The sequence below is a fragment of the Thalassospira sp. NFXS8 genome, from assembly GCF_040148805.1.
Taxonomy (GTDB): domain Bacteria; phylum Pseudomonadota; class Alphaproteobacteria; order Rhodospirillales; family Thalassospiraceae; genus Thalassospira.
Genome location: NZ_JAGEMF010000002.1, coordinates 1,441,789 through 1,499,459, shown reverse-complemented (window position 1 = coordinate 1,499,459; position 57,671 = coordinate 1,441,789). Strand labels below are relative to the sequence as shown.

General features: G+C 53.6%; 57 protein-coding genes (2 of these 57 only partly in view). 39 read left to right on the top strand and 18 right to left on the bottom strand.

The genetic code is table 11. The annotated features are described in order from the left end of the window. Window positions 1-323 carry the 3' portion of a DNA/RNA nuclease SfsA gene (sfsA, locus tag J4E05_RS15950; protein ID WP_349597405.1) on the top strand. It extends 394 nt beyond the left edge of the window, so the window shows 323 of its 717 coding nt (coding positions 395-717); its start codon lies beyond the left edge, outside the window; it ends in the stop codon at window positions 321-323. Between the two features lie 24 nt (window positions 324-347). Here sfsA and J4E05_RS15945 read toward each other — a convergent pair whose 3' ends face one another. After that, a complete protein-coding gene (locus tag J4E05_RS15945; RefSeq protein ID WP_349597402.1) occupies window positions 348-1,091 on the bottom strand; it encodes a GntR family transcriptional regulator in 744 nt (247 codons plus the stop codon). A 45-nt stretch (window positions 1,092-1,136) separates the two neighbouring features. Between J4E05_RS15945 and J4E05_RS15940 the strand changes: the two genes are divergently transcribed. Then, window positions 1,137-3,083 (top strand): alpha/beta hydrolase domain-containing protein, encoded by a 1,947-nt coding sequence (locus tag J4E05_RS15940; protein WP_349597399.1) that lies wholly within the window; start codon window positions 1,137-1,139, stop codon window positions 3,081-3,083. Between the two features lie 431 nt (window positions 3,084-3,514). Further along, on the top strand, window positions 3,515-4,321 hold the full coding sequence (gene map / locus J4E05_RS15935) for a type I methionyl aminopeptidase (RefSeq protein WP_085591719.1): 807 nt from the start codon (window positions 3,515-3,517) through the stop codon (window positions 4,319-4,321). Window positions 4,322-4,396: 75 nt separating this feature from the next. Here the strand turns inward: map and J4E05_RS15930 are convergent, their stop codons facing one another. From J4E05_RS15930 to J4E05_RS15910, 5 genes are all read right to left on the bottom strand, one after another. After that, window positions 4,397-5,686: an MFS transporter gene (locus J4E05_RS15930; RefSeq protein ID WP_349597395.1), complete on the bottom strand. Its 1,290-nt coding sequence runs from the start codon at window positions 5,684-5,686 to the stop codon at window positions 4,397-4,399. A 70-nt stretch (window positions 5,687-5,756) separates the two neighbouring features. After that, entirely contained in the window at window positions 5,757-6,326 is a 570-nt protein-coding gene (locus J4E05_RS15925) for an isochorismatase family protein (protein ID WP_085591586.1), read from the bottom strand. A 390-nt stretch (window positions 6,327-6,716) separates the two neighbouring features. Then, the gene (locus J4E05_RS15920) at window positions 6,717-7,190 is read right to left on the bottom strand and encodes a MarR family winged helix-turn-helix transcriptional regulator (protein WP_349597391.1); all 474 of its coding nucleotides are present in this window, start codon (window positions 7,188-7,190) and stop codon (window positions 6,717-6,719) included. Window positions 7,191-7,432: 242 nt separating this feature from the next. Then, window positions 7,433-8,698: a beta-ketoacyl-ACP synthase II gene (fabF, locus tag J4E05_RS15915; RefSeq protein WP_349597388.1), complete on the bottom strand. Its 1,266-nt coding sequence runs from the start codon at window positions 8,696-8,698 to the stop codon at window positions 7,433-7,435. 37 nt (window positions 8,699-8,735) lie between these two features. Continuing rightward, a complete protein-coding gene (locus J4E05_RS15910; protein WP_085591581.1) occupies window positions 8,736-9,170 on the bottom strand; it encodes a MarR family winged helix-turn-helix transcriptional regulator in 435 nt (144 codons plus the stop codon). Between the two features lie 429 nt (window positions 9,171-9,599). On the opposite strand from J4E05_RS15910, the gene radC reads away from it, so the two are divergent. Then, window positions 9,600-10,388, top strand: coding sequence for a RadC family protein (gene radC / locus J4E05_RS15905; protein ID WP_349597386.1), 789 nt, complete (start codon window positions 9,600-9,602; stop codon window positions 10,386-10,388). Continuing rightward, window positions 10,388-10,780, top strand: a complete 393-nt coding sequence (locus J4E05_RS15900; protein ID WP_349597383.1) for a VOC family protein — start codon at window positions 10,388-10,390, stop codon at window positions 10,778-10,780. The genes radC and J4E05_RS15900 overlap by 1 nt, the downstream gene beginning before the upstream one ends. On the opposite strand, the gene J4E05_RS15895 is transcribed toward J4E05_RS15900, so the two are convergent. Then, entirely contained in the window at window positions 10,777-11,985 is a 1,209-nt protein-coding gene (locus J4E05_RS15895) for an ROK family transcriptional regulator (protein ID WP_168184894.1), read from the bottom strand. The two genes, J4E05_RS15900 and J4E05_RS15895, sit on opposite strands and share 4 nt — an antisense overlap. Before the next feature lie 123 nt (window positions 11,986-12,108). Between J4E05_RS15895 and J4E05_RS15890 the strand changes: the two genes are divergently transcribed. From J4E05_RS15890 to J4E05_RS15850, 9 genes are all read left to right on the top strand, one after another. Next, complete coding sequence (locus tag J4E05_RS15890) at window positions 12,109-13,350, top strand: extracellular solute-binding protein (RefSeq protein ID WP_349597380.1); 1,242 nt, start codon at window positions 12,109-12,111, stop codon at window positions 13,348-13,350. A gap of 206 nt (window positions 13,351-13,556) precedes the next feature. Beyond that, window positions 13,557-14,441, top strand: coding sequence for a carbohydrate ABC transporter permease (locus J4E05_RS15885; protein WP_349597377.1), 885 nt, complete (start codon window positions 13,557-13,559; stop codon window positions 14,439-14,441). 2 nt (window positions 14,442-14,443) lie between these two features. After that, a complete protein-coding gene (locus J4E05_RS15880; protein WP_349597374.1) occupies window positions 14,444-15,292 on the top strand; it encodes a carbohydrate ABC transporter permease in 849 nt (282 codons plus the stop codon). 5 nt (window positions 15,293-15,297) lie between these two features. Beyond that, entirely contained in the window at window positions 15,298-16,353 is a 1,056-nt protein-coding gene (locus J4E05_RS15875; RefSeq protein ID WP_349597371.1) for a carbohydrate kinase family protein, read from the top strand. 1 nt (window position 16,354) lies between these two features. Continuing rightward, window positions 16,355-17,443: an ABC transporter ATP-binding protein gene (locus J4E05_RS15870; RefSeq protein WP_349597368.1), complete on the top strand. Its 1,089-nt coding sequence runs from the start codon at window positions 16,355-16,357 to the stop codon at window positions 17,441-17,443. A gap of 127 nt (window positions 17,444-17,570) precedes the next feature. Beyond that, entirely contained in the window at window positions 17,571-17,669 is a 99-nt protein-coding gene (locus J4E05_RS15865; protein ID WP_349597366.1) for a JAB domain-containing protein, read from the top strand. Window positions 17,670-17,677: 8 nt separating this feature from the next. Then, window positions 17,678-17,776, top strand: coding sequence for a JAB domain-containing protein (locus J4E05_RS15860; protein WP_349597363.1), 99 nt, complete (start codon window positions 17,678-17,680; stop codon window positions 17,774-17,776). A gap of 273 nt (window positions 17,777-18,049) precedes the next feature. Further along, a complete protein-coding gene (locus tag J4E05_RS15855; protein WP_349597360.1) occupies window positions 18,050-18,712 on the top strand; it encodes a GntR family transcriptional regulator in 663 nt (220 codons plus the stop codon). Then, entirely contained in the window at window positions 18,691-19,854 is a 1,164-nt protein-coding gene (locus J4E05_RS15850; protein ID WP_349597358.1) for an amidohydrolase, read from the top strand. The genes J4E05_RS15855 and J4E05_RS15850 overlap by 22 nt, the downstream gene beginning before the upstream one ends. Here the strand turns inward: J4E05_RS15850 and J4E05_RS15845 are convergent. From J4E05_RS15845 to J4E05_RS15835, 3 genes are all read right to left on the bottom strand, one after another. Then, window positions 19,822-20,136: a hypothetical protein gene (locus tag J4E05_RS15845; protein WP_349597355.1), complete on the bottom strand. Its 315-nt coding sequence runs from the start codon at window positions 20,134-20,136 to the stop codon at window positions 19,822-19,824. The two genes, J4E05_RS15850 and J4E05_RS15845, sit on opposite strands and share 33 nt — an antisense overlap. 136 nt (window positions 20,137-20,272) lie before the next feature. Next, window positions 20,273-21,253 carry an aldo/keto reductase gene (locus J4E05_RS15840; RefSeq protein WP_349597352.1) on the bottom strand — a complete coding sequence of 327 codons (981 nt, stop codon included), beginning with the start codon at window positions 21,251-21,253 and terminating at the stop codon, window positions 20,273-20,275. Between the two features lie 178 nt (window positions 21,254-21,431). Next, a complete protein-coding gene (locus J4E05_RS15835) occupies window positions 21,432-22,019 on the bottom strand; it encodes a 4'-phosphopantetheinyl transferase family protein (RefSeq protein WP_349597349.1) in 588 nt (195 codons plus the stop codon). Window positions 22,020-22,192: 173 nt separating this feature from the next. Between J4E05_RS15835 and J4E05_RS15830 the strand changes: the two genes are divergently transcribed. From J4E05_RS15830 to J4E05_RS15745, 18 genes are read left to right on the top strand one after another with little or no spacing between them, the layout of a single operon-like run. Further along, window positions 22,193-22,594 (top strand): hypothetical protein, encoded by a 402-nt coding sequence (locus J4E05_RS15830; RefSeq protein WP_349597346.1) that lies wholly within the window; start codon window positions 22,193-22,195, stop codon window positions 22,592-22,594. 14 nt (window positions 22,595-22,608) lie between these two features. After that, complete coding sequence (locus J4E05_RS15825) at window positions 22,609-23,424, top strand: beta-ketoacyl synthase chain length factor (protein WP_349597343.1); 816 nt, start codon at window positions 22,609-22,611, stop codon at window positions 23,422-23,424. After that, window positions 23,417-24,232, top strand: a complete 816-nt coding sequence (locus J4E05_RS15820) for a lysophospholipid acyltransferase family protein (RefSeq protein WP_349597340.1) — start codon at window positions 23,417-23,419, stop codon at window positions 24,230-24,232. Before J4E05_RS15825 ends, J4E05_RS15820 begins: the two co-directional genes overlap by 8 nt. Next, the gene (locus J4E05_RS15815) at window positions 24,219-24,482 is read left to right on the top strand and encodes a phosphopantetheine-binding protein (protein WP_085591549.1); all 264 of its coding nucleotides are present in this window, start codon (window positions 24,219-24,221) and stop codon (window positions 24,480-24,482) included. The genes J4E05_RS15820 and J4E05_RS15815 overlap by 14 nt, the downstream gene beginning before the upstream one ends. After that, window positions 24,479-24,742 carry an acyl carrier protein gene (locus J4E05_RS15810; RefSeq protein WP_085591547.1) on the top strand — a complete coding sequence of 88 codons (264 nt, stop codon included), beginning with the start codon at window positions 24,479-24,481 and terminating at the stop codon, window positions 24,740-24,742. The genes J4E05_RS15815 and J4E05_RS15810 overlap by 4 nt, the downstream gene beginning before the upstream one ends. After that, window positions 24,723-25,310, top strand: a complete 588-nt coding sequence (locus J4E05_RS15805) for a COG4648 family protein (RefSeq protein WP_085591545.1) — start codon at window positions 24,723-24,725, stop codon at window positions 25,308-25,310. Before J4E05_RS15810 ends, J4E05_RS15805 begins: the two co-directional genes overlap by 20 nt. Then, window positions 25,307-27,067: an ApeI family dehydratase gene (locus J4E05_RS15800; protein WP_349597335.1), complete on the top strand. Its 1,761-nt coding sequence runs from the start codon at window positions 25,307-25,309 to the stop codon at window positions 27,065-27,067. Before J4E05_RS15805 ends, J4E05_RS15800 begins: the two co-directional genes overlap by 4 nt. After that, a complete protein-coding gene (locus J4E05_RS15795) occupies window positions 27,067-28,812 on the top strand; it encodes a glycosyltransferase family 2 protein (protein ID WP_349597332.1) in 1,746 nt (581 codons plus the stop codon). Before J4E05_RS15800 ends, J4E05_RS15795 begins: the two co-directional genes overlap by 1 nt. Next, window positions 28,793-30,382, top strand: coding sequence for an HAL/PAL/TAL family ammonia-lyase (locus tag J4E05_RS15790; RefSeq protein WP_349597329.1), 1,590 nt, complete (start codon window positions 28,793-28,795; stop codon window positions 30,380-30,382). The genes J4E05_RS15795 and J4E05_RS15790 overlap by 20 nt, the downstream gene beginning before the upstream one ends. After that, a complete protein-coding gene (locus tag J4E05_RS15785) occupies window positions 30,379-30,786 on the top strand; it encodes an acyl-CoA thioesterase (RefSeq protein ID WP_085595365.1) in 408 nt (135 codons plus the stop codon). The genes J4E05_RS15790 and J4E05_RS15785 overlap by 4 nt, the downstream gene beginning before the upstream one ends. Next, window positions 30,783-31,421 carry a LolA family protein gene (locus tag J4E05_RS15780; RefSeq protein WP_085595363.1) on the top strand — a complete coding sequence of 213 codons (639 nt, stop codon included), beginning with the start codon at window positions 30,783-30,785 and terminating at the stop codon, window positions 31,419-31,421. Before J4E05_RS15785 ends, J4E05_RS15780 begins: the two co-directional genes overlap by 4 nt. Beyond that, window positions 31,418-33,790 (top strand): MMPL family transporter, encoded by a 2,373-nt coding sequence (locus J4E05_RS15775; RefSeq protein WP_349597327.1) that lies wholly within the window; start codon window positions 31,418-31,420, stop codon window positions 33,788-33,790. Before J4E05_RS15780 ends, J4E05_RS15775 begins: the two co-directional genes overlap by 4 nt. Beyond that, on the top strand, window positions 33,777-35,015 hold the full coding sequence (locus tag J4E05_RS15770; RefSeq protein ID WP_349597324.1) for an NAD(P)/FAD-dependent oxidoreductase: 1,239 nt from the start codon (window positions 33,777-33,779) through the stop codon (window positions 35,013-35,015). Before J4E05_RS15775 ends, J4E05_RS15770 begins: the two co-directional genes overlap by 14 nt. Continuing rightward, entirely contained in the window at window positions 35,012-35,722 is a 711-nt protein-coding gene (locus tag J4E05_RS15765) for a DUF3261 domain-containing protein (protein WP_349597322.1), read from the top strand. The genes J4E05_RS15770 and J4E05_RS15765 overlap by 4 nt, the downstream gene beginning before the upstream one ends. Beyond that, window positions 35,719-37,059 (top strand): beta-ketoacyl-[acyl-carrier-protein] synthase family protein, encoded by a 1,341-nt coding sequence (locus J4E05_RS15760; protein ID WP_349597321.1) that lies wholly within the window; start codon window positions 35,719-35,721, stop codon window positions 37,057-37,059. The genes J4E05_RS15765 and J4E05_RS15760 overlap by 4 nt, the downstream gene beginning before the upstream one ends. 7 nt (window positions 37,060-37,066) lie before the next feature. After that, window positions 37,067-37,570, top strand: coding sequence for a hotdog family protein (locus J4E05_RS15755; RefSeq protein ID WP_168184998.1), 504 nt, complete (start codon window positions 37,067-37,069; stop codon window positions 37,568-37,570). Between the two features lie 53 nt (window positions 37,571-37,623). Continuing rightward, entirely contained in the window at window positions 37,624-38,349 is a 726-nt protein-coding gene (gene fabG / locus J4E05_RS15750) for a 3-oxoacyl-ACP reductase FabG (protein WP_349597318.1), read from the top strand. Next, the gene (locus tag J4E05_RS15745) at window positions 38,346-39,611 is read left to right on the top strand and encodes a beta-ketoacyl-ACP synthase (RefSeq protein WP_349597316.1); all 1,266 of its coding nucleotides are present in this window, start codon (window positions 38,346-38,348) and stop codon (window positions 39,609-39,611) included. Before fabG ends, J4E05_RS15745 begins: the two co-directional genes overlap by 4 nt. 57 nt (window positions 39,612-39,668) lie before the next feature. Here J4E05_RS15745 and J4E05_RS15740 read toward each other — a convergent pair whose 3' ends face one another. Together J4E05_RS15740 and J4E05_RS15735 are read right to left on the bottom strand one after the other, a co-directional pair. Further along, window positions 39,669-40,529: a MipA/OmpV family protein gene (locus tag J4E05_RS15740; RefSeq protein ID WP_349597313.1), complete on the bottom strand. Its 861-nt coding sequence runs from the start codon at window positions 40,527-40,529 to the stop codon at window positions 39,669-39,671. A gap of 198 nt (window positions 40,530-40,727) precedes the next feature. Beyond that, entirely contained in the window at window positions 40,728-42,230 is a 1,503-nt protein-coding gene (locus J4E05_RS15735) for a helix-turn-helix domain-containing protein (protein ID WP_349597310.1), read from the bottom strand. 336 nt (window positions 42,231-42,566) lie between these two features. Here J4E05_RS15735 and J4E05_RS15730 point away from each other — a divergent pair, with 336 nt between their 5' ends. From J4E05_RS15730 to J4E05_RS15710, 5 genes are all read left to right on the top strand, one after another. Beyond that, window positions 42,567-43,148: a PadR family transcriptional regulator gene (locus tag J4E05_RS15730; protein ID WP_085595870.1), complete on the top strand. Its 582-nt coding sequence runs from the start codon at window positions 42,567-42,569 to the stop codon at window positions 43,146-43,148. A 74-nt stretch (window positions 43,149-43,222) separates the two neighbouring features. Then, a complete protein-coding gene (locus J4E05_RS15725; RefSeq protein ID WP_349597307.1) occupies window positions 43,223-44,428 on the top strand; it encodes an efflux RND transporter periplasmic adaptor subunit in 1,206 nt (401 codons plus the stop codon). Between the two features lie 26 nt (window positions 44,429-44,454). Next, a complete protein-coding gene (locus J4E05_RS15720; protein ID WP_085595280.1) occupies window positions 44,455-47,625 on the top strand; it encodes an efflux RND transporter permease subunit in 3,171 nt (1,056 codons plus the stop codon). Window positions 47,626-47,804: 179 nt separating this feature from the next. Then, window positions 47,805-48,695, top strand: a complete 891-nt coding sequence (locus tag J4E05_RS15715) for a transporter substrate-binding domain-containing protein (RefSeq protein ID WP_349597304.1) — start codon at window positions 47,805-47,807, stop codon at window positions 48,693-48,695. Window positions 48,696-49,064: 369 nt separating this feature from the next. Beyond that, on the top strand, window positions 49,065-49,406 hold the full coding sequence (locus J4E05_RS15710; RefSeq protein WP_085595277.1) for a phage tail protein: 342 nt from the start codon (window positions 49,065-49,067) through the stop codon (window positions 49,404-49,406). A gap of 364 nt (window positions 49,407-49,770) precedes the next feature. On the opposite strand, the gene pssA is transcribed toward J4E05_RS15710, so the two are convergent. From pssA to J4E05_RS15690, 4 genes are all read right to left on the bottom strand, one after another. Next, the gene (gene pssA / locus J4E05_RS15705; protein WP_085595275.1) at window positions 49,771-50,628 is read right to left on the bottom strand and encodes a CDP-diacylglycerol--serine O-phosphatidyltransferase; all 858 of its coding nucleotides are present in this window, start codon (window positions 50,626-50,628) and stop codon (window positions 49,771-49,773) included. Then, on the bottom strand, window positions 50,628-51,317 hold the full coding sequence (locus tag J4E05_RS15700; RefSeq protein WP_085595273.1) for a phosphatidylserine decarboxylase: 690 nt from the start codon (window positions 51,315-51,317) through the stop codon (window positions 50,628-50,630). The genes pssA and J4E05_RS15700 overlap by 1 nt, the downstream gene beginning before the upstream one ends. Window positions 51,318-51,822: 505 nt before the next feature. Then, window positions 51,823-52,983, bottom strand: a complete 1,161-nt coding sequence (locus tag J4E05_RS15695) for a LysM peptidoglycan-binding domain-containing protein (RefSeq protein ID WP_349597299.1) — start codon at window positions 52,981-52,983, stop codon at window positions 51,823-51,825. A 308-nt stretch (window positions 52,984-53,291) separates the two neighbouring features. Beyond that, window positions 53,292-54,332, bottom strand: coding sequence for a hypothetical protein (locus tag J4E05_RS15690; protein ID WP_349597296.1), 1,041 nt, complete (start codon window positions 54,330-54,332; stop codon window positions 53,292-53,294). A gap of 318 nt (window positions 54,333-54,650) precedes the next feature. On the opposite strand from J4E05_RS15690, the gene J4E05_RS15685 reads away from it, so the two are divergent. Together J4E05_RS15685 and J4E05_RS15680 are read left to right on the top strand one after the other, a co-directional pair. Next, window positions 54,651-55,235 carry an LOG family protein gene (locus tag J4E05_RS15685; RefSeq protein WP_349597293.1) on the top strand — a complete coding sequence of 195 codons (585 nt, stop codon included), beginning with the start codon at window positions 54,651-54,653 and terminating at the stop codon, window positions 55,233-55,235. A gap of 260 nt (window positions 55,236-55,495) precedes the next feature. Further along, window positions 55,496-56,578, top strand: coding sequence for a cytochrome-c peroxidase (locus J4E05_RS15680; protein ID WP_085595261.1), 1,083 nt, complete (start codon window positions 55,496-55,498; stop codon window positions 56,576-56,578). A gap of 305 nt (window positions 56,579-56,883) precedes the next feature. On the opposite strand, the gene J4E05_RS15675 is transcribed toward J4E05_RS15680, so the two are convergent. Both J4E05_RS15675 and J4E05_RS15670 read right to left on the bottom strand, forming a co-directional pair. Further along, on the bottom strand, window positions 56,884-57,645 hold the full coding sequence (locus tag J4E05_RS15675) for a molybdopterin-dependent oxidoreductase (protein ID WP_349597290.1): 762 nt from the start codon (window positions 57,643-57,645) through the stop codon (window positions 56,884-56,886). Next, window positions 57,635-57,671, bottom strand: the 3' end of a protein-coding gene (locus J4E05_RS15670; RefSeq protein ID WP_349597287.1) for a cytochrome b/b6 domain-containing protein. 599 nt of this gene lie beyond the right edge of the window; 37 of the gene's 636 nt are visible here — the last part of the coding sequence; its start codon lies beyond the right edge, outside the window — the gene reads right to left on this strand; the stop codon is at window positions 57,635-57,637. Before J4E05_RS15670 ends, J4E05_RS15675 begins: the two co-directional genes overlap by 11 nt.

Below are 57,671 nucleotides of genomic sequence, written 5' to 3'. Positions count from 1 at the left end.
TCGAAATCAAAAACGTGCATTTAAAACGCGATAATGCCCAGCCGGGCCTTGCCGAATTTCCCGATGCCGTCACAAAACGCGGCGCCAAGCACCTTGATGAAATGACCGAAATGGTTGCCCAGGGCCACCGTGCCGTCATGCTTTATCTGATCCAGCGCACAGATTGCGACCGGTTCACGCTGGCCAACGATATTGACCCGCATTATGCCGCCCGTTTCAAGGTTGCCACATCACACGGGGTTGAAGCCATTGCCTATGATTGCGCCATTGATCCATTATCGGTCACGGTGCGCAACAAGCTACCCGTTTTGCCGACCGGTTAAAGCGCATTACATCTGGCACACAGATTAGCGATGTTTTGTCGCCCCGGCCCTTATCTGATCCAGACTGGCAACAAGATCACTAAAACGGTCACCCTGTACTTTTACATGGGCAAGCAGAAGGGCCCGTGTCGCTTCCGCGTTCCCCCCCAGAATATTTTCAATGATCGCTTCATGTTCATCAAAAGACGTCTTCATACGGTTGCGCACACGCAACTGAAGGCGGCGATAGGGCCTTAGGCGCCGATGCAGAAAGGCACATTGTTCGTTCAAAAAGCTGTTTTGGCTGGCGGAATAGATGACGTGATGAAAAGCCTCGTTTTCATAATAATAGGCGTCGGTATCCTCATTGTCGGCTGCTGCCTGGCATCGGTTATGCGCGCTTAAAAGCTGTTCTTTATCGTCGGCCGTATGTCTTCGCGCAGCCAGGGCACCTGCCATCCCCTCAAGTTCAGCCATCACCTCAAACATCTCAAACACATATTTGGGTCCGTGATCGGCCACAACCGCCCCCCGGCGCGGTCGAAATTCGATCAGGCCGATAGCATTTAATTGCATAAGGGCCTCTCTGATCGGGGTGCGCGATACGCCAAATCGGGTGGCTAACTGCGTTTCATCCAATCGTTCGCCGGGCGCAAAATCTCCCGTAAGAATCCCGTTCTCAATATCGTCTCTAAGCTTGTGAAATGTGTTTGTCGTCATTCGATACACCGCATACGTATTTTTACTTTTTGTATACAAGAAAGTTGACTCTGCACACAAAAACAACATTAATTTTAGCGTGCAGATAATAATTCAACCAAAAGGGAGGACACTATGCACAAACGCAGTAAAAAAATTGCACTACCAGCAATGCTTGCACTCGGTGTTATTAGTATCGGCACTGCGACTGATGCCAATGCCCGGGTAACCAATTTTGAAATCACAGCAAAAAGCGCGGCTTTTGAAGGTATGCCCTTCCCCGCAATCGGCACTTATGACCGCATTGATGCCAAGGCAACCTTCGCCGTCGATCCGAACTCTCCTCGTGTGGCCAACATTGTCGATATTGACAAGGTTCCTGTTAACCAGCAGGGCGAAATCGTATTTTCGACCGAGGTTTCAATTCTACAACCGACAGATGCCAATAAAAAATCCGGTTTGCTTTTCTATGAGGTCCCAAACAGGGGACGTAATCTTAGCTTTATGCTTTTAAACCGGTCAGCATCTTCAGATATCCCTGCAAAGGCAGGTGATGCCGGTGACGGATTTTTGATGCTGCGCGGCGACACTGTGGTGTGGTCGGGCTGGCAAAGCGATTTACCCGCCTCAGCCATCAATCTTGACCTTCCGGTGCTTAACGACATTACCGGTCCATCGCGCGAACAGTTCATTTTTGACAAACCGGGTACAACCGGCAAAGGCACCCTGACCTATCCCGCCGCCGACCTGGACCCGACAAAAGCAACCCTGACCGTTCGCGAAAATGAAAATGATCCACGTACAACCCCGGCCGGGCTGTCCTTCACTTATATCAGCCCCACCGAAATTGAAATCACCCGCCCCGAGGGCATGGATGCCGGTGCCATTTACGATTTCGTTTACCCGGCCAAAAACCCGGTTCCGCAAGGGCTTTCTTTCGTTGCGACCAGCGATGTCATTTCTTTCCTGCGGGGCAATCCGGGCCACGATGCCCGGGACCCGTTAACGGGCATCAAGCACACAGTGGGACTTGGCATTTCGCAATCCGGGCGTTTCCTGCGCGATTTCATTTATCAGGGTTTTAATGCTGACGAAACCGGGGCCAAGGTTTTCGACGGTGCCATGGCGCATATTGCCGGTTCGCGCAAAACCTTTACCAATTACCGTTTTGCCCAACCGGGCCGGTATTCACGCCAACATGAAGACCACGACTATCCCGGTGATCAGTTCCCGTTTACCTACACCGAAACAACCGATCCATTGACGGGCAAACAGGATTCCATCCTTGACGTCTGCGAAAAAACAGACACCTGCCCCAAGATCATGCATACCGATACCTCGACCGAGTTTTGGCAGGCCCGCGCCTCACTGGTTACAACATCGCCAGACGGCAAACCGCTTGAGATGCCTGAAAATGTGCGGCTTTATTTTATTGAGGGCGCGCCGCATTTCAATGGCTGGGCGACTGAATCAAAAATGGATCCGGTTTGTCGTTACCCCACCAACCCGCTAAGTGCGGCCCCGGTTATGCGGGCCTTGTATGCGCGCATGGCAGACTGGATCACAACGGGTAAAACACCGCCCGCCAGCCGCTATCCAAACCTTAAAGACGGCACTTTAACGCCGCTGGCCGATTTCAAAATGCCAAAATTTGGCGACACGGCCCCGGTGCCGGCCTATAACACATTACAGGTCATGGATCATTCAGCCGTTCCGCCCAAACGCGGTGCAACTTACCCCGCATATGTCCCGCCCGTTGATGCCAATGGCAACCCGACCGGTGGTGTTGCCCTGCCTTATGTCGCGGCACCTTTGGGCACCTATGCTGGCTGGAACCTGCGTAATGACGGCTATGCCCCGGGTGAATTATGCAGCCTGACCGGGCTTTTTGTGCCCTTTGAAAACAATGCATCGGGCGATGGCCGCAAAAGCCTTGCGCAACATTATCAAAATCAGACCGACTATTTGGATAATGTTCGCGCAGCATCGCAGAACCTGATCAGGCAGGGCTATATGCTGCCTGACGACATCGATTATGTGATGGATAAAGCCAGGGCCCAAAGCGTTAGTCTGCACAATTAACGAAACAGGGCACACGCGGCGGGTGCATGAACCGTATTCTCATGCACCCGCCATCCATACCCTGGGCTCGCCTTTATGGCGGGCTTTTTTTCATGCCGCAAAACCGGCATAAAAATAATCAGAGCCCCTCAATCCTCCATTCGGGAAAGCGTGCCACGATCGCCCCTGATTAAATATTTTTGCCCACCCCCACTTATCTGTGCAATCAAAACAGGTATTAACAACCGCAGCAGGCCCGAATTTTGGCAAATATGATCCATAACAAAGCATAATTTACAATAATGGGGGCATATTGGCCTTTTAACCTGGTCCTGTTGCGCGCCCGGACCTTGCTTCTTGGGCCTACAACGATTATTTCATTAGGCTGCAAAGCATTATCGGTGAGAAATGGGGCCCGCCCCATAAGGATCGCCAACACAAGGAGAATTCGGTTGGCAAACGGCAAAGTAAAGATTCACGGCCCCGAAGCATTTGAAGGCATGCGCGCCGCCGGACGGCTGGCTGCGGAAGTGCTGGACTTCATTACCCCCTATGTCGTGCCCGGCGTAACCACCGGCAAACTTGATGATCTGTGCGATCAGTATATTCGTGATCATGGGGCCGTTTCGGCCTGCCTGAATTATCGCGGTTTTCCCAAATCCATTTGCACATCAATCAACCATGTTGTGTGCCATGGCATTCCCGGTGATAAAAAACTGCAAAATGGCGACATCATGAATATTGATGTTACCGTTATTCTTGATGGCTGGTATGGCGACACCAGCCGCATGTATATTGCGGGCACCCCCAAGGTGATGGCGCAACGTTTGGTAGACGTAACCTATGAAGCACTATGGCGCGGCATTCGGGCGGTAAAGCCCGGCGCGACACTGGGCGATATTGGCCATGCCATTCAGTCCTATGCCGAATCTGAACGGTTTTCGGTTGTTCGTGATTTTTGTGGTCATGGTCTGGGCCAGGTTTTTCACGATGCCCCCAATATCCTGCATTATGGCAAACCGGGCGAAGGCCTTGTTTTGGAACCTGGCATGATCTTTACCATCGAACCCATGATCAACCAGGGCACCTACGAATGCAAGGTTCTGTCCGATGGCTGGACGGCCGTTACCCGCGATCGCAAACTGACAGCACAGTTTGAACATTCGCTAGGTGTGACAGAAGATGGCTATGAAATCTTTACCACATCACCTGCCGGAATGGAAAAACCACCCTATGCCATCAGCGACGCGGCACAATAATACGCCGCAATAAACCAGCAATGGTTCGGTAAATGAATAAAAGGCAGACCGGTTCAAAACCTGGCCTGCCTTTTTTTATTCAGCCGCCATTGTCACCTTTGGCACCTCGTTTACAAGAATGCGCAACCGCCCATCCACCCGGCGAATACGCAATTCGCGATATTTAACCAGGTAAACCAACCCCACAATTGCCGCGGCAATCCCCGACAGGGCCGCCACGCCCAAAGCCCAGCGCGGCCCGTATTGATCGGCGATCCAGCCGACAATAGGTGCGCCAATTGGCGTGCCGCCCATGGCAATTGCCATGCGAATAGCCATAACCCGCCCCCGCATCATCGGATCGGTTGAAAGCTGGATCAGGCCGTTACTGGAACTCATGAAAGTCAGGGCGGCAATACCAATAATCACCAGCGAAGCGCCAAACAGCCAATAGCTTGGCATAACGGCCGCAACGATACATCCCACCCCGAAAACCAGCGCACCATAAAATAACAGACCAATTTGCGGTGTGGCCCTTTGTGCTGCAAACAGCGCCCCCATGACCGTCCCCACAGCCATCATGGATGACAGCATGCCATATTCCCCGGCCCCGGCATGAAAAACCGTAACCGCCATTGTCGAAATGAAAATGGGAAAATTCAGCCCGAAAGTGCCAATCAGAAACAGCATCAGAAAGATCGCCATCAAATCGGGCCGGGCAGCAACATAGCGAAAACCGCTGACCAGATTACCCCGCCCGCGCAAGGGGCGCCGGGTGACATTCAGTTCCCCGGTTCGGATCGCCATTAAAGACCACAACACACCAATAAATGACGCTGAATTTAACAAAAACACCCAACCCGTACCCACGAATGCAATTAAAACACCGGCAACCGCCGGGCCAATCATGCGAGCTGCATTAAAGGACGTGGAATTAAGGGCGATGGCATTGGACAAATGGTGTTCCGGCACCAGATCGGAAACAAAGGTTTGCCGCGCGGGTGCGTCAAAAGCGGCAACACAGCCCAGCAAAAAAGCAAAAACATACACATGCCAAAGCTCGATCAGGCCGGTTATCGTTAGCAGGCCAAGCCCCAGGCCAAGCAATCCCATCAGGGCCTGTGTCACCATCACCAGTTTGCGACGGTCAAAATAGTCGGCAGCAAAACCGGTAAAGGGCAACATCAACAACTGCGGGCCAAACTGCAGCCCCATGACGATGCCCACGGCCGTTGAATTATGGTCTGTCAGTTCCGTCAGAACAATCCAGTCCTGGGCGGTGCGTTGCATCCATGTACCGGTGTTGGAAATGATCGCTCCGCTGGCCCATACCCGATAATTATAAACCGCCAACGAACGAAAGGTGCCTTTCATCGGGTTTTTCATAACAGCCCCCCGCATAATCGGGCGGAATAATGATTAGCCCGAAATTGCCGGGACCATTTTTTTTGTGTTGTCATTTCCCGGCACTTTCACGATCAAAACAGGCAATAATATCGGCAACTGTTCCGGTTTCGCCCAGGCGCGGAAAAACGCGCGTCACGCTGTTAACATGGGCGTCTTTGTTCATATCGGTCATGGCGTCGACCGCCAATGTCACATTCAGCCCCAGTTCATGGGCCTGGCGTGCCGTGGATTCCACACCGATGCTGGTGGCAACACCACATATAACAACCTGTGTTACACCCTGCTGGGCCAGATAATCAGCCAACCCGGTTTTGCTAAACGCACCCCATGTATGTTTGGTTACCAAATGGTCGCCGGTGCCTGCCCCCAGTTCGGGGGCCAAGTCGGCCCAGTCTGGCGGGAATGTTGCGGTTCGGGGTGGTTGTTCGTTACGACCCGGTGCCATGCCCGCAACATTGACCAGCACCACGGGCAAATTGCGCGCCCGAAATTCCCCACTCAGTTGCACCGATTTTGCCAATACATCCTCGATCGGATGAACTGTCGGATAAGCCATAATGCCTTTTTGCAAATCAATCACGATCAGGGCAGTTTGGGGATCAAGAACAGTAACAGACATGGGGCGCAATCCTTTGTTAGGGCGAATTTGGGGGCGCAGAACCGGGCACGGAAAAACAACAAGGCAGGGTGCAGACGGCCGTTTTGACAGCATGGCGGGCACTATTTGCAAACACAACAGATGCCGGGGGCATCTACAGAAGCATTAAAAAAAATCGGTCATTTAAGGGCGCCGCAGTCAGGTTTCTGGGCAAACCGGGCACAACATGCCAAGGTCATATCGCAGCAGGCAAAACCCCAAGGAACGGCATAACGAAACTGGATGGCGGGAAGGCCGATGGATCATGGCTTGCGGCTTGAAAGTGATCGCCTGGCTTTCGGCATTGCGCCGGGTGTTAATATCGCAGTCTGGCGATCTGCCATTTGCCGGTTTAAACAGTGGAAACAGGTATTAGCTATCAACAATCCGGCGTAACAGATTGGTGGCATCAGAAAGTGTTTGTTGTTCCTCGTCTGAAAAGTTTTCCAAAATGGCATGATAAAGCCAGTCTTCGCGCACAGCGCGGCTGGCCTGCATCCAGTCACGACATGACCGGGTTAGGGACAGCAAGGTTTGCCGCCCGTCATTCGGGTCCGGGTGGCCGACAACCAGCCCGGCATTCACCAATGCCGTAATATGCGCCCCCATTGATTGCGGGCGCACACCTTCGGCGCGGGCCAGCACCGTTACGGTTGCGGGGCCATCTTTTTCCAAATAACGCAGCACACCTTTTTGCGTCCAGTTCAGGTCGCCCAAATGCGCCTGCGCGCGCAATTTACGCCGCAATCTGCCAATAATGGCATGCAGTTCGGTGGCCAGGGCAAGGGCGGGTGTTGGTGCGGGCAAGGAAGAAGATTGTTCGGCGTTATCTTGGGTGTTTGTCATATCATGGCTTTCACATACAAAGGCAATCTACCAAGTTTACCTTTCTATATTGGTGAAAATAGACGAAGCCTCTGTATTGTCAAGCGCACCTGATAACAATTTTAAAATCATCAATTAAGAACCGGAATGTCCGCACCATACCTGTGCGACAAACAAAAACGGCCAGCCCCGCATATGTGCAAAGCTGGCCGAATAGTCTGTAACGTTCGATAAAAAAGAAAGTTACTGCCGTGTGTCGCGTTTTATATGGCGCTTAACAAAAGCGATGCGTTAACGCCACCAAACCCGAACCCGTTGCACAAGGCATGTTTCAAATCAGCCTTGCGGGCATGGTTGGGCACAAAGTCCAGGTCTTCCAGGCCTTCATCCACGTGATGCAGGTTAAGGGTGGGGGGCAATATGCCGTCGCGCAGGGCCAGCGCTGTAAAAATCGCCTCGACACCACCTGCAGCACCAAGCAAATGGCCAATTGCCGATTTGGTCGATGAAATGGGAAGATTGGGCAAATGATCGCCAAATACCCGGCGCAAACCGGCAACTTCGGCCCGATCCCCCACCGGCGTGGATGTTGCGTGCGCATTAACATAGCCAATATCGGTCGTCCCAAGCCCCGCCATGCGCAAAGCTGCCTGAACCGCCAATGCACAACCCGATCCGTCTTCGGGGCCTGCGGTTAAATGATAGGCATCTGCACTGGTGCCATAACCGGTAATTTCCACCAGTGGTGTTGCCCCGCGGGCCAGCGCATGTTCCAGCGTTTCAATTACCATCAAACCGGCCCCCTCGCCCATGACAAACCCGTCACGGTCGCGGTCAAACGGGCGGGATGCCTCCTGCGGGGCGTCATTGCGCGTTGAAAGGGCACGGGCAGCCGAAAAACCACTGACTGACAAGGGATCAACACACCCTTCGGTACCGCCCGCCAAAACCACATCAGCTTCACCAGACCGGATAAGGCGAACACCATCACCAATGGCCTGCAAACCGGCAGCACAGGCTGTTACAGGGGTGCCAATTGGCCCGCGAAAACCGTGCTTTATCGACACATTGCCTGCGGCCATATTGGCCAGGAAGGAGGGCACGACAAAGGGCGAAATCCGTGACGGGCCGCGCTCGATCAAGACTTCCTCGGCATGGGTAATTACCGGCAACCCGCCAATACCGGTACCAATGACGGTTCCGGTGCGATCCCTGGCATCCTGATCAAGGTCAACCCAGCCTGCCTGCGTCAAAGCCTGCCCGGCGGCCGCAAGGGCATAAATGGTAAACAGATCAACTTTTTTGCGGTCTTTTTTGGAAACCACATCGTCCATATTCAACCCGGCAGGATGTTCGTTTTGATCGGGCACCAGGGCGGCAAATTTGGTTGATAAATTGCTACTGTCAAACCGGTTATGGGTCACAATACCGGATTCACCGGCAATCAGCCGTTGCCACACAGCATCAAGGCCGCATCCCAGGGGCGTCACAAGGCCCATTCCGGTCACCACTATCCGCTGCGTCATCATGCCCTCGTCTTCAAATAAAAAATGTTGATCAAAATTCTCAGCCAATCCTGCCGATTAATGCCAACGCCTGCTGGGTTGCCTGCCAGGTATCAGCCCCCATTTCCTGATGGATGGCAGATTGCAATTCTTCCCAAACAGGCACGATCTGCCTTACCTTTTCCACCCCTGTCGGGGTGAGTGAAAAAATCTGGGTTTTGCCCTGCCCGGTTTGATCCGGGGCAATCATACCCCCCCGCTGCAATACTGCAAGGTTGCGCGTTAACGCACTGCGTTCCAGGTCCATCAGAACAGCAAGATTGCTGATCGACTGAAAACCGCCCCGGGCAATACAAAAAAGCAGCGACGCCTGCGTTGACTGCACCCCAAACGGTTTTAAGCGCAAATTATAACGGCGCGTTATGGCACGCGCCGCCTTGCGGCTTTTTAACACCAAACATTCATCAATCAGGGCTGCGGGCAATGGTATTGTCATTTCAACTGCCTAACCTGTGCATATACACAAGTCAAACAAATTCACATTTCCGCGCAATCACCCTTCGGCAATGAACGCTGCCACTGGACAGCAGCGGCATGGCAACGCAAACTGCACCTGCAACGTCAAATTGCATCAACGCAGGAGCCTGCCGTGAGTGCCGAAAAACCCCGCAATCCTACTCAATCCAACATTGATGATGGCAGCCGGATCTATTTTGATCCTGCGGGCGCATTGGCAGACATTGCCCCTCAGAATGACCAAACCCCCGGGTCGCAGACGGCAACGACCCCTTCAGCAATTCCCCCTCGGGCGATAAACACGCCCCAAAAATCGTCCCGTGCCAACGCCCCCCTTCGCAAAGAAACGGGCGCATCCCGCACCACCGGCACCCCCGCGTCTGATGCAAGGGGGACACCTGAACCAACAATGTCCACAACAGCCGCAATGGCGCCAGAACCCGCAGCTTTACCTGCGGAAAACGCGGAAAACAAAGACCAGCCACCCTCAACGGCGGCAGTCGCCCAATCGTCGGGAAAAGCACCCAAGCCCCATTATTTCGGCCACCGCCAACGGTTGCGTGAGCGTTTTTTAAAAGGCGGAAGTGCGGCACTCGCCGAATATGAATTACTGGAATTATTACTGTGCATGGCCATTCCCCGCGGCGATGTTAAACCACTGGCAAAATCATTGATTGATCGTTTTGGAAATCTGGCCGGGGTGTTGGCAGCCAGCCAAAGCGAACTGGCAGGATGCAAGGGCATTGGCGAGGCGACAATCGCCGCCCTAAAAATTGCCGAAGCCAGCGCACAGGTTTTATCCCGGGAACGGGCGATGGCATTGCCCGTCATCGCATCCTGGGAACAATTGATCGATTATTGCCGGGTGCGGCTGGGTCATCGCAATACCGAAGAACTGCATTTGCTGTTTTTAGACCGTAAAAACCGCCTGATTGCCGATGAATGCCACCAGCGCGGCACGGTGGACCATACCCCGGTTTACCCGCGTGAAGTGATCAAACGCGCGCTTGAACTACACGCATCGGCCCTCATTCTGGTGCATAACCACCCCAGCGGTGATGCCACACCCTCACGCGGCGATATTGATATGACCCGCAAAATTGTCGACGCCGCCAAGGCGATGGAAATCAACGTGCATGACCACATCATTGTCAGCCGGGCGGGCTATAATTCGTTTAAAACACTGGGGCTTATCTGATGCCAATCATCGGGCAGATTTCGATTGTGGTGGCGGATTATGACGATGCCATCGCCTTTTATTGCGAAAAGGCCGGGTTTGAGCTGATTGAAGATAGCGATATGGGCAATGGCAAACGCTGGGTTTTAATCGCGCCACCACGCGCCCCGCTCAACGCAACCCGGATTTTGCTGGCCCGGGCGGTGAACGACAGTCAAAAACGCGCTATCGGCCAGCAAACTGGCGGGCGGGTCGGCTTTTTCCTGATGACGGATGATTTTCAAACGGATCATACGCGCATGGTCGAAAACGGCGTTCGTTTTTTAGAAAACCCACGCCACGAACCCTATGGCATCGGTGCCGTGTTTGAGGATTTATACGGCAACAAGTGGGATTTGTTACAACCAGCCTAATCCCGAACTTTCAGCATGTTTTGAAAATCCGGGATCATTTCCTGGTAAATCGGCAGGGCCGCAGCACCACGTGCTGCGGAATAAGTGCTGGCATCACCAATCAGAACCGGCAAATGATCGCCGGTGGGTGTCGGACCATCCGCCTCTTGCAGCCGGGTGACTTCCTGCCAAAGAGCATACAGGATCGCTTCAGGCAGCAGCCCCCCCAATATAACCGCCTGCGGATTCAACATGCTTGAGATAATCTGGAAGGTCGTTGTCAAATGCAATGCGGCCTGATTAATCCATTTCCGAACCGGTATGTCATCTGGTGACATGGCAGAAAGCCGGGTCAAGGTCGCATCATGAACCAGATCGTCGCGATGGCCCGCATCAAATTCTTCGTACAAGGCCAACAGCGAAACATAACGTTCAAGGCATCCCTTGCGCCCGCAGCCGCATTGGCGACCATTAACCTGTATCGGAATATGGCCAATCTCGCCTGCCGCCCCCTTGGCACCACGAATTATTCGGCCATCAAGAAACAATCCCGCGCCCAAACCAACACCGATAAAGATATAAACGAAATTATCAAGGTCGCGCCCGGTCCCGTAAAGCTTTTCCGAAATGGCCGCAGCATCAGCATCATTTTCGACAAAAACCGGGCAGCCCGCCTTTTTTCGCATGGCACTGGCCAGATCAAAACTTTCCCATCCCGGCGCAATGCCGGTTGGCCCGGCGATGCCGACGGGGCCCGGCATGGCAATGCCGATCCCGATATTACGTTCGGGATCCAGACCGGACTTCGCAATTATCTCGTGACTGGCAGCAACCAGAAGGTCAACGGCCTGATGAGGATCGGGATGTTTGATTTGCTGGCTAAACCGGCAGCGCTCTTCACCCAGAAGGTCCACAAGGACGGCATCAATTTCCGTACCATTTAGCTGAAAGCCAATGGCAAAACCGCCTTCAGGGTTAAGGCGATATGGCCGGGCGGGCTGCCCCCGTTTTTGCCGAACCGGTTCACCCGCAAGCAAAAGCCCGGCTTCTTCCAGTTCGGCCACAAGGTTTGAAACCGCCTGGGCAGACAGATTGGTGATGCGGGTAATATCAGCGCGCGACAGGCCGTCACGGCGTCGAACGGCATCGAGAATGGCGCGGCGATTGTGACTTTTAGCATGCAGAAGGTTGGTGCCGGTTACATTTTCAGACTGTTTTTTTATCATCACCATTGCCCTCCCTAAATTTATCCATTATTAATTACATCAAATTGAATTAATAATAAAGCCTGTGATCAAAAAGATCACGTCTCAGTCATTGCGTATCTCATTTATCAGGGAGATAAGAACATGAAGATCAGGAATATCCTAAAAGGGGCTGTTTTCGGTGTCTTTGCCATTTCCGGCGCTGCACATGCCGCAGATGTCACGCTAAATGCGCTGTTCATGGCCCAGGCGGCCTATAGCGAAGACGACATTCGCAACATGACCGCTGACTTCAAGGCGGCCAATCCTGGCGTCGATGTCAATGTTGAGCTGGTCCCCTACGAGGCCCTGCACGACAAAATTGTGCTGTCGCAAAGTGCCAATGGCTATGACGTTGTTCTTTATGACGTGATCTGGCCTGCAGAATTTGCACAATACAAACTGTTGGAAGACGTAACAGACCGTATTGATGACAAAACCCGTAAAGCTGTTCTGAGCGGGGCCTGGACGACGGTGGAATATGACGGCAAATATTATGGCATGCCTTGGATTGCCGATACAAAGTTCCTTTTTTATAACAAGGACATGCTGAAAAAAGCCGGGTTTGATCATCCGCCCGCAACATGGGAAGAACTTGAATCCCAGGCCAAGGTCATCAAGGACAAGGGGATTGTTGATTATCCGCTGGTCTGGTCGTGGTCACAATCCGAAGCCGCAATTTGCGACTACACCACCATCCTCTCAGGCATGGGCGGCAAGTTTCTGGATGCAGATGGCAAACCGGCCTTTAATACAGGCGGCGGCCTTAAGGCATTACAATACATGGTCGGGACCATCAATGATGGCGTGACCAACCCCAATTCGCGCGAATATGCCGAAGAAGATGTCCGTCGCGTCTTTTCAAGTGGACAGGCCGCTTTCGCACTTAATTGGGGCTACATGTATAATCTTGCCAATGATCCGGCCGAAAGCCAGGTTGCCGGCAATGTTGGCATTGTTCCGGCACCGGGCGAAGCAGGCGTTTCAAAGGCGTCGGCCGTCAATGGGTCAATGGGCCTTGGTATTCCCAGCAAAAGCACGCACAAGGAAGAAGCCTGGAAATACATCCAGTTCCTGACGTCGCAAAAAGTGCAAAACAAATACGCCAAGCTCAGCCTGCCGGTCTGGGAAGCATCCTATAGCAATCCCGACGTGATCAAGGGCCAGGAACCGTTCGTCAACGCAGCAAAAACCAGCTTTGCCGTGATGGCACCGCGTCCCACGATGGCATCCTATCAGGAAGCATCGGCTGTTTTGCAAGAAGCCCTGCAAAACGCCATGCTCGGCACGACGTCCCCAAAAGATGCGCTTGACGACGCGGCAAACAATATTGCCGATCTTCAGTAACCCTTTTGGACTAACCTGGCCCCTGCCTTCATAAGGTTTTATCCTGAAGGCAGGGGACGCCCCATCAGCCCCAACGGCGCTGCGTGATTATAAGCACGACTGGCAAGTTCCTGTTCAAACCCCGCCGACATAGATGCCGGGGTTTGACGGCCAGTCATTATCACCAGCATTTACGATGATTTCCAACCGGAGCCGGAACCACCGCCATGATTTCCCATCGTAAAACGGTGACGGCGTGGCTATTGCTGACCCCGATGATTGTGATGATCCTTGGGGTCAGCGGATACCCGTTGATCAAAACAATCTATTACAGCATGACGGGTGCCAAACTGGTCGCCCCGGAACTAACCAACAATTGGGTCTGGTTTCACAATTATATTCGTGCCTTGTCCTCGGCCAATTTCCGCGAGGCCATTTGGCACACCACCTATTTCGCGGTAATTTCAGTCGGCGTGGAAATGATCATCGGCGTGATGGTCGCCTTATTGCTAAACGAGGTTTTTGTTGGCCGCACCTTGCTGCGTGCCATGCTGATCCTGCCCCTTGCCCTGCCCACCGTGGTTAACGCCATGATGTGGCGGCTTATTTATAACCCTGATTTTGGGGCGCTGAATGCACTTCTGGTGCAATTCGGGATGCTTGATGCCTATCGATCCTGGCTGGGTGACCCGGCAACCGCCCTTGATATGGTGATTGTTGCCGATGTCTGGAAAAACTTCCCCCTGGTCGCCCTGATCGCGCTGGCCGCCCTGCAAACCGTTCCCAAGGATTTATACGAGGCCGCAACCCTGGACGGCGCAGGCATGTGGAACCGGTTTTGGTGCATTACCCTGCCGGCCATTATGGGCCCGCTTAGTGTGGCGCTGGTCTTGCGCACCATCGAAGCCTTCAAGGTGTTTGACATTATCTATGTCATGACCCGGGGTGGCCCGGCCAGCAGCACCAAAACCGTCAGTTTTTATGTCTATCAGGAAGCCTTCGCCTATATGCGCGTCGGATCGGGGGCCTCCTATGCCCTGATCGTGGTGCTGATCAGCGCCTGCCTGATTGCCGGTTATATGTATCTGATCCGCAAGCACGGAGAGGCCTGATCATGCAAACAACCCTGGCCAAAAAAATATGTATCTATCTGGCTGCTGCCTTATTGGCGCTGGTCATTGCCCTGCCCGTCTTGTGGCTGTTTATCATGAGCATCAGTTCCTCCACCCATCTGACAACCCTGCCCCTGGAATGGTGGCCCGATAGCCCAACCTTGGAAAACTATCGCAGCTTGCTGATCTATGCCGAAAACACCCCGTCGCAAAGTTTCCTGTATGCCATCCGTAACAGCATTTTCATTGCCCTTGCCGCAACCGGGTTATCGATTTGTGCGGCCATTCCCGCCGCATACAGCTTTTCACGCATGCCCGGCCCGCGTCGTAAAAATCTGCTTTATGCCGTGATCGCCATCTTCATGCTGCCGCCCGTCGCCCTTGTGTTACCGCTTTATACGGTCATGAATGCTTTGGGGCTGCTTAACACGCATTTTGCCCTGATCGTGGTTTATTGTTCCATCCTGCTGCCCTTTGCGACCTGGCTGTTAAAAAGCAATTTTGACACCATCCCCGGCGATCTGGACGAAGCCCCCATCATTGACGGCGCCAACCGGTTACAGGCAATCTGGTATGTCATCCTGCCCATCGCCCGCCCGGCATTGGGGGCGGCGGTCATGATGTCGGTTCTGCTGTCCTGGGACGAATTTTTCTATGGCCTGTTATTCACCAACGACATTCGGTCCAAAACCATCACGGTTGCCATTGCCGACCTGGCCGCCGGGCGGGTTGCCGATTACGGCCTGATTTCGGCCGCCGGTATTCTCGCCGCTGTCCCGCCGGTTATTTTGGCCTTTTTCATGCAAAAAACCCTGGTTTCAGGGCTGGCCAGCGGCAGTGTTAAGGGATGAATGTCATGCGTAAAACACCCAACACCCGCCAGCCCGACCCGGCCCGCGACATCATTTCCATTGGCACAATCAATATCGACCAATTGCTGGGCCCGATTGACCATTGGCCCGATCATGGCACCGAAACCGTTTATCCCGATTATGAAATGCGGGTGGGCGGCGGCGGTGGCATCTTTGGTGCGGCCCTGATGGCGCTTGGTGCCAATCAGCGCATGGTGGTCAATATCGGCAATGATGAAATGGGGCAGTGGCTTAAATCGCAATTCGGCCCGCTCGCCGATCACTGGCATCACAGCAACACGGTGACATCCGTTACCATTGGCCTGACCCATTCCGACAAGGAACGAACCTTTTTGTCCAACGAAGGGCACAGTTCTCTTTTTGATGCCGACATGGCCCGCAAAATGCTGAAAAATGCCACGTTAAAAGGTGCCATCGCCCTTTTGGTCGGCAATTTTTTAATGCCGCGCCTGGTGCCGGAATGCACAAAACTGTTAGGCGAATTGCGTGATGCGGGTGCCATTGTCGCCCTTGATACCGCCTGGCCCACCGGCGGCTGGACCGATGATGTGCAACGCCATATGCAAAACTGGCTGCCGCTGGTCGATATCCTGTTAATCAACGAGGCCGAAGCCGCCGGATTACTGGGCATTCCCATTGATGATTTCACCACCAATGTGGATGCCCAAATGCGCGCAATCAGCAACAAACTGGCACCCGGGGCGATTGTGGTCGTCAAACGCGGCCCGCACGGGGCATCGGCCTGCACGGGACAACAAGTCCTTCATGCAGCCCCCTCTGGCAGCGTCAATGTCATTGATACCGTCGGGGCGGGCGACTGTTTTAATGCCGGCTTCCTGCTGGCCTTTCAGCGCGGGGCATCTTTGCTTGATTGCCTTCATGCCGGTATCGAGGTTGCGGGCAAGGCCATTGCCAGCCATCCGCGCCAATACCCCACCCTTGCCGATTTAAATGTCCGTATTCGCACATTGCTGACATCGGCCCCTACCCCCCAATCAACAAACGATCACAAGACCTTCGATCAAGTGGAGAACGGCTGAGATGTCATCAATATCGTTGTCAAATGTCACCAAGACTTTTGGGGCTGCCAACATCATCAAGGGCGTTGATCTGTCGATCGAAGACGGGGAGCTGGTTGTTTTTGTCGGGCCGTCGGGCTGTGGCAAATCCACATTGCTGCGCCTGATTTCCGGGTTGGAGGAAATCACCAGCGGGCAAATTCACCTTGGCAAAAAGCGGGTTGATCATCTTTCGGCGGCCAGCCGCGATATTGCGATGGTGTTTCAATCCTACGCCCTGTATCCGCATATGACGGTGGCGGAAAATATTGGCTTCCCGCTAAAAATGGCGGGCAAGTCAAAGGCCGAGATCAAGGCCAAGACAAACGAAATCGGCACCATTTTGCAATTATTGCCGTTATTTGAACGCACCCCCAAACAATTATCGGGCGGGCAGCGCCAGCGTGTGGCGATTGGCCGGGCGCTTGCCCGCGATCCACAAATTATTTTGCTCGACGAACCGCTATCCAACCTGGATGCCGCCCTGCGTGTGGATATGCGCATGGAACTGGCCCGCCTGCATCGTGACCTTAAGGCCACCATGATTTACGTGACCCATGATCAGGTCGAAGCCATGACGATGGCCGACCGGATTGTGGTGCTGCGCGACGGGATCGTCGAACAGGTTGGCTCCCCGCTGGACCTTTATCTGCACCCGGTGAACCAGTTTGTCGCGGGCTTCATTGGCTCGCCCAGAATGAATTTCTGGGATGCCACAACCAATAAAAACGGTGACCTTGTGTTGCCATCGGGCACGGCCCTGTCCTTGCCGCACAAATTAACCGCCCATCAACCCGTCACGGTTGGCGTGCGCCCCGAACATCTTGTTTTAGCAGCCGATGACAGCACAGCCGCCTTGCAGGGCACCGTTTTGTCGGTCGAACATCTGGGGTCGGACACATTTGTTCAATTGCATTGCGGTTTTGGCGACCCGGCACAGGTTGACATCAATGTCCGCTTTGCCGGGATCGTTCCCGTCCGCATTGGCGAACGCGTGAACCTGTCGGTCGCATCGCTGGATAACTGGCATATTTTTGATGCCGAAGGGATCCGGGTTGAGGCGGCACAATAACAACTTCCCAATCGGCGGGGGCGCCCTCTAAAGACACCGGTTGCCGCATAGATTTGCCGATGAATGCCACTAGGCCGGCACGATTGACCATACCCCGGTTTACCCGCCCGAAGGGTTCAAGCGCGCGTTGGAACTGCACACACCGGCATTGATCCTGGTACATAACCACCCCAGCGGCAACGCGCGCCCCCGCCCCCGCCCCCGTCACACGGCAACATCGACATAACCCGCACAATGATCGCGGCCACCAAGGCCGTGAAAATCAATGTGCATGACCACATCATCGTCACCTGGGCGTGCTATAATTCGTTTAAAACGCCGGGGCTGATTTAACCGCAAATCATGCCCCACATCCCCCAAATGCCCCACGTAAATAGTGCCATCAATCAAGGCAGTTCAGAGCAACGGCGCATTGCTTTGGCTCAGCCAAAGTACAGATTGCAACCACGCATCCCACCGGTTTCGGTATGGCTTTTTGTCGCCCGCCTTTGACGCAAAAGCCGTGCGTCTCGCTTTTTTGTATCAAATTCAACAGGCCGACATGCGCGAGTTCTGGTACGAATTTGGCGTTGACAACACACCCTTAAATCAATATTGGATACAATTATGATTTCGGATACAAACAAAACACAGGCAGAATCGATTGCCGACAAAATCAGGACCTTAATCCTGAACGGCACATTTCAACCCGGTCAGCCATTGCGACAGGAGGCGCTATCAGAACATCTTAATGTCAGCCGCACTCCGTTGCGGCACGCCTTGCAATCACTTGCCGAAAACGGACTGGTTGAAACAACCGGATTTAAGGGGGCTCGCGTTGCAAAGCCCGACCTTGGAATGGTCGATGATCTGTTTGAAATGCGGATGCTGCTTGAACCGCTTGCCCTGAAATCGGCCTTTCAACACCACACCAAACTTGATTTTGCCGCCGCCGAAATGGCGCTTGATGCCGCCGAAAACGAACAGCAGCCCTCGCGCCTTTCCGATTTGAACTGGACCTTTCACGACGCGCTATATCGCCCCTCGAACCGACACACGCTGTTACGCACCATAGAACATCTCAACAGGGCGTCGGCCCTTGCCGAGGTCATCGCAAGCTCAATTGTTGCCCGGCCCGAAAAGTCGGCGGCGGAACACCGGCAATTGCTTGAAGCGTGCAAAAAGGGCGACGAAACCGGCGCGATTGTATTGCTTGGCACGCATTTACAATTGGCCCATCATGACATTCGAAACAGGAACCCTAGGGAATGCCCATCATCAACAGAATAGCCGAATTTCACACCGAAATGAGCCAGTGGCGGCATCATTTGCACGCCAATCCCGAACTTTCCTATCAGGAATATGAAACCGCCAGATTTGTTGCGCAAAAGTTACGATCCTATGGGATCGAGGTCACCGAAGGCGTTGGAGGAACCGGGGTTGTCGGGGTTCTTTATGGCAACAGAAAGGGCGCCCGCTCTATCGGGTTGCGTGCCGACATGGACGCATTGGCAATTGAAGAACGCAACGATTTTGCCCATCGTTCGGTAAACAAGGGCGTTATGCACGCCTGCGGGCATGACGGGCACACCACCATGCTGCTGGGTGCGGCGCGCTATCTTGCCGAAACCAAAAATTTTGCAGGTCGCGTTGTTTTTATTTTCCAGCCAGCCGAGGAAATGGGCGGTAAAGACGGCGGCGCAGCCCGCATGATCCGCGAAGGCCTGTTTACAAAATTTCAGTGCGACGAAATTTATGGCATTCACAACTGGCCGGGAATGGATATCGGCACCTTTGCGGTAAAAGCTGGCCCGATGATGGCATCAGGCGACAGCTTTGAAATCGAGGTAACAGCAACCGGAATGCACGCCGCCCAGCCGCAAAAAGGGGCTGATGTTGTGTTAACCGCCGGGCACATTCTGGTCGCCCTTCAGCAAGTTTCCGCGCGCAACATAGACCCCCTTGACGCGATCGTTGTCAGCGCAACACAAATTCACGGCGGCGACGCCTATAATGTTTTGCCAAACAAGGTAACCATTTGCGGCACGGTCCGGGCATTTTCGCCCGCCGCACGCGCCGCCGCCGAACCGGCAATACGCCGGATTATCGATGGCATTGCCTTGTCAACCGGCGCGCAATGCAACCTCTCCTACCATCAGCAATATCCAACCCTGATAAATTCGCACGCAGCAGCCCTTACGGCCGAAGCTGCCGGGTTATCGGTATTTAACAAGGTTGATACAAATCCGCCCCAAACAATGATTGTCGAGGATTTCGCCTTCATGCTTGAAGACCGGCCCGGATGTTACGGCTGGATCGGCAATGGCCCGGATGACAATGCCCGTATCCTTCACAGCGCATGGTTCGATTTTAACAACGACGCCCTGCCATATGGCGCATCATACTTTGCCGCCCTGGTCGAGGCCCCCTGAAACCAGATATGACACACGCCCTTTGGGATGCCAGGGCCACCCGCCAATATCGGCCTTAAAACAGTTGCCCCACCCGACCACACCAGCAAATGACCCTGCTGCCTGCCACAATACCGGCTGGCAAAACAACAACATGGCGCAAAAACGGGCCCTGCCCACACCAGGCGGCGGGGCCTGATGTGATTTTATTTCTGCTACGCTCAGTTCAAGACCAATGTGGGAAAGTTCGGTTGCATCAAACAGGGCTTCGTTTACACCATTACCGCCCAAGAGCGACATCACAGGCGCGATATCCTCCCGCAGGGTTTCAGCAAAACCGACATCGCCCCCTATCGCAAGATTGAAAAATAAAAGTTGTGCCCATAAAAAACACCCGGCCAGAATGACCGGGTGTTTGGGGCGATAAAACCCGCAAATGTTATTTAAACCCGGCCACCGCATGGGGCACATAAGGGGCTTCAAGCCGGGCGATTTCATCATCACTTAACCCCAGCGTCATCGCCGCAACTGCATCATCCAAATGATGCGGTTTGGATGCGCCAACAATGGGTGCTGTAACGCCGTCTTTTTGCAACAGCCACGCCAAAGCCACCTGTGCGCGCGGAACCCCGCGTTCTTTGGCGACCTCACCGACGGCATCAACCACTTTATGATCGGCATCCTGTGTATGTTCATATAACCGTTTGCTGACTTCGTCCTTTTCATCGCGATTGGTTTTTTCATCCCAGTCGCGGGTCAGTTTGCCGCGAGCCATCGGGCTCCACGGGATCACGGCAATTTTCTGATCGGCACAAAGCGGCAGCATTTCGCGTTCTTCTTCGCGGTACAGCAAATTCAAATGATTTTGCATACTGACAAACGGCGTCCAGCCATTGGCGCGCGACACATATAACGCCTTGGCAAATTGCCACGCATACATGGATGACGCGCCGATATAACGTGCCTTGCCTGCCTTCACCACGTCATGCAGGGCTTCCAGGGTTTCTTCAATCGGGGTGCCATAATCCCAGCGATGGATCTGATATAGATCTACATAATCGGTACCCAGCCTTTTTAAACTGGCATCAATTTCATCAAATATCGCCTTGCGCGACAGGCCCGCCCCGTTGGGGCCGGGGCGCATACGGTTAAACACCTTGGTTGCCAGAACCACATCTTCGCGACGGGTAAAATCCTTGATCGCGCGGCCAATAATTTCTTCCGACGACCCGGCAGAATAGATATTAGCCGTATCAAGAAAATTAATCCCGGCTTCCAGGGCCTTGCGAATAATCGGCCTGCTTTCGTCTTCAGGCAGGGTCCAGGGGTGCGGGCCACGATCAGGTTCACCATAGGTCATGCAGCCCAGGCACAGGCGCGATACTTCCAAGCCGGTAGAACCAAATTTAACATAGTCCATATGCCGTCTCCTGTCTGGAAAGGCAGCAAAGCCCGTATCCGGCAAAAACCAAATATCAGATATTTAACCAATATTGCGGATAGCGGCGCGTGCTGCCGAAATGATGAGATGCCCCATCATACCCAAAATTTTCCGCACGCAAAACAGTTGTAATAATTCTTGCCAACATGCCAACACATTAAAATTCTGCGCCAACGCCCTGGCATTGCCAAACCAGCGCACCGGCAAAATCATCCCATTCATCAAGATAACAGGTATCGGCAGGTAGCCGCAGGGCTGGGTCATTAATGGCTGTACATTTGAAAATGGCCTCGTAAACGCACCATTGCTGGTAAAAATCAAACTGGCGCGGGTCATTTTCAATCTGCCGCATCCGGTTTTCATCCAATTGGTTCGGGTCCACCCGCCGCCCTGTGCCAAACAACCATTTTTCCAGCCGGGATATGTTGCGCCCCGGGTCACGATATTCAACATCAATACCAACCTGGCCCGTGCGACAAAAAGCCACGGCGAAAATATCGCCGCTATGGGTGATGCTAACCCCATAGGACCCGGCACCACTGGCCCGTTGCAAAACCGGTTTGCCGTTATCATTGCGATGATAGGACAAACCGGTTTCGCCGGTAACATTTGCCGCCAAATCGCACACGGCAACACGGGCACGCTGCGACGTCACCTTGCGGCGCAAAACCCGGTCCCGGGGCAAATTTTCCAGCCTTTGCCACGCCCAAAAGACGTTCCCGTTAAAGGCTGTTTTGATCTGCATTTGCCCGTCCCATTTATCAAATTATCAAACAGACCACACTACTGCCCTGTTTACTTGTTCTGTTTCAATGCCCTACAACAGGTTATCAAATGCTCAAAAGCAACCCGCTGCGCCTGTCCAAACGCATATTTTTAAACCCAACCTCAAACATTTCGCAATAAGGAGCCCCCTTCATGATGCGTTCAGTCAAAATTGCCATGTTCAGCATGTTAACCTTGCTGGTTGTTGCCTGCACCGCCCCGATTGCCCAGGTCGAACGTCAACCCTTTCCCGACGCAGCACAAAACCTGACCATGGACCAGATTGAAGACGCCATCATCACGGCGGCCACGGCACGCGAATGGACTGTCAAAAAACTTGCGACCGGCAAATTAACCGCCACCTACGCCCCGCGTGACCATGTTGCCAAGGTCGAAATTGATTTTACCCAGCACGATTTTTCAATTCTGTATGTGGATAGCACCAACCTGAAATATAGTGGTGGCACCATTCATAAAAATTATAACCGCTGGGTCAATAACCTGAAGATTGATATCCAGCGCGAAGTTGCTGCCAAAGTGGCAATGTCTTCGTAAGGAACAGTTCCAAGATGCAATCTATCCCGGTTTATATTCCCAAATGGGCGCTGTGGCAGGATCACGCAGAATACCCTACCCTGATGACACATATGTCAAACGGGCAGCCAACCGGGATAGATAAAAAAGACCTGGCACGGGGCATTGCCCCTGCCTGGCGTCGTCGTCTGGACCTGTTTGGCCGCGCCAGCGCCGAGGTTTTAGGCCGCGTTCTTGAAGGTGCAAGCACCGATGACGTGCGCAATACCCGGGTTGTTTTTGCATCCCGACACGGCAATATTGAACGCACCCTGAAACTTCTGGGCCAGATTGCGCGCGAAGAAATCCCTTCGCCTGCCGATTTCAGCATGTCAGTGCATAATGCCCTGGTCGGGGTTGCCTCCATCAATTGGGCCATTACCCAGTCACACAGCGCCATATCAGCCGGAAATGACAGCTTTGTCGCCGCCCTGACCGAGGCATTATCGCAATTGTCGGACGATCCGCACAGCCCGGTTGCCATTGTCTATATCGACCTTGCCCTGCCCGATGTATATGCCCAAAACGACCCCGAAGGCACAAGGGGCACTGCCTTTGCAATGATCATGACATCCCCCCTGGCTAACACCGCGACCACACCCGCGCCGGGTGCCGCCTTTTGTTTTGAACCCCGGCCCGTCGCCCCCGATGAAGTCGCCCCGCAGCCACCATTTGCCCGCACCCACGCCCGCATGATGGCGGACTTTTTAAAAAACAATCATCCCTGCGATACCCCGCCGTCCCCCCCCGCGCCGACATCGTGCCTTTTGGCCGGGCGCAGTTTTGCATGGCATATGGTGCGCAATGGATAAGGTGCGGTTCACCTTGGGGAAAGTGGCCTATAAAACCAGTCAGGCATGGCGGCTTTTTGCCACCGGTATGGCTTTTTGCCTGTTTGGCAGCGGCGCCCTTTTGCTGGCCCTGACATTGTTTCCCTTGCTGATGTTACTGCTGCAAAACCGGGCAAAGCGGCGCAAGGTGGCACAACTTGTTATTTGCCGCAGTTTTCGACTGTTCTGTTTCATTCTTGATGTTACCGGGGTCGCATCGGTACATATCGAAGGCCGCGAAAAACTGCTGGCCGCACATGGCAAGCTGATTATCGCCAACCACCCCACCCTGCTTGATGTTGTGATTATTCTGGCACAAATGGACCGCTGCCAATGCGTTGTAAAACACCAGTTGTTTCGTAACCCGTTTATGGCCGGTGTGGTGCGTGCGGCCGGGTTTATTCGCAATGATGACAACCCCGAAAAACTGGTTGCCGATGCTGCCCGCCATTTGCGTGAAGGTGATTGCGTGATGATTTTCCCCGAAGGCACACGCACCGCCAGTGGCGAAAAACTGGGTCCGTTGCAGCGCGGTGTTGCAAATATTGCGATTACTGCACCTGCCGACTTGATTCCTGTGATTGTGCGCTGTAATCACGATACCCTGAAAAAGGGGACGCCGTGGTACCGCATACCACCATCAAAAATACGATATAATGTTCGTGTCGGATCGACCATATCCGCTACGGGGGGAATTGACCTGTCAGACGTGCGCGCCCGTCGGGCCCGTGCATTAACGGCGGTCATAAAACACTATTTCTGCAGCAGGCTAAACCATGACCACGCTTGAGAGCGAACTGAAAACCTTCATTATCGAGACCCTCAATCTTGAGGATCTGACTGTCGAGGATATCGACAGTCACGAGGCCCTGTTTGTCGAGGGGTTGGGCCTGGACTCGATTGATGCACTGGAACTGGGCGTTGCCCTGCAAAAAAAATACGATGTGCGCATTGATGCCAAAAGCGACGATGTGAAAACCCATTTTGCATCCGTGCACAATCTGGCAAAATTTATTGAAATGTCGCGGGGGAAGCCATGACAGTCACGACATTGCATTCGCGCCAGGAAGTGTATCAGCAATTGCACGATTATCTGGTCGATCTGTTTGAAGTACCCAGCGAAAGCATTTCGCCCGATGCCCGCCTGATGGAAGACCTGGATCTTGACAGCATTGATGCCGTAGACCTGATCGTCAAATTTCAGGAAAGGGTCGGCAAGAAAATTCCGGCAATGGAATTCAAGTCGGTGCGCACGGTTGATGATGTGGTCGAAAAAATCCATGCCCTGGTCAATACCTAAACGGGTTTTTGCCGGGCTACTGGCCCTGATCGGCCTTGGCTATCCGGTGTTGGCATATTACGGGTTAACCCGTTTTTCGGCCCGCTATCTTCTGTGGGGCCTTTTGGGTTTGATTGTGGCGCGTGCGGTGTTGTTTCTGGTATCAGCCCGTATTGCAGCGGCAATTGTTACCCTGGCGATTGCCGCACTTATTGCCGTTATTGGCTATTACGCGCAAATGCAGGCTTTGCGACTTTACCCGGTATTCATCAGCCTGGCGCTGGCCGGGGTATTTGGCGCAACACTTAAATATCCGCCCCCCATGATCGAACGGTTTGCCCGCCTGCGCCATCCCGATCTTGATGATTATGGCATTGCCTATACCCGGTGCCTGACCCGTGTATGGGTGGGTTTTTTCGTGGCTAATGCAGCCATAAGTACCGCCACCGTTTTATGGGGCACACTGGAACAATGGACAATTTATAACGGCATTGTTTCCTATGGGCTGATCGGGATTTTATTTATTGGCGAATGGCCGGTACGCCACTGGCTGCGTCGTCGACATGAAAACAGGAAACAGGGTCAATGACCGGCTTTTTAACAGCCCTGATCACGCAAGACGGGCCAAATATCCCTGTTTGCCTCGAAGGTGACACCTGTTTTTATCGCGATCAACTGGCCGCCAATATTCATGAACTTGCCCATTATATCGGCCAAGGCAATGTTAAAAACATTGCCCTTCACTGCCAGTCCGCACGGTTATTTTTAACCGGCCTCGCCGCCATCTGGCAGGCGGGCTGCCACGCAATTTTACCTGCCAGCGACAAGCCAGGCTATCTGGAGGAAATTGCCAACCAGTTTGACCTGTTTCTTGACGATGCCAAAATCAGTCACATTCTGGCATCATTCACGTCCACCCCGCCCAATGACCATGCCGCCTTACCCGCGCCGGGGCAATGCCGCGCGACATTTTACACGTCGGGTTCGACGGGCGCACCAAAGGCAGTTTGCAAGACCATGGCACAACTGGAAGCCGAGATGGCCATGCAAACCCCATTATGGCAAGCCAGGTTAAATCCTGATGCCCGCATTTTAGGGCTGGTATCGCACCAGCATATATACGGGTTGCTGTTTCGCGTGATCTGGCCGGTCATGACCGGGCGGGTTTTTATCGCCACGCAGGCCCGTTTCTGGGAAGATATCATTGCCGATATCAAAACCGGCGATATCATCATTGCCAGCCCGGCCCATTTGCAACGTTTGCACCCGGACCTGAACAAGGCCCCACACCCGGCCTGTATTTTTTGTTCTGGCGGGCCGCTGGACCAGCCATCCGCCGCGCAAAGCCACGCCACCTTTGGCGTTTGGCCAACGGAAATCCTGGGTAGCACTGAAACCGGCGGCATTGCCTGGCGCCAGCAAACCATCCCAGACGCCCCATGGACACCGTTGCCCGATGTTAAAGCCGCCGTAAACGAGGCTGGCTGCCTGATGGTTGCCGCCCCCCATATTGACGGCGAAAACTGGCACCATACCGAAGACCGCGCCGTTTTTGACAAAACCGGAAAAACACACCGGTTCCGGCTGCGGGGCCGGGCCGACCGGGTGGTGAAAATCGAAGGAAAACGCATATCGCTAAGCCGGGTTGAAACGCATTTAAAAAACCACGACTGGGTTGAAGATGCCGTCGCCCTGCTGCCCGACGAAACCGACAATCGGCTTGCCGCCATTGTGGTTTTAACCCCGAAAGGGCAAACCCGACTGGATCAACTGGGCACCTTTCGCGTTGGCCAAACGTTACGTTCCCATATTGCGCATCACGAAGACGACGCTGCCCTGCCGCGCCGCTGGCGGTTTGTGAACACCATCCCCACAGACAGCCAGGGTAAAAAACCGCTTCATGTGCTGCGCACCCTGTTTGATAAACCCGCCCCCCCGGAAACCATAGCCGCCCCGATGCCAGTTCCGTCAAAAACACATGCCATATCAAACCAGCCCATCGTGCTTCCGGCCATCACCGGGCAATCCGTTGAAAATGATCTGGCCCGGTTTGACATGCGTATAGAACCGGAACTGCTTTATTTTCAGGGGCATTTTAACGGGGCACCAGTATTGCCCGGCGTTGTGCAATTGCATTGGGCCGTTCATTATGCCCGCATCGCTTTCGATATTGTGATCACACCACACGAAATAACCCAGCTAAAATACCGCAAGGTCATTTCCCCGAATGACCAGATCCATCTTATTTTGGAATGCGACCGCATTCGAGGTCAGGTTAAATTCACCTATTCTGGCACTGACACCAGTTATTCCAGTGGTATCATCAAGTTTTCAAAGGCGGACTGATGCAGTCTTGTGCGGTTATTCCTACCCATAACCATCATCGCCCCCTTGCCGATGTGGTGGCAGCGGTTCGGGCCTGCGGCCTGCCGGTGATCATTATCGATGACGGGTCCGATGCCCCGGCGCGCGATGTCATTGCCGCCCTGCATGATCCGAACAATGCCGTCACTGTTCATCGGCTCGATGAAAACGGGGGCAAGGGCATTGCCGTCATGACCGGCTTTGCCATTGCGCAGCGCCAGGGATTTACCCACGCCCTGCAAGTCGATGCCGATGGCCAGCACGACCTGGACCGCATCCCCGATCTGCTGGAAGCATCCCGTCTGCATCCAAATGCCATCATCACCGGCAAACCTGTTTATGATGACAGTGTGCCGACCGCACGCAAGCTGGGCCGTTGGGCAACCCATGTGTGGGTATGGGTCGAAACCCTGTCCCTTGCCATTCGCGACAGCATGTGCGGTTTTCGTGTTTACCCTATCGATACATCGCTTGATGTATGGAAACGCGAAGGCGTCGGCGCAAAGATGGATTTCGACACCGAAATTATGGTGCGACTGTTTTGGCGCGGAGCCGATGTTATCAGCATCCCGGTTCGGGTTATTTACCCGGAAGGCAATATTTCCAATTTCCGCCTGTGGGACGATAACGTGCTAATTACGCTGATGCATATCCGGCTGGTGCTGGGGATGCTTGCACGCCTGCCCGACTTTGTTTTACAGGGCGGAAAATGGCAACCCGACGCCACCAGGAATAATCCCAATTCCCGGGCTGCTACCGCGTCCAACAAACGCCATAACAACCGGAGCCAGCACTGGGCTGATATCGACGAACGCGGCATGTATTGGGGAATGCGGTTTTTAGGGTGGGTTTATAAAACCGGCGGGCGTTATTTGTGCCTGGGTGCGATGTTTCCGGTGATTGTTTATTTCTTTCTGACCGGCGAAACCGCGCGCAAGGCATCGCGAAAATATTTGCGAAAAATGGCACGGGTAAATGGCACAGCCCCGCCACGCTGGCGCGATAGTTTTCGTCATTTCTGGTGTTTTGGCGAAGCTGCCCTCGACAAGGTTGCAGGGTGGTCCGGCGAAATGAAAATGGATGATGTTGTTTTGCCCGATGGGCATGACGGCGTTTTTTCCTATTTGCCAAAGGACCGGGCAATTATTTTGCTGGTATCGCATTTTGGCAATATCGAAATGATCCGCGCCCTTGCAAGCCGTGACCGCGATTTTCGCGTTAATGTGTTGCTCCATCAAAAAAATGCCGCCCGGTTTGGCAAGGTTTTGCAAAAGCTGGCGCCTGAATCCCAGGTCAATCTGATCGAGGTTAGCGAAATTGGCCCTGATACCGCCATCATGCTAAGCCAAAAGGTAGAACAGGGTGAATGGGTCGTTATCGCCGCCGACCGCGTGGCCATAGGTGCGCGTGATAAAACCGTGATGGTGCCATTTTTGAACGACCCGGCCCCCCTGCCACAAGGGCCCTTTATTTTGGCCCATTTGCTGGGATGCCCGGTTTATATGGCTGCCGCCTGGCGCGAAAACGGCCGGTTTACAGTGGCCTGGGAAAAACTGACTGACCGCATGGTGTTACCACGTGGAAAACGCGTTGAAGCCATCACAAAATATGCAACACAATATATGAACTGGCTGGAACCGCGGGTGCGCGCCCATCCGATGCAATGGTACAATTTTTTCGATTTCTGGGCCCGCCCAAAGGATAAAGATGACCAACAAGAACAATAATACCGTCCTCAATGTTGAATTTGGCCGCCAGAAACTGACCATCGAAGATATCGTCAATCTGGCCGAAGGACGGGCAAATGCCGTTCTTTCCACCGACCCGGATTTTCGCACCCGCATTCAAAAAGGGGTTGATTTTCTGGATCGGGAATTGCGCGAACATGGCCATATTTACGGGGTGACCACCGGATATGGCGATTCTGTCTTGCGCCGTGTCCCCCCCGAACTGGTTGACGAACTGCCCTTGCATCTTAGCCGTTTTCACGGTTGCGGCCTTGGCAGTGAATTGTCCATCCCCGCCAGCCGGGCCGTTCTGGGCGTGCGCCTTGCATCGCTATGCAGCGGATATTCCGGCGTAAGTCCCCAATTGCTGGAACTGTTAACCGCCTTTTTTGATCATGGGATCACCCCGATCATTCCCGAAGAAGGGTCGGTCGGTGCCAGTGGCGACTTAACCCCGCTTTCCTATATTGCCGCCGCCCTTGTTGGTGAACGCGAGGTTATGATGCAGGGCGAACGGTTACCCGCCGCCATCGCGCTTGAAAAAGCCAATTTAACGCCGTTAACCCTGCGCCCGAAAGAAGCCCTGGCCATTATGAATGGCACATCGGTCATGACAGCGCTGATGTGCCAGGCCTTTGCCCGTGCCGATTATTTATGCCGCCTGACGGCACGCATCACATCGCTTGCCACCATCGCATTGCATGGCAACCCGGCCCATTTTGATGCCCGCCTGTTTGCCGCCAAACCCCACCCCGGCCAGGCGCAAGTCGCGGCACATATCGCACGCGACCTTGCCTATCTGGGGGCAACCTATCAGCCCGCCCGTTTGCAGGACCGATATTCCATTCGCTGTGCCCCCCACGTGATTGGCGTTTTGGCCGATATGATGCCAACCTTTCGCGTCACGCTGGAAACCGAACTTAACAGCGCCAATGACAACCCGTTGATTGATATTGATGACGAAACCATTTTGCATGGCGGGCATTTTTACGGCGGGCACGTCGCCTTTGTTGCCGATGGCATGAAAACCCTGATCGCCAATCTCGCCGATCTGATGGACCGGCAACTGGCATTGCTGGTCGACACCAAATTCAATCATGGCTTGCCGTCCAACCTGTCAGGTTCGGCGACGGAACGCGCGTCGATCAATCATGGTTTGAAGGCCGTGCAAATCGGGGCTTCGGCATGGACGGCGGAAGCCCTTAAAAACACCATGCCCGCCAGCGTTTTTTCGCGTTCGACCGAATGTCACAACCAGGACAAGGTCAGCATGGGCACCATTGCCGCGCGCGACTGTTTGCGGGTTTTGCAGTTAACCGAACAGGTGGCATCAGCCTTGCTGATTGCGGTGCGACAGGCAATGGTTTTACGTTTGCAACAAGGCAGCATTTCGCCTGATCAGCTTGGCGATGATGTCACGGGCTTTCTGGCTGCCCTTGGCGACGATATCGCCTTTATCGACGAAGACCGGCCCCTTGAAAGCACCTTGCGCACATTAACTGACCGCATACAGGCCCGCCATTGGCCACTTTACGTCGCTGATAAAGTTAACGAGGCAGCAGCATCATGATCAGCGCCAGCGTTACTGAAACCATCCAGTTTTATCACCTTGATCCAATGAATGTGGTTTGGCATGGCAATTATGTGCAGTTCTTTGAACAGGCCCGCTGTGCGCTTCTCGATCTGATCGATTATAACTATCCGCAAATGGATGCGTCGGGCTATGTCTGGCCGGTTGTCGACATGCGGGTAAAATATGTGCGCCCGTGTCGATTTGGGCAAAAAATACAAACCACCGCCACATTGATCGAATATGAAAACAGGATGAAAATCAGTTACCTGATCACGGATGCCCAAACTGGCGAAAAGCTGACCAAGGGTTTTACCATCCAGGTTGCTGTTGAAAAGGCCAGCGGCGAAATGCTGTTTCGCAGCCCCGATTTCCTGATCGACAAGCTGGAGGCGATGAATTGACCTTTGCCCGTATTATGCGTTCCCTGCTTTTGGCCGGGTCGGTTATCTGTGCGCTGGGTACACCCCTGACCGTCCATGCTCGCCCTGGCGTCGTCGCCCTGGAAAAGAACCAGTATTTGCGCGGTGATTTCACCATGAACCGGCATCTAAGCGGATTTAACGACGGTTTAAAATCGCAAGGCGAATTCGTGCTGGTACCTGGTGCCGGCCTGATTTGGCAAACCAATGCACCCTTTCCCGGTACCACTGTTTTGGGGCCGGGCGGCATTGTGAACATTGATGCCGATGGCGACCGTACCCGTCTGGGCACCGGCGCGGCGCAATTTGGCATTTTTGTTGATCTGATTTCATCGGTATTGGCGGGCAATTGGTCGGCGCTTGAAAACCGGTTTCATGTTGAATTTTCACCGCCCGGCGATACCACATGGCAGGTCAAACTTACCCCGTTTGGTGAAAGCGCGATTGGCGGGCAAATCACCGATATTATTGCCACCGGCGATACCTTTGTCCAACAGGTACGCCTGAACAAACCCGGTGGCGATTTTGACGATATCACCCTGACCCAACAGCACGCGGAAAACCTGCCCCTGCCCAAAGAAAAAGCCGATCTTTTGCCAAAGGCTGCCTCTAAATGACAGGTCGCCACGCCACAATCTGGATTATGTGCCTGGTAATGGCTGCCGCCTGGTGCGCCTGGCAAATTGGCGGCGGTCACACCCGCATTGATGCCGACTTTATTTCGCTAATCGGGCAGGAAAACCCTGACGATACCGGCAAATTTAACGACATCAACGCGGTACGCCATATTTTGGCACAAGATTCCCGCCAGGCCATTTTTATGGTCTCAGCCCCCAATCGCGACCGCGCCACAAATGCTGCGGCCGACCTTGCCGGGCGTTTATCATGGATTAATGGCACCGAGAAAGTCACCACGCCAGATGACCGTGCCGGTCGCCTGCCTGAATTAATGGCATTCTTGCAGCCCCATGCTGCGGCCCTGCTGTCACCGCAGGACCGCAAAACATTACTGGCCGACAAAGGCGGACAAATTTACCAGCGTACGGTGCAAAACCTGTATTCGCCTGCCAGCACCGTTAACGCCAGATCCCTGCAACAGGATCCGTTTTCATTATTACCGCAATATCTGGGCGCACTGGCCGGTTATATGGGCGAAGGTGGCGGTGTTGTCTCGCAAAATGGTCGCTATTACGTGCCGGTGGTGGCATCCCTTGATCCACGACTGGCGGGGTCGGACCGCGATGCTCAATGGGTTGGCGATGCCAACACTGCTGTAAACGCCCTGAACCGCAATTCAGACATTAACGTTACCCGCACCGGCCAGGTGTTTTTTGCCGCCGCCGAAGCCAGCCATGCCAAGGCCGATGTACAGCGCATTGCCCTTTTGGCAACCAGTGGCATTGTCTTTATGGTCGGGTTGGTTTTTTTTTCGTGGGGGCCATTACTCGCCGCACTCATTACACTGGCAAGTGGCATTCTGGCGGGTATTACTGCCATTACCATTATTTTTGGCACGGTCCATGCGATCGCGATGGTTTTTGGTTCCAGCCTGATTGGGATCGCGGTTGATTACGCCCTGCATTATGTCAGCATCGACCCGGCACGGGGCAGCGCACACCAGCGATTACGCCTTATTTTACCGGGGCTGACATTGGGCTTGCTAACATCGGTTGTCGGGTTTGCCGCCCTGTCAATCAGCCCCACAATCCTGTTAACCCAGATTGCAATATATTCGGTTGCCGGGTTGATTGGTGCCTATCTGACGGTGATTTTTCTGTTGCCGTTTTTGCCGGTGCAACCGGTGCGCAATTACCTGCCGATCCGCCGCAGTGTCGCGATCTTGCAATATGTGCAATATCGCATTACCCCGCCCACCTGGGGTCGGTTATCGCTGGTGGTGATTATTCTGGCGGGCTTTGGTGCCAGCACCTTTTTTATTAAAGGCGACGACAATATTCGCAATCTTGGCCGCGGCAATACCGACCTGATTGCGCAAACCAATACCATCCGCCACATTCTGGGCATGGGGGCCAGCCCGATGTTTTTACGCATTGATGGCCCCACCGCCGAAAACCGCCTGCAAACCGAAGAAGCCTTGCGCACCCGTTTAACACCCTTGCTAAAAAACGGCGCACTGGATGGCATGGTGACCCTTGCCGATATTATCCCGTCACAAAAACGCCAGGCCGAAAATATTGATCTGGTCAAAACCGGTTTGTATCAGCCCTATGGGCAAAAGCTGGCTGCAATTGTACCGGTCGATCTAAAACTGCCGTCATCAGCGACATCATCCTTTTTGCTGCCCGATGACGCCAGCCTGCATGTTTTGCCCGAACTGGCAAATTTGCAATCAGGCGACAGCGATCTGGTCCGCCTGCGCGGTGTGCAGGATGTGAGCGCGCTAATAAACGCCCTGCAGGACATCGACAACGCCCATTTGATCGACCCTGCCAGTGCCATTTCCAAACTGTTCGGGCAATATCGGCACTGGGCCTATCTGGCCCTTGGCGTTGCCATGTTTGCCGCTTTAGTGCTGGCGATGTTCCGTTATGGGTTACGCGATGGCATTTGTGTTTTTGGTGCCCCTGCCGGGGCTGTTTTATGTGCGCTTGCCGGCAGTTTTGCGCTGGGCGTACCCCATAACTTTTTCACCACCATGGCGCTGTTTCTGGTTTTTGCCATCGGGGCCGATTACGTATTGTTTTTGGCCGAAAGCCGCCACAGCAGCCACGATCAGGATACCAGCCTGGCAGTATTGCTGTCACTGATCAGCAGCGTTCTGGCCTTTGGCCTGCTGGCAACCAGTTCAGTACCACTGGTCAGCGAAATTGGCATTGTCATTGCCATTGGCCTGATTGCGGCCTGGATACTGGCCCCGGTAATGGCGGGGCGACGCAGTGCCAACCCGGCAGGCATACCTGATGCGCAGCAAACCAACCCCGACACCCTAATGACGAAAGATGGCACAGCCGATGACCAAATTTGATATTGCCATTATCGGTGCCGGACCAGCCGGAGCCGTAAGTGCAAAATTCCTGCATGACGCAGGATTGTCGGTGATTGTGCTGGAAGCATCCCGTTTCCCGCGATTTGTTATTGGCGAAAGCCTGCTGCCCTTTTGCATGAATGTGCTGGAAAAATGCGGGCTGGCACAAACCGTGGTCGAGCATGCCAAACCCGCCGCCTTCCAGTTTAAAAATGGTGCCGCCTTTGCCCGGGGTGACCAGCATTGCAGCATCGATTTTCGCGACCGGTTTGAAAATGATGGCTGGGGCACGACCTTTCAGGTTAAACGCGGCGAATTTGACAAAATCCTGATTGATACCGTGGCTGAAGCTGGCGTTGATGTACGCTTTGGACACCGGGTTATCAATGCCCGCCTTGCCGACGGGGACTGCCAACTGGATTTTGAAAATGACACCGGAGAACACGGCACAATTCATGCCGGTTTTGTGATCGATGCCAGCGGATATGGCCGGGTCATTCCCAAAATGCTGGGACAGGCAAACACCGCCACCATGCTGTCGCGCCGCGCCCTTTTTACCCATGTGCGCGACAATATTACCGACGCCACCTATGATCGGGAAAAAATCCTGATCACGGTGCATCCAACCCGGCACGACATATGGTACTGGCTGATCCCGTTTGCCGATGGCACGTCATCACTTGGCGTGGTTTACCCGCAAGATAATACCGACACGAACCGGAAACCGGATGATGCCGCCCTGTTTGACCAACTGGTGGGTGAAACCGGCCTAGGGCCGCTTTTAGGCCGGGCCGAAAAAACCCGGCCCCTGGGGGCGATTGACGGATACAGCGTCACCACCGACCAGCTTTATGGCAATGGTTACGTTTTATTGGGAAATTCGGCAGGCTTTCTGGATCCTGTCTTTTCCTCGGGCGTTACCATTGCAATGTATTCTGCCGAACTTGCTGCCAAAACCCTGATCAACCGCCATCAGGGCCGCGATCCGGACTGGGAAAACAGCTTTGCCCGCCCCTTGGGGGCAGGCATTGCCACGTTCAAATCCTATGTCGAAGCGTGGTACGATGGCCGCCTGCAACAGATTATTTTTAACCAGCCCGAACGGGACCTGCAGTTAAAACGCATGGTCGTTTCGATTTTGGCCGGATACGCCTGGAATATGGAAAACCCGCTGGTCGCCAAGACAGACCGTTATTTGAACCTGTTACACGAGTTATGCCTGTGAAAATTGGTCACGCCCTGATAATCGCCACAGCGCTGCTAACAACAGCCTGTGCAAAACCGATGGAACTGCCGTTTGATCTTGGCTCGATTGATCTTGGTGCGTTTGATCTGTCAAATTCCGCGCAAAAAGAACATGTCAAACGGCACGAGGCGGCGTTAAACGCGGCTGAACCGGACCATATCGTCGCGCTGAATGGCGATAATAATGCCCTGTTTGTGCTGCCGCAAATACCGTGGCCGCTTGATGCCAACAAGGTTGATGTAACCCAAAAAGTCCATGCCACCTGGCAAAACGGCCAGTCTGCCGATTTTGAAGCCCGCCTGAGCCTGGCCCCTGGCCATGTCCGCATGGTGATGCTCGACCCGATGGGACGCCGCGCCATGCAAATCAACTGGAGCCGCACCGAGCTTGATTTTCAACGCGCTGACTGGATGCCAGCCGCCTTTGACCCGGCCCGAATGCTGGCCGATATCATGATGGTTTATTGGCCGACCGAAATTCTGCGCGATGCCCTGCCATCCAACATGGTGCTGGTATCCAATCCCGATAATCGCCAGATCGCGGTGATTAACGAAGATGATGACAATACCCCTTATACAACCATCAGCTATCCGGCAAATGATCGCTGGCAGGGCGATGCCAGCCTTTCCAACATTCGCGATGGTTATGCCTTGCACATCCGTTCATCACGGATCGGCACGCAATGACGACGCGGCGCTTTTCGGGGGATAGCGCCACGCCTGAAAATAACGGCATCAAACCGGGCAGCGCTGATGAACAAACCACCAGCCAGCGCCGCCCGGTCAGTTTTCTTCATGCCCTGGGCATTGTTTCAGCCCTTGGCATGAATTGCGAAGAAACCCGCGACACCCTGTTTGGTGATCGGCCCGCCAACATGGTAACAAGCAATAATTTTTTGCCCGACCGTGCCGTCACCGTTGGCATGGTGCCCGATGAACCCGCCGCACTGCCCAAACATTTGCACCACCATGATACCCGCAACAATCGCCTGCTTTGGGCCGCCACCGGTCAGATCAGTGAGTGCATTGAGGCAACCATTGCCCGCTATGGTGCCGGGCGGATCGGTATTATTCTGGGCACCAGCACATCGGGCATTGATGAAGGCACACAATCCTACCGGCACTATCTGCAACAAGGGGCCTTGCCCGGAAATTTCAGCTATGCAGGCCAGGAAATTGGTGCCCCGGCCGATTTTTTGCGCGAAGCCCTGGGGCTAAATGGCCCATCCTATGTTATTTCCACGGCCTGTTCTTCCAGTGCCAAGGTATTTTCGGCGGGGCAACGGTTGATCCAGGCCGGAATATGCGATGCCGTGCTGATTGGCGGGGTGGACAGTTTATGCAGCCTGACCATTGCGGGCTTTGCCGCCCTGCAATCCGTCGCGGCCGGGCTTTGCACCCCCATGAGTACCAACCGCGATGGCATTAACATTGGCGAGGGTGCTGCTGTTTTCATGATGCGGCGTGACGAGGCCGATATTGCCTTGCTAGGGGTGGGCGAAACCTCGGATGCCCATCACCCCAATGCGCCCCACCCCGACGGTATTGGGGCACGTGCCGCCATGCAACAGGCACTTGATCAGGCTGGTTTGCAGCCATCGGACATTGCATATTTAAACATGCATGGCACCGCAACCCCGCTTAACGACAGCATGGAAGCCAAAGCCATTCATGACCTGTTTGGCGATAACGTCCCGGTCAGCTCGACCAAACCCATGACCGGGCATACATTAGGCGCGGCCGGTGCCATTGAAGCCGCGATTTTATATCTGGCCCTAACAGATGTATCGACGGGTGGTCGGGATGGGCAAAGCCACGGCCCGCGCCTGCCCCGCCATATCTGGGATGGTGCCCGCGATGATAACCTACCCGACCTTATGCTGGTCACCGATCAGAACAACCGTGTTGCGCCGGGTGAAAAATACGCGATGCTCAGCAATTCCTTTGCCTTTGGTGGCAGCAATGCGGCCGTTATTCTGGCAAAAGGCTGGCATCATGCCAGCGCACCTGAAAACATATCGTAGAACGACAATGACCGCCGACTTGCACAAGGCCAACACCATGTCCATTCCGCCCGCACCACCTTCACACCCGGCATTTCCGCCGGTGGCAACACTGGTACCGCACGCGACCCCGATGCTGCTGATCGACCGCATCCTTAATGCAAATGATGACAGCATGACAGCCGAAGTCACCATTCAGCCCGACAGCATGTTTTGCGACGCAAACGATGGCGTGCCGGGTTATGTTGGTATTGAATATATTGCGCAAACTGTTTCGGCCTATAGCGGCTGGCGTGCACAAAAAGCAAGTGCCAGTGCCAGTGCCAGCGATGCCAAACCCAAAATCGGGTATCTGTTAGGAACGCGCAAAATGACACTGGCAGTTGATGCATTCAAACCCGGTGACCGGCTGGAAATTACGGTGAAAAACGTCTTTGAAGACGGCGAAATGGGCGTGTTTGACGGCACGGTCCGTTGCCACCAACAGGTGATTGTCAGCGCGCGTGTAAACGTGTATCAGCCAGACACGTAAAAGTTAACAACCCGCCATTCCAAATATATTTCGACCACAAACCGTAAGAACCCATGACAGAAACCATACTGGTAACAGGCGCAAGCAAGGGAATAGGGGCAGCAACGGCCCGCCGTCTTGCCCGCGATGGCTTTGATATCATTGTTCATTATCATTCAGACCATGCCGGCGCACAGGCCGTATGCGATGATATTGCCGCCTGCGGCCAGCAGGCCCGGCTCATGCAGTTTGATATCGCCAACCGTGACCAAACCCGCACTGCCATTGAACAGGATATCGCCCAATATGGTGCCCCTTACGGCGTGGTTCTTAATGCCGGGCTTACCCGCGACGGGGCATTTCCTGCACTGGAAGATGACGATTGGGACATCGTGATCAACACCAATCTGGGCGGTTTTTACAATGTCGTCAAACCACTGGTCATGCCGATGGTGCAGCGGCGCAAACCGGGGCGGATTGTGGCCCTCACATCCATTGCCGGGCTGGCAGGCAATCGCGGGCAGGTTAATTATGCCGCATCAAAGGCAGGCATTATCGGCGCGGTCAAATCGCTGGCACTGGAACTGGCGAAACGCAATATTACGGTTAATGCCGTGGCACCAGGCATTATCGAAACCCAAATGACCGCAGATCTGCCCGAGGCCGACTTGCGCGCCATGATCCCGTTGCGTCGCTTTGGCAAAACCGATGAAATCGCAGGGACCATTTCATTTTTATGCGGTCCCGATGCCGCCTATATCACCCGTCAGGTCATCAGCGTGAATGGCGGCATGTTATGAGCCAGCCTTCATCTGCATTTCCACGCCGCGTGGTTGTAACCGGCATGTCGGGCGTCACCGCCCTTGGCAACAGCTGGCCCACCATCCGTGCCCGCATGGAGGCAGGCGAAACCGGCATTTGCCGCATGGATGACTGGGATGGTAAATATGATTTGCACACGAAACTGGCTGGCCCGGTTAATGATTTTTCCCTGAAAGGCCAGTTTAACCGTAAACAGTTGCGCAGTATGGGCCGGGTGGCACAAATGGCACTGGCCGCCACCGACAGCGCCCTGGCCGATGCCGGTTTGCGAGACGAAACCGCCATTTTACGTGGCGGGCGAATGGGCATTGCCTATGGGTCATCCTTTGGCAGCACCCCGCCGGTTTTGGGCTTTACCCGGTTATTTGAAACCGGATCAACAAACGGCATTACAGCAACCAGCTACATCCAGATGATGAGCCACACCGCCGCAGTTAATATTGGCGTTTTATATGGTATTTGTGGCCGTATCATTCCCACATCCACCGCCTGCACATCGGGCAGCATGGGTATTGGTTATGCCTATGAAGCCATCAAATATGGCATGCAGGATGTGATGATTGCAGGCGGGGCCGAAGAACTTTGCCCCACCATGGTCGCGGTGTTTGACACATTATTTGCCACCAGTACCGCCAACGATGATGCAGGCCACAGCCCCCGCCCCTATGACGCACGGCGTGACGGGCTGGTGATTGGTGAAGGGGCCGGCACCCTGATTTTGGAAGAATACAGCCACGCCAAGGCACGCGGCGCACCGATTTATGCCGAAATTGTCGGTTTTGCCACCAATTCCGACGGGGCGCATATTACCCAGCCTGCGGCTGATAAAATGCAAATCGCCCTGCAAAATGCCCTGACGGATGCGCAACTGTCAGCCAGCGATATTGGCCTTGTTAATGGCCACGGTACTGCAACTGACCACGGCGATCTGGCCGAAAGCATCGCTACCCGGACCGTCTTTAACCGTGCAGTGCCCATTCACACCCTGAAAGGTCATTTTGGCCATTCATTAGGGGCCTGTGGCGCCATCGAGGCGTGGCTGGGCATTGAAATGATGCGCGAGGGACGGTTTGTCGCCACCGCCAACCTTGAACAGATCGACCCGAAATGCGCCGATCTGGACTATATAATGGAAACGCCAAGGTTGCTTGAAACGGACCATATCATGTCCAACAACTTTGCTTTTGGCGGCATTAACACATCGCTTGTGCTGCGCGCGGCCGATGCAATGGTCAAATAAATTTGGGCAGCACAATTTCATGCGCTGCCCAAATACTATCCATAACCTGACGTTGGGTTAAAACTGGTAAACCAGCCCCAAACCAACACCATAAATTACGTCTTCATCAATGATCGAGCTGTCCTTGTATTCGTCAGGCAAAAAGGTTGCACTGGCATTGGCGCGTACGATCATTTGTTGGGTCAACTGATAGCCAACCGATGCATCAAGATGCGGCAAAAAGGCGCTGTCGGCGGAATATGCCGCGCGATCGGCACGGGCTTCGCCCGGTTCAACCCCGACATAATAATTGTTCAAATCGGAATCGCGCCACATAACACCGCCGCCCACTTCATAGTGAAAACGCCCGGTCTGAAACGGCACGGTATAGGTGGCATCGGCCTGCTGGCCTTCATGTTCACCACTTACATCGTGCAAATATTCGATATGGGCATCACCTGGGCCAACCTTGCGGTCATAGGCAACACCGGTTTCAAACGCCCAGTCCCGATCATGCAAACCACGTAGATACGAGCTGTCATCATCATCGAACGGCTTTTGGCGCAAGTTACCCAAAATCGAAACACTGCCCCAGTTACCCTGAACAATTTTCGCCTTGATCCCGTCGATCCCGACATGCAGACGTTCGCTATCAAAGCTGATCCAGGGCAAGCCACTCAGGTCATAGTCATCAGCACCCCGATAGGGCGATGTCTCGACATTGCCAACCGCACCCAACTGCCAACGACCTTTTAACCACTGATCGCTATAGGACGCGTTCCCGGCAGAAATACCGTCATGATTGGGCATGGTGGTTTCGGCATTATTCCCTGCCGACCCATTATTATGCAGCATGTCATTTGCCGGGTTTGGCCCCGGCTGAGACATAGGCGGCTTGTCCTCGGCCCGTGCCGCAACAGGCAGAGCAACCATTGCCATGCACGCGGGCACCAGGCAATACCGTATATGATGCAGTCTCATGTCCAAACGAGTTCTCCGTTATTGGTCATTGTGATCGGATATTGAACGATTTTGTTGTTTGCTCAGTACCGTGTTGATCAGACCAATTTGCCTGTTTTATGGCAACCTGGCGTCCTTGCGGGTAATCTCGGTCGCCAAATGACGTCCTATTGCGCATTAGGACGTTACGTTTTCCTTACGGCGCAGGCTGCTTGGAGTTTCGCCAGTGATTTTTTTGAATGCCAAATTGAATGTCGATTTTGAATTGAAACCAACCTCCAGCGCCACATCAAGAATGGGCCGATCAGGCTGATCAAGCAAAATACGGCGGGCTTCGGCAATACGGGCGCTGTTTACATAGTCAAAAAAGTTCTGACCGATATGGTGATTCAAAACATAAGATAGCTGGTTGGGGGAAATACCAACGGCACGCGCCAGTTTTGGCAACGATATCATCGGGTCATGCAGCAGGTCGCCCTGATTATGAATAACCTGTAAGCGTCGAAGCGCACGCTGGGCGTCGTCCTCGTCAAGAAGGGGGCGTGGCAAGGTATCAGCCCCCCCGCGCGCGCGTTCTTCCGTACCGGGCTGGATACCATCGGCCCGCTCCGCAACCTGTTGTGATGCCTTAAATACAGCTTCATCCGGGCGCGAAACCGCCTCTGGTTCAACCGCCGCCTGGTGCCTTGAAGCCGAGTCGCCGTGTCGGTTTAGCTCCGATTCGTTTTTGTCCAGAAAGTGACGAATCGACGACTCTGGAGCCCCTGAATTTCCGCCATTTATTTTTTCAGCATCACCTTTATCATATAAACTGCTTAATCCCGAATTTGCCCCATCTGATGATATTGCCCCGGTAACCACGGCATTAACATTACCGTCCCCCTCAAGATCATTCGCAAGACGATCCCCGTCGGGATCGTCCCAATCGGGTAAAACAAAAACAACCTGCTGGGTGGCAAGGGTGTAGCTAAGCCAGAAAAACACCAGCAAAAATGCCACGTTCAAAAACTGGAATGACCAAACTTCATTTTGATCGTGCAAATCGCCCGCAACTTTGGGAACAAAGAAGACCAGAAAAATAAATAATACACTGCCAAGCACATTACGCAGCCATCGTGCCATGTCATCGCGCCGGGCCCCCAGTTGTTTTTGCACCTGCCGAAAATAACGGGCAGCAACACGCCACAACAACACGACATAAATCACCGCTTGCAGGTTGATCCCGAAATATATGGTATTAAAAACCCCGGACATTAACGGACTGCTGGCTGCCGCAAGTTCATAGGTCAATTGACCATTGGCAGATGGTACGGGAATACCGATCAAAAGCCAGAACGTCAAATTTGCCACAACCGGCACAATTGCCAAATGCCATCCATACCGGATTCTAACCACACCGGCTGCTTCGCAAAAATACAGATAGATTGCCGGGGCGATAACGAAATTAAACGGTTGAAAAATCAGCTCGCTATAATAATTGACCGAAATCGAGCCAAATACGTCAACAACATCCTCAATCAGGTTAGCACATACCGCTGCGATAAAAAGAATCATCCAGCGGTTAGCCCGATAGGCCCTGCGCCCTTCAGATAAAAGCAAAACGCAAAAAAAGGCCGCCTGTAAAAGCCCCAGAACCGAGATGAACATCTCGACACCCTGATAGAAACTGACTGTATTCAAAATATTTCCATCCTGCACACCCGGTATGTCCCTTTCGCCTGCAACTATAAATCACGGGCATCAATCATGCTGGCTAGATTGTATCTAATCTATATGACCGAATGCATTTTTGCGCGTCCGACCCTGCATAAACGGACGCACTATTCCAATTTTTCAGCCAATTTCCACGTCACGAAATAATCAAGACCCGTGTGTTGCCCCAAAAACCACTCCCGACCGCGAGATAAGGCCCAGGTAAATAAACCTTGGCGTTGACTATATCGAACCATCATACTACAAACCAATATATATCGAACTGTCATATATAGTGCATCATAGAAAGTAGCAGTTACAGTAATGGACATTCGGTCGTTATGCCTTGGCGCCCTGATGGCGGGCGACGCCAGCGGATATGAAATTCGCAAGATGTTTGAAGATGGCGTATTCAGCTTTTTTCAAATGGCATCACTAGGGTCGATCTATCCTGCCCTGACAAAACTAAGTCAGGACGGGCTGGTTACCTTTACCGAACAGGAACAGGAAAACCGCCCGGATAAAAAAGTTTACCGCCTGACGGCGGAAGGACGGCGCAGCTTTTTGCGCACCCTGTTTCAAACCCGCCCCGGCGAAGATCGATACCGGTCCGACATTTTGTTCATGCTGTCTTTTGCCGATGAACTTCCCGTGGAGTTGTGCGAGGCCCTGATTGACGAATATGCCGCACGCCAGGAATTAATGCTGGACCGCATTTCATCACCGGACAAACACGCCAAAACCAGCCCCGATGCCACAGAAAACGATGCCGCGCATCATGATGCCGGTTGTGAATTCATAAGCGGATTGGGCGATGCAGTTTGCCGGGCAACGCTGGATTTCATTGCAAAAAACAAACAGCCATTTTTGGCCGACATTCGAAAACGCCGTTCGCGGAAACCCTGACAGGGTCAATCCGCGCTGAATAAAACGACGACAGAAAACAACTTAGGCACAGGTCTTTTAGGAACGCGAACCCAATGAATGCTTCACGTTTGATCGCAATTGCGCTGATGGTCGGCGCTGTTTTATGGATTGGTTCAAGCTTGTTGCCAGGTGAAGACCCCGCAGCAGCAAATACCACGGATACCGCAGCAACCGGCCCCGAAGCGGGCAGTGGCTCAACCAGCAATGAACCCGCCCCTTCTGTGCGGGTTATGGCATCGCGCGCCCGGGATCATGTCAATGAACTGGTCCTGACCGGCAGCACCGAGGCCGCCGTTAAGTCCGACATTCGCGCCCAGACATCATCACGCGTGATTGAAATTGGTGTGGAAAAAGGCGCACGGGTTAAAAAAGGCGACGTTCTGGTGCGCCTTGCCGCCGATGACCGCCCTGCCCGCCTTGACAAGGCCCGTGCCCTGGTGGACCAACGTGCCCTGGAATATGACGGTGCCCTAAGCCTTGCCAAAAAGGACTACCGGTCTAAAACCGGGGTCGCGCAATCCAAAGCCGAGCTTGAAGAAGCCCGTGCCGATTTAAAGGCCATCGAAGTGGAGCTGGCACAAACCACCATCCGCGCCCCGTTTGATGGTGTCATTGAAACCCGCCCGGCCGAAATGGGGAACCTTATTTCAATTGGCGATACCATTGCCACAGTGATCCAGGCCGATCCCATGCTGGTGGTCGCCCATGTCCCGGAACATTCAATTGGCCTGATCCATGTTGGGCAAATGGCCCATGTGCGCCTGTTTGACGGCAGCATCAAACAGGGTGTCGTGCGCTATACCGCCCTTGCCAGCAACAACGAAACCCGCACCTACCGGATCGAAGTTGAACTTGATAATCCCGATTTTGCCATTCCTGATGGCATGACAGCGGAACTGGTTATTCCGGTTGGTTCGGAAAAGGCCCATCAGATTGCGTCATCATCGCTAACGTTAAATGACGACGGCGAATTGGGCGTGCGCGGCGTTGAAAACGACAAGGTGGTCTTTTATCCGGTAACATTGCGCGGCGGTGATCGTGAACATGTCTGGATTACCGGCCTTCCCGACCAGATCGACCTTATTGTGGTTGGTCAGGACTGGGTTAAAGAAGGCACCACGGTAACCGTTGACCGGATTGATCATATTCCAACCAGCATGCAACAGGGCGGAAATACGAACAAGTCCGCGACAGGCACCGATGCCGCCATGCCGACCCCGGAAAATTCTGCGCAACAGCCGCAAAATGCTGGCAACTAGGTTGCAAGCGCAAAGGAAATTAAACCATGTCTCTTATTGATCTTGCGCTGAACCGATCACGCACCGTCATAATGACACTGATCCTGTTGCTGGTCGCGGGTTGGGTTGGCTATAACGCGATCCCCAAGGAAGCCGATCCGGACATTCAAATTCCGATCCTGTATGTTCTGATGAACCATGACGGCATTTCCCCCGAGGATGCCGAACGCCTTTTGTTACGCCCGATGGAGCAGGAACTGCGCACCATTGAAGGTGTAAAGGAAATGCGCTCACAGGCATATCAGGGCGGCGCATCGGTAACACTGGAATTTTACAGCGACGTCGATATCGACGATGCGCTGGCCGATGTACGCGAACGAGTTGATATTGCCAAATCCGACCTGCCCGACGATACCGACGACCCCGAAGTTCACGAAGTTAACCTGTCGTTATTTCCGGTCCTGGTGGTAACGTTATCGGGGGAGGTTCCCGAACGCACATTGCTGCGCCTTGCACGTAACCTGAAAGACGATATCGAAGGCGTGCCAGCAGTGCTGGAAGCCAACCTGGCTGGCGACCGAGAGGAACTGGTAGAATTTGTCATCGATCCGATGAAAATTGAAAGCTACCGGTTAAAAGGGATCGATATTGTTTCCCTGGTGCAAAATTCAAACTCGCTGGTGGCAGCAGGTGCGCTTGATACCGGAGCGGGGCGTTTTAACATCAAGGTGCCGGGCCTGTTTGAAGATGTCGATGACATTTTAAACATGCCGCTTATCGTTGATGGTGATTCCGTTATTCGCTTTCGCGATATTGGCGAGGTACGCCGGACCTTTAAGGACGCCACCAGCTTTGCCCGCCTTAATGGCCGCCCGGCCATTGCCATTGAAGTCTCCAAACGGGTTGGCGAGAACATCATTGATGTGATCGATGCGGTAAAAAACATTACCGCCGAGGCCGCCCAAAGCTATCCTGAAACGGTTAAGGTCACCTATTCACAGGATAAATCATCCGACATCCGCACCATGCTGACCGACCTTCAAAACAGCGTCATCCTGGCCATTTTGCTGGTGATGGTTGTGGTGATCTGGTCGCTTGGCTGGCGGTCCGGCCTGCTGGTGGGGCTTGCCATTCCCGGATCGTTCCTGACAGCCATTCTTATCCTGTGGGCGCTGGGCATGACGGTGAATATCGTTGTGCTGTTCTCGCTGATCCTTGCTGTTGGGATGCTGGTTGACGGGGCCATTGTGGTCACCGAATATGCCGATCGTAAAATGCTGGACGGGCTGCACCGCAAGCAGGCTTATCCCCTGGCTGCCAAACGCATGGCAATGCCCATCATTGCCTCGACCGCAACAACACTGGCCGCCTTTTTGCCCCTGGCATTCTGGCCTGATGTGGTTGGCGATTTCATGAAATTTCTCCCCATCACGGTGCTGTTTACACTTAGTGCGTCACTGGCGATGGCCCTTATTTTTGTGCCCACCGTCGGGGCGTGGTTTGGCAAACCGGGCATGGCGGCGAATGACGCCCTTGATGCGGTTGCCGCAGGTGAAACCGACAAACTTGAAAAACTGACCGGGGGCACCGGCTTTTACATCCGTATTTTGCAGGCCTCGCTCAAGGTATACTGGCTGATCATTCCGTTGGCCTTTGTCATCCTGATTGCGGTTTGGATGGCGTTCGGCATGTTCGGCAAAGGGTTTGAATTTTTCCCATCAGTTGAACCTGAACAGGCTGCTGTACAAATTCGCGCCCGGGGCAATTTGTCCTATTATGAACAGGACGCGTTGGTACACCAGGTTGAAAACCGCATTCTTGCCCTTGATGACCAGTCCGAAACCGGCCATCACTGGTTTGATACAGTCTATAGCCGCGCCGGGGCATCGGCCCAGGGCGGGGATGATGCGCCCGAAGACGTGATCGGTGTGATCCAGCTGGAATATGCAGATTGGCAGGTGCGCCCCAAAGCCAAGGAAATTGAACATAAAATTCTTGAAGCCACCCGCGACCTTGCCGGTATTCAGGTTGAAATCCGTGCTGCCGAAGCGGGCCCGCCGCAGGGTAAGGACGTTCAAATCCAGTTGCGGTCGCACTATCCCGAAATTCTGGATGCAACATCAGCCGAAATCATGGCCGGTTTGCACAAGCTGGGCGGGCTTTATAACTTTGAAGATGGCAAATCGCCCCCCGGCATTGACTGGGAATACAAGGTTGACCGTGCACAGGCGTTAAAATTTGGTGCCGACATCGCCACCATTGGCAACACGGTGAAGCTGGTAACAAACGGCATTTTGTTTTCAACCTATCGCCCCGATGATTCGACCGAGGAAATCGATATTGTGGGCCGTTTCCCGCAAAATCGCCGCACCCTTGAAGAACTGCAACGTTTGCAAATTGTAACCAACAAGGGGCTGGTACCGGTTTCAAACTTTATTACCCGCACAGCAGAGCCCAAAACCGGCACCCTGCACCGGGTTGATAGCCGCCGCGCCCTGACTGTTAAAGCCGACGTTACCGAAGGTATTCTGGTGGATACCAAGGTACAGGAGGTAAAGCAGTGGCTAAAAACCCTCGATATCGACCCGCGTGTCAGTGTCGAGTTTAAAGGGCAGGATGAAGAACAGCAAAAATCGGCAGACTTTCTAAAGAATGCCTTCTCGGTGGCGCTGTTCATCATGTTCATCATTCTGGTGACCCAGTTTAACTCTATCACCAGTTCACTTTTGATCATGGTCGCAATCATTATGTCGACAGCGGGGGTACTGGGCGGATTATTGTTAACCGGGCAGGCCTTTTCCATCGTCATGAACGGGATTGGCATTGTGGCGCTGGCAGGCATCGTGGTGAACAACAACATTGTTCTGATCGATACCTATGACAGATTAAAATTAACCGCTGACAGCATCGAAGACGCCATCTTACAGACCTGTGCGCAACGTTTGCGCCCGGTGATGTTGACCACCGTCACCACCATTCTGGGGTTGGTGCCCATGGTGTTTCAAATCAATATCGACTTTGTTACCCGTGAATTCTCCATTGGGGCACCGTCAACGCAATGGTGGGTGCAACTGGCAACGTCAATCGCCTTTGGTCTGACGTTCGCCACGGTCCTGACACTGGTCTTTACACCCTGTGCCCTGTTGCTGATTGCCAAATCTGGCAGGGCATGGCGGCGCTGGCGCGGTAAAAACACACCAGCCCCGACAAACTCCTGATCAATTCGGCCAATTAACCCTTTGATCTGGCAATAACATCAAAACAAAAAGCTGCCCCGAACAAGGGCAGCTTTTTTGCTATCACTTGGAACAGGTCCAATCTATACTATAGAATAGATTATGTGTTGGTTACGCTACCGGAGGATGGGCCGGAGCATACGACAGGGAAACTGATTGCGATGGGGATGAGGGTACAGTGCCTCACCATAACAGCTTGCATATGTGCCAATTTGTTATGGGGCATCAGCAAGGCTATTGCCCAACCCGAATTAAGCTGGGCCATTCCGACATTTCCACCCGCCTATATCGAACAGGACGACAAACTTGTGGGCTATGCGGCCCAAACGCAAGACTGGCTGATGGAACGCCTGCCGCAATATCATCATACCCTGAAAAAAGTACCCCTGGCGCGCCTTCTGGCTGAAATGCGCAGCCCGCAACTACACTGTTCGCTAACCCTTATTCCGACAGAAGAACGCCGTCAGTATATCTATTTCGCCAAGCCGATTTTAATCAGCCTGCCGCCTTCGGTCGTTATTCTTGCCCGTCAAATGCAGGTTTTCCGCCCGTTCCTGAATAACAACAACGAAATCGACATTAACCGCCTGCTGGCAGATACCAACATCTCGACAGCCATTCGCCTTGGCCGTTCCTATGGCGATTATATTGATGCTGCCGTTCGCCAACATATAAACCAGACCAATATTATAACAATTGGCAGTGACGAGAAATTCATCCAGCTGCTGGAAATGGGCCGGTTGGACTGGGCAATGTATTTACCCGCCGAGGCGGAATTTCACCACCGGGAAGCCAACTATCAAAACGAAATCATCTCGCTGCCGATTGCGGGTGTCAGCCCGCTCCTTAACGCAACGATGGGATGTTCAAAAAACGCTGCCGGCAAACAGGTCATTGATGCGGTAAACGCCATTCTCGATACTTACCCGGAAATGCCCTGGACACAGTTCTATAAGGCGTGGCTCCCGCCAAAAGACCGTATGCGTTATCAGAACATTCTTAACAGTTTTATGTCCGCCAAACTTTTACCGGTTGAGAACCCGCCCTCCTAACCCGCCATGCGGCAAACAAACCAAAATCAACAGCGATTTTGTAGCGCGCTGTCGAGGCCTGACAGCGGCCTGCACCTGGGCAAAATTGCAATTTAACTCCCCTTTGCCTGCCCGTTTTTAATCAAAATAACTGTCAAAGTTTCAGCCCCAAAAACAGGCACACCTAAACGCAACATCAACCTTTGCGTTTATATTTCAATTTTAACTTGTTAAAATATTGAATTATCTGCAATTTATAAATGCTGCCTTGCACGGGTTGGGGGCTTGGAACCCGGCAGCCGGGGACATCATAAAATACACCACACCTGCGCGCTGTGCCGGCGGCACCTGTTACTATTCAAATAACAAGTTTAAAAAATGGAGAAACAGATGTTTGGGTTGCTTCGGAATTCTGGAAAATACGGCGCCATTCTTGCTGTGTCGGCAATTTTTTGCGTGACGGGTGTTAAAGCCTCCCATGCTGAAGACACAATAATTTCCAATATCGAAACTTTTGCATCAAGCTTTTGCCCGGCAGATTATCTCGCAACAAACGGCGCTGAATTGATCATCCAGCAATACCCTGCTCTCTTTAGCCTGATTGGCAATCGTTTTGGGGGTGATGGTATAAAAACATTCAAACTTCCCAAAATCACAACCCTGACCGATGATAACAAAGTAAAACTGACGTCATGTATCGTCGTAAACGGCGTTTATCCGGCCCGCCCTTAAAACAAACGGACAGGTACGTTTTCAGGTTTTGGTACATCCATCATAACATCTCTGACCGGGGCTTGCCGGTTAAGCCAACACTGCCCAGGGCATATCCACCTGCAATACCGGTGCCGGGGCATCATCAATATCTGATCGGCGTTGATAACCTGCTTGCAGCAATTTGGATTTGATCCATCAGGGCCATCGCCCTTTCGCGGTGAAAATGAAGTTATCGTCCACGGAAATACCCAGGCATAGCGAAGTGGCCCTTTTGGCAATACAATAGAAAAAAGGCCAGTCACATCAATTGACTGGCCTTTTCTGATAAAACAGCGCAATTCCCGGCAGCATCACCTGCCAACAGGAACTGTTGCCCCTATTTTCAATTCTGATGTACGCGGTTCAGACCATCTTCGGGGTCGTCATCAGTTTGGCCCAGGTCTTCTTCTTCTTCAAGTTCGTCGGAACGGCGCTGTTGTTCAACACCCATGCGGCGATAAGACCGGAAACTAAAGAAGAAAGTCACAAAATAAACCCCGGCAATAACCGACAGGGTTAACCATGGTGACGATACCAAAAACGCCACCGAAGCCCCAAAAGCCAGCATCAATGGCAAAACCCACGCCCGTGGGACTTTAACCTTCTTGAAGCTGAAAGTCGGCATCCGCGACACCATCAATACTGCAATCAGCACAATGTACGGGGCAGTAATAAAGGGGCTGTCAAAAATGCCAACGCCAAACTGAAAACTTAACACCATCGGCCACATTGACAGGGCCGCAGCGGCCGGTGCCGGAACACCGGTAAAGAACCGATAGGCCCATGTCGGCATTTCCGGTTCACCCAGCATCTGGGTATTGAACCGCGCCAGTCGCAACGACATGCAAACGGCAAACAACAGGCACAAGGCCCAGCCAATGGGCCCTAACTGGTGCAGGGACCAGAAATACATCAACAGGGCCGGTGCAACACCAAAACACACAAAATCCGATAATGAATCAAGCTCTGCGCCAAACCGGCTGGATGCGTTTAACATTCGGGCCAAACGCCCATCCAGCCCGTCTATAATGCCCGCAATCAAAATAGCGGTCACCGCGGCTTCCCAATGGTCCTGCATGGCAAACCGGATCGAGGTCAACCCGGCGCACATCCCCATAAGGGTTGCGACATTGGGGGCCAACCGCGACAGGGATAATGCCTTGAAACGACGTGGCCGGTTGCGATCAGGACCCTGGGCCATTAACGCACCTCCCCGGTGGCCGGAACAGCAGCGATTGCGGCAACATCGGCCAGCACGGTTTCACCTGCGACAGTCAACTGACCAACACAAACTTTGGGTTCAACACCCACGGGTAAATACACATCGACGCGCGACCCAAACCGGATCAGACCAAAACGTTCGCCCGCTTTAAGGATCGACCCACGGCCCACATCACACAGAATGCGCCGGGCAACCAGACCGGCAATCTGAACCACGCCAAAATCGCGGCCATCCTTGTCGCGGACCAGCAAAATCTGGCGTTCGTTATTTTCCGATGCCTTGTCCAGCTCGGCATTAACAAACTTGCCCGGAACATAGGCCTCGCCCACAATTTCACCATTGATCGGCGAGCGGTTAACGTGAACGTTAAACACATTCATGAAAATCGAGATACGCGTGCGGGGTGACTGGTCTTCAAGTTCCAGTTCCTTGGGCAGCGGGGCTTGCGAAATCATGCAAATGCGGCCATCAGCAGGCGCAATCACCAGATCATCGCCAATCGGGGTAACCCGGTCAGGATCGCGAAAGAAATAGGCGCACCACAAAGTCAGGATAACGCCAATCCAGCCCAATGGCTGGGCGATCAGAAACAGGATCACGGTCACAGCGGCGAAAATCGCAATAAATTTCCAGCCTTCGGAATTGATCGGCACAAGAACGGATTTCAAAGTTGTCTTCCCTGGTTGCAATGCGACGGGCCAATCAGTGGCACGTCTGGCATGTTCTTATCATTGGCGATCCATCCCCTTCAACAAGGGGGATCATCCAACGGCGCTTTTTTCACCCTTAACCGGGTATTTGGCCCATCTGGCGGCCTTTTCACCCGGTTTTGGCGAACCATCGGCAGCAAGGTTGCCCCGTTGCGGGGCCAGTCAACACTCAGGCAGCGTTTCGCGCGAACCCTTATTTTGCAGGTGCCACTGTGGCACGCCACAGGGATAACAGCAATCCACCATCAAAACGCATACAACACACAGCCTGGCAAGTGCCATGTCAGCCGTCGGCATTTTGCATTTGCCTGCCCGCTTCACACAGCCCGGTAATAACGGCCAGCCACAACACAGCCCGCCCATAATGATACGTCCGCTGCATATAGGGACCAATCTGGCAAAGTCGATGGTACGACAAGGCCGCAATACGCAAAATCGCGGTATTGCGGCCTAAATCAGCAAATCAATTGGATGTTTTTTCTTCCGGCAGCGCAAAAATCTGGCCGGGATAGATCAGGTCCGGGTCACGGATCTGGTCTTCGTTACGGTGATAAATAACCCAATATTGAATACCATCACCATAAGCACGCCGGGCAATCCGCCACAGGCTGTTACCGGGCTGCACAACATACCGCTTACCGGGTTCCATCGCCTTTTTGGCATCAGCCCGTTCAAACGGCAATTCGACACGTGCAACCACCTTGCCCTGTTTATCAACCTCGTCAGCGCGCAGTTTGTACTGGCCCGGGTTGATATCGCTTTCCAGCGTCAAGGCCCAATCGCCCTTGTTGTCAGACGGGGCCGTGCCAACAAACCTGTTATCAAGATAAACACGAATATTGTGGTCAGGGTTTGCATCGCCCGACATCGCAACCTGGCCTTTGTCGTTATAATCAACAACACCAACACTTAGACGCGGCATCGAAGATGCAATTTCAGGCTGGCCTGCATCCTGTGCTGCCTGATTGGCAGCCTTGGCAATTTCCTTGTTTTCAGGAACCGCGCCAGGCCCCTGCATTACTGTTGCCGGACCTTCCCCTTGCGACGGTACACGCAAGGCAATAATCGGCTGTTTGTCGGTTTTTGCATCCGGTTCGGCCTTGTCGCTTTTTTCCGCGACCATCGGTGCAGTGGTTTCCTTGGCCGGGTTTTCCGGGATCAGAACAACCACATCCTCGTTGCCCGACTGAACCTTGCCATCCTTGTCTTCGCTTTCGACAGACAATTCACGATCGCCCGGTTGCAGCGGTTTTTCCGGCAAAATAACCCATTCCCCGCGGTTATCGGCCGTCGCTTCCCCGATCACGTCCTTGCCTTCACGTACCCGAACCTTGGTATTGGGTTCTGCGCGCCCGGCAATAACCGAATTTCCATCCGGGCTGACGCGCACCACGTCAAAGCTGGGATCGGTAACATCCGGTGCCTTGCTGTCATCGGCAGGTGTATCTGTTTTGCCCGTTTCAGGCGTTTTTTCGCCGGCCGGCTCCGTGCTGCTTTGTTGCTCAGGCGCGCTAGACACCGTATCGGCGTCATCGTCGCCAGCGCCCGTAAGCGTATAGTTGAGCACAATGGCGGCAATGATCAGCAAAACGCCGATAATGACGAGGATATAAGGTCGTTTCACCGGAAAATATCCTTGAACGATGGTTATCTTTTATTCGCCGAAGGTCAGAATTGCATCAATGCGCGGCATTGCAGCATGAAAAACGAAATCCCGTCCCCACCCCCGACACGGTTATCGGAAACTTGTACTACTTTCATCGCACAGTTTCCATACCGTAACAAAGCCGGAAATGCATCAAGCTGTTGCAAATGCGTCAAATTGCACATCAAAAACAGTGATTTTGACCTGTCAGGCCGAATTTCACCGCATTAGTTGCCTGCTGAACGGCAGTCATTCACCACGAACAGGCCCAATCGGCAGAAAATTGATCATGGGGCCGTCATCGCCGCCCCGATAAAGGCAACAAGGGCCGCCATGCCCACCGGCATCGCCAGCACCAGCACCCGGACAATAGCACCGCCCGCCCACAAAATACCGACATCACGGCCCGATGCCCCGGCGGCGTCAACACGATCAAGGCGCAAGGCGCGTTGCAACAAAACCGTTCCCGTGCCCGAAAACATCACCAGCACCAGCACACCATGCGCCACCAGACTGGCGGGGGCGCGCAAAATTGCTGTTGCCCCGGCCACCATAATGGCCCCCACCATCGATAACCAGACCGCCGCCCGGTATTGCGGTGCCGCCTTTTCCGATATCAGGGCAATCAACAATGCAATCGCCATCGCCCCGTGCAGAATTTTCAAATCGCGCAGGCCAAATTGCACCGCAATAATACCCAACCCCAGCACCAGCGCCAAAAACACCGACAACGCCCCGGGCCCCCGGTCTCCGTCGGCAAGGGCGCTGGTAACCGATTTGCTTTTGCGGGTTGATGTTACTTTGGTTGTTTTGGCTTTGGTCTTTTTCGCGGTTTTGCCCCCCTGCCCGCCATCCTCGGCGGTGTCGGTAAAATCGGGCAGTGTAACAAACGCCAAAACCAGGGCGACCGCCAAATACGCGGCCCACGCCAGCACCGAAACAATATGCGCTGTTCCGGGTAAGGTTACCTGCCCCAGAAGTGCCGCTGTGCCGCTGGTATCATCGCCCAAAACCAGCCAGCCACCGCCAACAATGATAATACAGGCCAAAACCGATGCGATCCGCGCCGAAAACCGGGCAACATCAATCATAATGCCCGCAAGCCCGCCAATTAAAATAACGGCCAAAACCGCGCCCGCCCCGCCGCGCATACCTTCGGGCAGGCCAAGGGCAGCAGGCACCGCCACCAGAATGGCAGGAATAATGGCAGATAGCACCATGCGCCTTGCAACAGCGCGATCAAGCCCCAACCACAGGGCCAGCATCAAAACTGCGGCAATAACGCCGGAAACAAGGATGGCAAACCAGAACGGACTGTCGACAAACACGCTGTATGAACCTGCCTTTATTATTTTCGATCTTTGTGTATCGCACTGTTTCCAATCGCAGCATGCCGCGAACCGGAAAATGCGGGATCGCCACAATACGATATATTACGGCACAAATCGGGCTGTGCTTTTGCGGGCAAAAATTGCGCGACGCAACATTTTACCTGTTTTCGCCCCGCCAAAACCGGTTTTGACATCAAGATATCATTGACGACGCAGGCATATCATACGCTAAGCTGGGGATGAAAGGGACATTGAAGCCGTATACGGCTTTATAACTTCCTTTCCTGCAACAAGATAACAACAAGGCAGGCCGCCATGACGAAAATAAACTCGATTTGTGTGTTTTGCGGTGCATCTAACGGTGTGAACCCCCAACACAAGGAAAACGCCATCGCCTTTGGCAAAATGATGGCCGAACGCGGCATTACCCTGGTTTACGGCGGCGGGCGCATTGGCCTTATGGGCGCTGTCGCCGATGCCGTGATGGAAAATGGTGGCAATGTTGTCGGTATTATTCCCGCCCATCTTGACGATATCGAAGTCGGCCACGCCGGTCTTTCGGAACTGATCGTGTGCAAGTCCATGTATGAACGCAAAGTGGAAATGTTCCGCCGGTCGGATGCCTTTGTCACCCTCGCCGGGGGCCTTGGCAGCCTTGATGAAGCATTCGAGGCCCTAACCCTGCGCCAGTTGGGCATTCACGATAAACCGTTGGTATTTTTAAATGCCCTGGGATACTGGGACAAATGCCTGGCAATGATTGAAGGCATCATAGACGAAGGCTTTGCACGGCCCAGCAACCGACAGCTCTATTCGGTAACAGATACCCTTGAAGGCGTGTTTGAAAAGCTGTCTGCCGAACCGGGACCAAAATTCGACCCGAAGGAAAAACTGCTTTAAGCGGTATTTTTGAACAGTTTAATCCCGAACCAAGGCCCCGCCCGGAACCCGCAGCGGGGCTTTGGCTATTTGGGCCGGCTTGCACAATCAAAACAGCACAGCGAATCGCGCGACAAGCGCATATTTTGCGCCCTCAATCGCCCATCTGGCAATGCAATTTATATTAAATTTAATTAAATTAGATATTTGACATAAATCATGGTTAACAGTGGGTTACAGTGATGTTGTGATGGCGCTCATACTTGAGAGAGGGGAACATCATGACAACCACCCGCACTTTTGTCCGGCTGCTTGGGGCCAGTGCCCTGTGCATCGGATTTGTTACCAGCGCCCTTGCCGCCGACAAGGACGATAATGCCGCCCTGCGCAAAGCAGCCGGAGACTATTTTGAGGTCATTCCTTCGGCTGTTCCCGCAGTCAAAGGCAATGCCGTCACCCATGAAAAAGTCGAACTGGGTAAAATGCTGTTTTTTGAAACCCGCATTTCGTCCAGCGCCCTGATTTCATGCAATACCTGCCATAATCTTGGCATGGGCGGTGACGACAACCTTGAAACGTCCATTGGCCATGGCTGGCAAAAAGGCCCGCGCAACGCGCCGACCGTTTTTAATGCCGTTTTCAACATTGCCCAGTTCTGGGATGGCCGTGCCGCCGACCTTAAGGCACAGGCCAAAGGTCCGGTTCAGGCCGGTGTTGAAATGGCCAGCACCCCGGACCGCGTTGTAACCACGCTAAAAAGCATGCCCGAGTATATCGAGCATTTCAAAAAAGCCTTCCCGGGTGAAGCTGACCCGGTAACGTTTGATAACATGGCCAAAGCCATCGAAGCCTTTGAAGCCACCCTGATCACCCCGGCATCCCGGTTTGACCAGTTCCTTGAAGGCAACGACGTCATCCTGAGCGATCAGGAAAAAGAAGGTCTGGCCCTGTTTATAGATAGCGGCTGTGCATCTTGCCATAACGGCGTCAATGTTGGCGGTAACGGATATTATCCGTTTGGCGTGGTTGAAAAACCCGGTTCCGACATTTTGCCCCCCAATGACAAGGGCCGCTTTGCCGTAACCCACACCGCCGATGACGATTATGTTTTCCGCGCAGGCCCGCTTCGCAATATCGAGCTGACAGCCCCCTATTTCCATACCGGCAAGGTCTGGGATCTCGAACAGGCCGTTGGCATTATGGCAACCAGCCAGTTGGGTACCGAACTTGACGATAAATCAATTTCGGCAATTGCCGCCTTCTTGCGGACATTGACAGGTGAAGAACCCCGGATCGTATACCCGATCCTGCCGGTCAGTACGCATTCAACACCCAAACCCGTTGCCATGTCGGTTAACAACTAGCCGGCGTCGATAACCATATCCTGCTGATCTGGCAAATTCGGCTTTGCCAGATCAGCTATACAGCCAGCTAACCCGCCTGTCGCCCGCCCCGCGTTGGGAACCGGGCGACTTTTTTTTCGGGCAAATTGCCCTGCCTGCGCGCTTATATCAACTCATTGTAAACATGCGTTACGGAAGGCTGGCCAGGCGCAATGGTATCGACAGCTTGTAAAGCCATTGGCAAAGATATATCAGCCCGCCTGCCACCCCGGGGGCGCCATTGATCGATGCCATGCAAGGATCGTCTGGTATAAAAACCACAAAAATCAAACACCGGCAAACCAGTCATACCCCTGATTTTCCCAATACCCGCCGGCAAAACTGTTGGTTACCTCGATCGCCCGTAAATTTTTGGCGCTTTTAAAACCCAGTTTGGTGGGAATACGCAGACGCACCGGTGCCCCCCATTCCGGCGTTAGCGGTTTTCCAACAAATTCCAGCGCCAAAATCGTTTGCGGGTGCAGGGCACTCGCCATATCAATGCTGGTGGTATAATCGTCAAAACAGGTAAATTTTACATATTTTGCCCGCGTATCCGCCCCAATTTTGCGTAAAAACATTGCCAGCGGCACCCCGCGCCATTGCCCAATCTGGCTCCAGCCCTCAATGCAAATATGGCGGGTAATCTGGCTTTCCTGCGGCAAGGATTGTAACGCATCAAGGGTCCAGGCTTTTTTATCCGTAACCTGCCCCGCAACTTCCAGCCGCCAGTCATCGGGAACGCCGCGTACCTGCCAATCGGGGTAATAGGCATTAAAACGGAACGGTTCGGTAATGGCACTGGCGGGATAGGTTTGCGCCAAACGGGCGGGGTCGAATAATTTGGCCTGTATTTTGTCATCAAACCGCAAAATCGCCTTCAAGGCGGCATCAACCCCGCTGTCGGTCGACAAATTACACCCGGTTAACATCGCAAGCCCACCCAGCGACAGCGAACCGCGCAAAAACGCCCGGCGGCTAAACCGGTCCAGATCGGCACGAATATCATCTGGTGTAATGACCGGTTTACGACGTTTTTCAAGCATCATTTGCCTCCTGCGGGTCGGATGGAACG

What these genes read in the sequence shown, in the direction of transcription:
- J4E05_RS15945 (WP_349597402.1), bottom strand. Translation starts at nt 1,091, where the DNA reads ATGTTGTTTTTGTGTGCAGAGTCAACTTTCTTGTATACAAAAAGTAAA.
- J4E05_RS15940 (WP_349597399.1), top strand. Translation starts at nt 1,137, where the DNA reads ATGCACAAACGCAGTAAAAAAATTGCACTACCAGCAATGCTTGCACTC.
- J4E05_RS15930 (WP_349597395.1), bottom strand. Translation starts at nt 5,686, where the DNA reads ATGAAAAACCCGATGAAAGGCACCTTTCGTTCGTTGGCGGTTTATAAT.
- J4E05_RS15925 (WP_085591586.1), bottom strand. Translation starts at nt 6,326, where the DNA reads ATGTCTGTTACTGTTCTTGATCCCCAAACTGCCCTGATCGTGATTGAT.
- J4E05_RS15920 (WP_349597391.1), bottom strand. Translation starts at nt 7,190, where the DNA reads ATGACAAACACCCAAGATAACGCCGAACAATCTTCTTCCTTGCCCGCA.
- fabF (WP_349597388.1), bottom strand. Translation starts at nt 8,698, where the DNA reads ATGATGACGCAGCGGATAGTGGTGACCGGAATGGGCCTTGTGACGCCC.
- J4E05_RS15910 (WP_085591581.1), bottom strand. Translation starts at nt 9,170, where the DNA reads ATGACAATACCATTGCCCGCAGCCCTGATTGATGAATGTTTGGTGTTA.
- radC (WP_349597386.1), top strand. Translation starts at nt 9,600, where the DNA reads ATGTCCACAACAGCCGCAATGGCGCCAGAACCCGCAGCTTTACCTGCG.
- J4E05_RS15900 (WP_349597383.1), top strand. Translation starts at nt 10,388, where the DNA reads ATGCCAATCATCGGGCAGATTTCGATTGTGGTGGCGGATTATGACGAT.
- J4E05_RS15895 (WP_168184894.1), bottom strand. Translation starts at nt 11,985, where the DNA reads ATGATAAAAAAACAGTCTGAAAATGTAACCGGCACCAACCTTCTGCAT.
- J4E05_RS15890 (WP_349597380.1), top strand. Translation starts at nt 12,109, where the DNA reads ATGAAGATCAGGAATATCCTAAAAGGGGCTGTTTTCGGTGTCTTTGCC.
- J4E05_RS15885 (WP_349597377.1), top strand. Translation starts at nt 13,557, where the DNA reads ATGATTTCCCATCGTAAAACGGTGACGGCGTGGCTATTGCTGACCCCG.
- J4E05_RS15880 (WP_349597374.1), top strand. Translation starts at nt 14,444, where the DNA reads ATGCAAACAACCCTGGCCAAAAAAATATGTATCTATCTGGCTGCTGCC.
- J4E05_RS15875 (WP_349597371.1), top strand. Translation starts at nt 15,298, where the DNA reads ATGCGTAAAACACCCAACACCCGCCAGCCCGACCCGGCCCGCGACATC.
- J4E05_RS15870 (WP_349597368.1), top strand. Translation starts at nt 16,355, where the DNA reads ATGTCATCAATATCGTTGTCAAATGTCACCAAGACTTTTGGGGCTGCC.
- J4E05_RS15860 (WP_349597363.1), top strand. Translation starts at nt 17,678, where the DNA reads ATGATCGCGGCCACCAAGGCCGTGAAAATCAATGTGCATGACCACATC.
- J4E05_RS15855 (WP_349597360.1), top strand. Translation starts at nt 18,050, where the DNA reads ATGATTTCGGATACAAACAAAACACAGGCAGAATCGATTGCCGACAAA.
- J4E05_RS15850 (WP_349597358.1), top strand. Translation starts at nt 18,691, where the DNA reads ATGCCCATCATCAACAGAATAGCCGAATTTCACACCGAAATGAGCCAG.
- J4E05_RS15840 (WP_349597352.1), bottom strand. Translation starts at nt 21,253, where the DNA reads ATGGACTATGTTAAATTTGGTTCTACCGGCTTGGAAGTATCGCGCCTG.
- J4E05_RS15835 (WP_349597349.1), bottom strand. Translation starts at nt 22,019, where the DNA reads ATGCAGATCAAAACAGCCTTTAACGGGAACGTCTTTTGGGCGTGGCAA.
- J4E05_RS15830 (WP_349597346.1), top strand. Translation starts at nt 22,193, where the DNA reads ATGATGCGTTCAGTCAAAATTGCCATGTTCAGCATGTTAACCTTGCTG.
- J4E05_RS15825 (WP_349597343.1), top strand. Translation starts at nt 22,609, where the DNA reads ATGCAATCTATCCCGGTTTATATTCCCAAATGGGCGCTGTGGCAGGAT.
- J4E05_RS15820 (WP_349597340.1), top strand. Translation starts at nt 23,417, where the DNA reads ATGGATAAGGTGCGGTTCACCTTGGGGAAAGTGGCCTATAAAACCAGT.
- J4E05_RS15815 (WP_085591549.1), top strand. Translation starts at nt 24,219, where the DNA reads ATGACCACGCTTGAGAGCGAACTGAAAACCTTCATTATCGAGACCCTC.
- J4E05_RS15810 (WP_085591547.1), top strand. Translation starts at nt 24,479, where the DNA reads ATGACAGTCACGACATTGCATTCGCGCCAGGAAGTGTATCAGCAATTG.
- J4E05_RS15805 (WP_085591545.1), top strand. Translation starts at nt 24,723, where the DNA reads ATGCCCTGGTCAATACCTAAACGGGTTTTTGCCGGGCTACTGGCCCTG.
- J4E05_RS15800 (WP_349597335.1), top strand. Translation starts at nt 25,307, where the DNA reads ATGACCGGCTTTTTAACAGCCCTGATCACGCAAGACGGGCCAAATATC.
- J4E05_RS15795 (WP_349597332.1), top strand. Translation starts at nt 27,067, where the DNA reads ATGCAGTCTTGTGCGGTTATTCCTACCCATAACCATCATCGCCCCCTT.
- J4E05_RS15790 (WP_349597329.1), top strand. Translation starts at nt 28,793, where the DNA reads ATGACCAACAAGAACAATAATACCGTCCTCAATGTTGAATTTGGCCGC.
- J4E05_RS15785 (WP_085595365.1), top strand. Translation starts at nt 30,379, where the DNA reads ATGATCAGCGCCAGCGTTACTGAAACCATCCAGTTTTATCACCTTGAT.
- J4E05_RS15775 (WP_349597327.1), top strand. Translation starts at nt 31,418, where the DNA reads ATGACAGGTCGCCACGCCACAATCTGGATTATGTGCCTGGTAATGGCT.
- J4E05_RS15770 (WP_349597324.1), top strand. Translation starts at nt 33,777, where the DNA reads ATGACCAAATTTGATATTGCCATTATCGGTGCCGGACCAGCCGGAGCC.
- J4E05_RS15760 (WP_349597321.1), top strand. Translation starts at nt 35,719, where the DNA reads ATGACGACGCGGCGCTTTTCGGGGGATAGCGCCACGCCTGAAAATAAC.
- J4E05_RS15755 (WP_168184998.1), top strand. Translation starts at nt 37,067, where the DNA reads ATGACCGCCGACTTGCACAAGGCCAACACCATGTCCATTCCGCCCGCA.
- fabG (WP_349597318.1), top strand. Translation starts at nt 37,624, where the DNA reads ATGACAGAAACCATACTGGTAACAGGCGCAAGCAAGGGAATAGGGGCA.
- J4E05_RS15745 (WP_349597316.1), top strand. Translation starts at nt 38,346, where the DNA reads ATGAGCCAGCCTTCATCTGCATTTCCACGCCGCGTGGTTGTAACCGGC.
- J4E05_RS15740 (WP_349597313.1), bottom strand. Translation starts at nt 40,529, where the DNA reads ATGGCAATGGTTGCTCTGCCTGTTGCGGCACGGGCCGAGGACAAGCCG.
- J4E05_RS15730 (WP_085595870.1), top strand. Translation starts at nt 42,567, where the DNA reads ATGGACATTCGGTCGTTATGCCTTGGCGCCCTGATGGCGGGCGACGCC.
- J4E05_RS15725 (WP_349597307.1), top strand. Translation starts at nt 43,223, where the DNA reads ATGAATGCTTCACGTTTGATCGCAATTGCGCTGATGGTCGGCGCTGTT.
- J4E05_RS15720 (WP_085595280.1), top strand. Translation starts at nt 44,455, where the DNA reads ATGTCTCTTATTGATCTTGCGCTGAACCGATCACGCACCGTCATAATG.
- J4E05_RS15715 (WP_349597304.1), top strand. Translation starts at nt 47,805, where the DNA reads ATGGGGATGAGGGTACAGTGCCTCACCATAACAGCTTGCATATGTGCC.
- J4E05_RS15710 (WP_085595277.1), top strand. Translation starts at nt 49,065, where the DNA reads ATGTTTGGGTTGCTTCGGAATTCTGGAAAATACGGCGCCATTCTTGCT.
- pssA (WP_085595275.1), bottom strand. Translation starts at nt 50,628, where the DNA reads ATGGCCCAGGGTCCTGATCGCAACCGGCCACGTCGTTTCAAGGCATTA.
- J4E05_RS15685 (WP_349597293.1), top strand. Translation starts at nt 54,651, where the DNA reads ATGACGAAAATAAACTCGATTTGTGTGTTTTGCGGTGCATCTAACGGT.
- J4E05_RS15680 (WP_085595261.1), top strand. Translation starts at nt 55,496, where the DNA reads ATGACAACCACCCGCACTTTTGTCCGGCTGCTTGGGGCCAGTGCCCTG.
- J4E05_RS15675 (WP_349597290.1), bottom strand. Translation starts at nt 57,645, where the DNA reads ATGATGCTTGAAAAACGTCGTAAACCGGTCATTACACCAGATGATATT.